Source organism: Gordonibacter sp. RACS_AR49 (genome assembly GCF_030418435.1).
GTDB classification, from domain to species: Bacteria; Actinomycetota; Coriobacteriia; order Coriobacteriales; family Eggerthellaceae; genus Gordonibacter; species Gordonibacter urolithinfaciens.
This window is the reverse complement of record NZ_JAIUDM010000007.1, coordinates 57,672-115,342: the sequence shown is the minus strand read 5'-3', so window position 1 is coordinate 115,342 and position 57,671 is coordinate 57,672. Positions and strand designations below refer to the sequence as shown.

Sequence of the window (57,671 nt, the reverse complement as noted above, 5' to 3'; positions counted from 1 at the left end):
AGAAAGCGCGCCCTCCACGGCGCCTTCCGCCGGCTTCTGCGGGGAAGGCCCGCTCGGATCGAACCCGCTTATCGCAGAGGCGAGCCTCATCGCCAAGGGCAGCGTCACCAAGATGACGAGGTAGCCCGCGCCCAGCAGCGGCGGGTACACCATCATCCAGATCCCCACACAGGAACCCAGGCCCAGGGATTGCACGTTCGTCACCCAGACGCACGAGACGCTCACCAAGGTGATGAGGGTGAAGGCGAGGACGAGGCTGCTCACGATATGGGTGACGACCTTGTTCTCGATATGCAGGACAGCGCACAGCTTGCGCCCCCAGGAGAGCGCAGGGAAAAGGTCGCCCACCACATAGCCCACGCAGAAGCTCATGAGAAACGAGACGCCGAAGCCCAACAGGGTGAAGATTGGCAAAGACTCATTACCCGGAATGCCCTGTACGGTTGAAAGAATAATCACGCTCAGAACAACGCACATAACCATGCACATCACGATATTGAGAACACGTCCGAACCCACCTGGCCCTTTGAAGATCATCATTTCCTCCTTTGCTGCTTTCGGTTTTGGCTCGAAGCTTCGATAGCATCATTATGCTCGGCAGAAACCTTTTCGACATGGACGCTCGGCCGAGGAGTGTCCGATTATCAGCCTCTCGGAACAAGGCGACCGCCATGCATCCTCCTTGTCATGCCGTTCGCCATCAGCCGGCCATGAGAAATCGCGATGGCAGGCAGGAAAAGTGTTGCCACGCCAACAGGCTTTGCCCGAGCGCGCATGGCTTAATAGGAGGCACAGGAACGGGGCCCCGAAGCGAGCAATTGAATAGAAAGGCGGTGTTTGCCTTGGCTCATCAGCGGGTTGACGGCAAAGACAAGCGGTTCGCTTTGCAGTTCTACGGCACGCAGGGATTCGCGGCTCTTCCGATCCTTCTCTACATGATCATTGCAGCGATCATCTCCATCGGCATACGCTACTATGGCATGGAGTCGCTCATCTTCGCGTCGGTCATCGGCTTGCTTGCCGGCTTCTTCCTCTGCCGGAACAAGCTGGAGTACTGGGCCTCGTGCGTGCGCGGCCTCACCCAGTTCGGCAATGCGAACCTCATCTTCATCTTCATCATCATCGCCGTGTTCGGCAAGGTGCTCGTCGCCGGCGACATCGGCGGGGGCCTTCTCTGGATAGGCCTGAACTGCGGGCTGCAGGGCGGGGCCTTCGTCGTTCTGGTGTTCGTCGGCTGCGCCGTCTTCGCCACGGGATCGGGCGCCCCGTTTCCCGCCTTGCTGGCGCTCGTGCCCATCTTCTACCCGTCCGGCGTCATGCTGGGGGCGGACCCGACCGTGCTCGTGGGAGCCATGATCAGCGGCGTGTTCTTCGGCGACGCGCTCTCCCCCAGCTCCCAGGTCATCCATGTGACCATCAACTCGCAACACGACCCGGGAACGGGCAGGCCGGCCGACCTCGTGGAGGTGATGAAGGCCCGGTCGCCCGACCTCGTGGCCATCGCCCTCGTCTCCGCAGTGCTTTTCTTCCTCCTCGGCGGCGCCGGCGCGGCAACCGTCTCGCCGCAGGAGCTGGCCGGCATGGCGGATGCCCGCGGACTGCTCATGTTCGTCCCCATCGCGCTTCTGCTGGCCGTCTGCGTAAAGACCCGCAACCTGCTCATGGGCGTGAGCTGGGCCATCCTCGCAGGCGTTGTCCTCGGGCTTGCGAGCGGCCTCATGGAGCCCGCAGCGCTCGCCTCCTTCGACTTCGCCAAACAGCAGATGCACGGCGTGTTCATGGACGGCGTGACCAGTTCGGTGAACCTCGTGTTCGCCAGCATCCTCCTGTTCGGCATGATCCAGATCGCCGTCGAGGGCGGCATCCTGGAGAAGTGCTGCGACTTCCTCATGGGCCTCAAGATGGCCAAGAGGCCGGCAGGCGCCGAGGGCATCGTCGCGCTGGGCACCGGCGTCATCTGCTGCCTTCTTTCGGGGTCCGAGCTGCCCACCGTCATCATGTTCAAGGACGTGGTGGAGAACATAGGCCAGAGGTCGGGCATCTCGGCAAACCGCCGCAGCATCCTGCTCACCGCCATGGCCACGAACATCCCGGCCATCGTGCCCGTGAACTCCATCTTCATCATGGGCTCCATCACCCTCGTGGCGGGCCTGGCCGGCGCCAACCCGGCGCTGCCCCTCGTGGCGCCCATCCCGATATTCACCTGCTGCTTCTATCCCCTGATGCTGGCCGCGGTCTGCTTCGGCTGGGTCGTGTTCGGCTGGGGACGGAAGGCCACGGCATGCAAACCCGCAATCGAGAAGAAGGACCTGGTGGCGAACAATGGCTGAGACGTACGACATGATTATCGTAGGCGGGGGTGCCGGAGGGCTTTCGGCCGCCGTCTACGCCGGGCGGGCCGAGCGCAAGGCGCTCCTCATCGAGAAGGGGAGCTACGGCGGGCGCATCAACGAGACGCGCGAGATACGCAACTACCCGGGCACGATCGGCGACACCGGGATCGGGCTCATGGGGAAGTTCAAGGCCCATGCGCTCGCCTTCCCCACCAACGAGCTCAAGCGCACCACGGTTACCGGCATCAAGCAGCTGGACAACGGGAACTTCCTCGTGCAGACGAAGCGGCGCGGCGACTTCGAGACGCGCTGCGTCCTGCTGGACCTGGGCACGAAACCGCGCGTGCTGGGCATACCCGGCGAGCAGGAGTTCGCCGGCCACGGCGTGGCCTACTGCGCCACCTGCGACGCCGAGATGTTCAAGGGCAAGGAGATCTACGTGCTGGGCGCAGGCGACCAGGCCATCGAGGAGGCCGACTACCTCACGGGCTTCGCGTCGAAGGTGACGGTGATCGTGCTGCATGAGGAGGGGCATCTCGACTGCAACGAGGTGGCCGCCGCAACGGCGTTCCGCAACCCGAAGATCGACTTCGTGTGGAACTCGACCCTAGAGGAGATCAAAGGACGCGACGAGGTGGAGGGGCTCGTCATCAAGAACGTGGTGACGGGCACGTCGAACGAAGTGGAGACGGACGGCATCTTCTTCTTCGTGGGCATGATACCGCAGACCGAGCTGATTCGCGACCTGGTGGAATGCGACGACAAGGGCTACATCGCGGTCAACGAGAAGAAGGAGACCAGCGTGCCCGGCATCTACGCCGTGGGCGACTGCACGCAGACCTTCCTGCGCCAGGTGGTCACCGCGGCAGCCGACGGCGCCATCGCGGCGACGGCCAGCGAGCGCTACGTGAAGGAGAAGAAGCAGATCGACTCCCTGCTCACGCCCGACGCGGGCAAGGTGGCGTTCGTCTTCTACGACCCCTACGACAGCGAGCAGATAGAGCAGGTGTCCGCGCTGGAGGAGAAGCTGCGCGGCGAATGGCGCGTCGAGCGCCAGGACATCACCCGGCAGTCGCTGCTGTACGGCCGCCTGGGACTGCACGCCTCCCCCGCAACCGCCTTCTACTTCGGCGGCAAGCTGATGGGAACGGAGGTGTAGGCCCGACAACCAGCAGGAGCGCCGATCGCCTCGCGGGCAGGCTTTACGCCCCCTCGGGGTGATCGGGACGAACCGAACGATGAAAACGACCAAGGCAACCAGAAGCGACGAAAACGGAGGAACGAACCATGGGTCAACCGAGCGTATTCCCTCACGGCACCACCATCTACAACCCCGAGAAGTGCTGGAACGGGTACACCATCGTGCCCCTCATCAACGACGGCGTGCTGCTGTTCGACATGAACGGCAACGAGGTGCGGCGCTGGAACATGCAGGCCATGCCGCCGAAGCTGCTGCCGGGCGGCTACGTCATGGGCTATGCAGGCACCCGGCATCCCGACTACGGCATGCAGGACGGCGTGAACCTGCAGGAGATCGACTACGACGGCAACATCGTGTGGCAGTTCGACCGCTTCGAGAACATCGACGACCCCGGCCGCGACCACCGCTGGATGGCGCGCCAGCACCACGACTTCCAGCGCGAGGGCAACCCCGTGGGCTACTACGTGCCGGGCATGGACGCCAAGCCGCTCGAGGGCAACACGCTCATCCTCGCCCACCAGACGCTGCACAACCCCAACGTCTCCGACAAGAAGCTGCTCGACGACTGCATGTACGAGGTTGACTGGGAGGGCAACATCGTGTGGAAGTGGTCCATCACCGATCACTTCGACGAGCTGGGCTTCGACGAGGCGGCGAAGAACGTGCTGGCCCGCGACCCGAACATGCGCACCTCGGACGGCGGCGTGGGCGACTACCTGCACGTGAACTGCATGAGCTACCTGGGGCCGAACAAGTGGCACGACCAGGGCGACATGCGCTTCAAGCCCGACAACATCATCTTCGACTCGCGCGAGGCCAACATCCTGGCCATCATCGACAAGGAGACGGGCAGGATCGTGTGGAAGATAGGCCCCGACTTCAACGCCACCCCCGAGTTGAGGAAGCTCGGCTGGATCATCGGCCAGCACCACCTGCACATGATACCGAGGGGCCTGCCGGGCGAGGGCAACCTGCTCGTGTTCGACAACGGCGGCTGGGGCGGCTACGGCGTGCCGAACCCCGGCTCGCGCGATGGCTCCAAGAACGCCCTGCGCGACTACAGCCGCATCATCGAGTTCGACCCCACCACGCTCGAGATCGTGTGGAAGCTCACGCCGAAGGAGCTGGGCCACGCCATACCCACCGATGCGAGCAAGTTCTACAGCCCCTACGTGTCGAGCGCCCAGCGCCTGCCGAACGGCAACACGCTGGTGGACGAGGGCAGCGACGGCCGCTTGATCGAGGTCACGCCCGACCACGAGATCGTGTGGGAATGGATCTGCCCTTACTACAGCCACAACGAGGAGGGCCCGCGCAACAACATGGTCTACCGCGCCTACCGCTACCCCTACAGCTACGTGCCGCAGGAGCCGGTGCCGCAGGAGGTGCCCGTGGAGCGCATCGACAACGCCACATGGCGCCTGCCCAACGCTGGCGCATTCGGCGCCAAGACGGTGGTGGACGTGGAGGGCACACTGCCCTACTACCCGGACGTGGCCCTCTGCGTGGCCACGGACGACGAGGCCGACCTGAGCCTGCGCGAGAAGGTGTTCTCCGTGGACACCGACGTGTTCGTGCCCGTCGACACCATGGGCGCCTGGAACGACGAGGTGCTGAAGGCCGAGGGGAAGCCGGTGCTCGTGCTGTTCGGCGCCGAGCGCTGTGTGCACTGCAAGGCGCTCCACCCCGTGCTGGAGGAGGCCTTGGGCGAAGAGTACGAGGGCATGTTCCGGATCCGCTACGTTGACGTGGACAAGAGCCCCGAGATCGCGAAGGGCTGCCAGGCCCTCGGCATTCCGGTGGTGGCCGTGTTCAACCAGGGCAAGGAGGTGTTGCGGTTCGCCGGCGAAAGAGATTATGATGACGTCTGCGAGCTGCTGGACCGCGCGCTCGCGTAAGAAGGCCTGAATGCGAAGCGGCGGCCTCGCACCCGCGGGCCGCCGCAAGGCCGCCGTCCCCGCCGCAAGGCGGCAAGCTGCCGGCGGCCCGCCCAACGAGAGGGGTCTGACGTTGATCCGGAACGAGCTTGGGAAGCCCTTCGCCCCCGCACCCCCTTCTGCAGGGGGCTGGGGCTCCTTGGAGCGAGACGCAGCAGGACTGCCCTCGTTCGCCAGCTCCTGCCTGGCGCATCCCGTTTACGGCGACCTCCTGCGGCGCCAAACGTACAAGACGGCCGAGACGGTCCACGCGCAGGGGACGCCCATCAGGGAGTTCGGCATCGTGACCGAGGGGTGCCTGAAAACGGCACGCTACACCGTTGACGGCCACGAGCTGTGCAACGGGTACTTCGAGAAGGACGACGTGTTCCCCGAGCTGCTCTACTTCACCGGCGAGAAGGTGTATACCTACAACCTGCTGGCCGTGAGGAAGACCACGGTCATGTGGCTGGACACGTCGTTTTTCGAGCTGATGCTCAGAACGGACAGCCAGATGCTGTACCGCTTCATGCTCTACCTGTCGAGGAGGGGGCTGAAGAACCAGATGCTTCTGTGCTGCCTGCGCTACCAGACCATACGGGAGCGCATAGCCTTCTGGGTGCTGTGGATGGACGACATCGCGCAGGACGGCTTCGTGGAGCTGCCCTCGTCCCAGACGATCTGGGCGAACGAGCTGCGCGTCTCCCGCCCGTCGCTCAACCAGGAGGCCAAGCGCATGGAGAAGCAGGGCTACTTCCGCATGGACGGCTGCCGGCTGGAAGTGCTCGACCGGGAGGGCCTCGAGCTCTTGCTGTAGCCGTTGCTGCAGGCTTTCAGCGCATGAGGCGCAAGCGCTCCTCCACCAGGTCGATGAGCTCCTGCTGGGCGTGCACGCCCACCTTCTGGTAGATGTGGTACACGTGCGTCTTGACCGTGTGGTACGAGATGTGCAGGTCCTTGCCGATGCGATCGGTGCTGTAGCCGCGCACCAAGAGCTCCATGACCTCGCGCTCGCGCGGCGACAGGCCGTAACGCAGCACGATGGCGTCGTGCACGCGCCCCACCGTCTCCTCCGGCACATGGGCAGACCCGCCCGCCGCGTCGCTGTACCTCCACACATAGCGCGTGAGCATGGCCACGATGGCCACCACCAGCCCTACGCACACGGCCGGCAGCAGCACCCTGAGCGCGTCGTCGGTCATCAGCATGCCGTAGCCCGCGGCCCATCCCAGCACGAGGCCCGCAAGCTGCGGGTAGCGCCCCGTCGCCCACGACTTCGCCTCCGGCAGCCGGTTGGCCGCGATGATCTCGCGCAACCGCACCACGTTGAGCACGTCGTAGGTGGTGAAGCACATGACCAGCAGGCTGCAGCACAGCACGAGCCCGAAAGGGTTGCTGAACGGGAGCAGGAGCAGCAAGAACGCCGCAATGGGGAACAGGAGCGTCAGGAGCACGCGCACGGACACGCGGTCCTTCAGGAGCACGCTGTACAGCACGAGGAAGATGCCGGGCACGCACAGCGACAGCCAGATGAACTCCAAGCTGTTCGACATGATGCTGAGCGATATGCCCAGGCAGTACGCCAGGCCGAACACCACGCTCAACAGGAACAGCTCGCCGCGGAAGCTCAGGAGCGCCGCCACCGCCGCGTTGCCGGCCTCCGGCGACGGCACGTCCCCGCGCGCGGAAGGGGCGCGAGCAGCGCCCGGGGCCTCCTCGGGCGGGCGCAGCGGCGCGAAGGCCGCGATGCACACCACGAACACCGTCAGGACGAGCCGGATGCCGTCCTGCAGGCCCAGCAGAAGCAGGTAGAAGAACCCCGAGAGGAAGAGCGCGAGCGCGTTCACGGCGCAGAACCTCCCCTGCCCCGCATCCTGCAAACCGCTGAAGAGGCGCAGGAACGCCGCCGCCGTGCCGGCGCCCATGAGCAGCCACACGGCCAGCACCACCGGGAACGCCACGGGCACGCCGGCGCGCGCGAGCGCTGACGCGACGACGATCGACGCGCCGGAGGCCGCGGAGAAAAGCGCCAGGAACGGCGTGCGCTCGAAGAACGAGGCCGTGCGCAGCAGCGACACGGCCGCCATGAAGAGCGCGGCCCCCAGGAAGCCGAACCCCTTCTGCAGGATGTCGAAACGCACGAACGCGTCCGAGGAGACCACGAACACGTCGAGCGAGTAGGCGAGGTACAGCCATATCCAATAGCACGACACCGCAACGGTCGGAAGCACCTGCCATTCATGCACGAGCGAGTCGGCAGACGCTCCCCGGCCGGCGGCAAGACCGTGCAACGCGCGCGAGACGCGCCCCTTCGGTTTCCGCTCCTTCACCTCGCACCCCCTTCTGCAAGGCCGCCGCACCGAACGCCGCCGAGGCGGCGCAAGGCGCGAGCGACGGGCTAACCTGAGTCGCTACCTCATTGTTTTACCTGATCACAAGCATATTCTAACAGTTCTTCCGACGTCGCTCCCGGAGGGACCGCCCGAGGGGCGCCCCGTTCCCCGAGAACGCGGCGCCCCGCCTCCTGAAGGGCCCCGCACACGGTCGCCCCCGTTGTCGCGTCGACGGACGGGCCGTCTTCCTTCCCATCCCGCATCGCCAACCTCCTTCGCCGTCCCATCGCCCTGCCGCCTCGCGCCGCAGCAGCCCTCTCCGGGCGCCCGGAACCCCGGCCTGCGCCGTTTCGGACGCGGGCCGGGACGGAACGCCGCGCCGCGTCAGCCCAGCGCCACGAGCGCCTGCTTCGCCTTGGCGCCCAGCCTGCCCGCCAGCTCGTCGAGCGGGCCGTACTCCAGGCACTTCGCCTGGCAGTGCTTCACGCACGTGGGCACGCCGCCCGCCGCCGTGCGCGCGGCGCACAGGTCGCACTGGTCGGTGAACGCCGGCTGGTAGCCCACCTGCCAGCGGTCGTTCTCGGGCCCGTAGCTCCACGGCCCCACCTCGCACACCGCCACGCCGCATTGGCCCTGCGGGAACCCATGCTCCACCGCGCACGCCATCTCGCACGAATGGCATCCCGTGCACCACTCGTAATCCACCAGCAGCCCGTATTCCGCCATATCACTCGCCCTCCTTCATCCTGTACACCTTGCACAGGTTCGTCTTGTAGTTGCCGCCGAAGCCGCTCTTGCCGTTGCCCCAGGGTATGAGGTTGTTGATGCACAGGTCACCGATATCGTAGAGGTTCTCGGGGTCGCCCTCCGGGTTCCACCAGCCGTGGTCGGCCGCCACGATGCGCGGGTCGAAGATGGGCGTCTCCTTCACGCGGCGCTTCGCGCGCCCGAGCATGTTCTCCACCCACACCCAGTCGCCGTCCGCCACGCCCAAGCGCGCGCACGTCTCGGGATGGATCTCGATCCACGGGTCGGGGTGCATGGCCAGAAGGCGCTTGGCCTGGCGATGCTCCGAATGGAAGAACGGCCAGCGGCGCGCGCCCGTGCACAGCACGAGCGGGTACTCGTCCAGAAGCTCCGGCGTGGCCAGGGGGCCGGGAGAAGGCTCGCCGAACACGGGCAGCGGGTCGAGCCCGGCGTTCTGGTAGTACGTCGACCAGAGCTCGATGCGGCCCGTGGCCGTGTAGAACCCGGGGCTGCCGTCGGGGCGCAAGAGCCCCTTCTCGTGCTTCTTGTACTCGAACGGCAGGTACACGGGCGCCGCCTCGCGCAGCTCGGGGAACGTGATGCCCGAAGTGGCGATCATCTCGGTGAACATGTCCTCCACGTTCTCCCACGGCCACGCCTCAGGCGCGAGCCGACGGCCCAGCTCCAGGTTCATCTCCATGTCGGACTTGCACTCGCCCACCTGGCACACCTTGTTGATGGCCTCGGCGCGCTGCGCCCCGTCGCCCAGGCGTACCCCGTCGCGCTCGGGGAACATGGCCGCCGGCAGCACCACATCATAGAACGCCATGATCGTGGGCGTCATGAACAGGTCGGCGCCGGCCACGAAGTCCAGCTTGCGGAAGCACTCCGCCACCTCCGTGGAGTTCGCGGACATACAGGCCAAGAAGTTCGACGTCTGCACCCAGGCGGCCTTGATGGGGTACGGCTTACCCGTCTTCATAGCCTCGATAGTGGTGTTGGGGTGCGCCGCCTGGAAGCCCAGACGGAAGAGTGAATATTTGTCCAGGCCGAGGCGCTTCTCGTTCTGCTCGTCGCCCAGAAGCTCGAAGCCCCAGCCGCCGCCGTAGTTGAGTATCTCGGGCGGCACGATGATGCCGCCGGGCACCTCCACGTTGCCCGTCACCTGGAAGAGCGCCATGATGGCCTGTCCGGCCGGCAGCGCCTCCTTCGTCATGTCCACCGCCACGCCCCACTGCAGCGTCGCGGGCTTGCTCGCCGCCAGGATGCGCACGGCTTTGCGGATGCGCTCGGCCGGGACCCACGTGGTGGCCTCGGCGTACTCGGGCGTGAACGGCTGCACATGCTCGCGCAGCTCCTCGAAGCCGTAGCACCAGCGGTCGACGAAGTCGTGGTCGTACAGGTCCTCGCCGATGATCACGTTCATCATGGCGAGCGCCAGCGCCGCGTCGGTGCCCGGGCGCACCGGCAGGTGCACCTCGGCCTTGGCGGAGAGCCACGTGACCTTGGGGTCGATCATCACGATCTTCATGCCGCGCTTCATGAGGTCCACCACCCAGTGGCCGAAGAAGCCGTCGGAGTTCGCGATGAGCGGGTAGTTCCCCCACACGAACATCGTCTCGGGCAGCTGCCACGCAGGGTTGTCGTAGCGGTCGGGGAACTGCTGGGCGCAGTCGGCCACCCAGAACGCGCCCGTGGTGGCGATGCAGCCGGCCACGCGCGGCAGGTAGCACGCGTTGCCGGAGAAGATGTTCACGAAGTTCGGTGAGCCGAACGACCAGCACAGACGCGTGATGTACGGCGCGATGTCGCGCCCGGTGCCGCACGAGAAGATAACGGACTCGGGGCCGTGCTCCTCCTTCACCTTGTTGAGCTCACAGGCGATGAGGTCGAGCGCCTCATCCCAGCCGATGCGCTCCCAGCGGTCGCGGCCGCGGTCGGCTTTCGCGCGGCGCAGCGGGTGCGTGAGGCGCTTCGGATTGTGCACCATCTCGGGCAAATCCAGGCAGCGCACGCAGAGGCGCCCCTCGTTGAACGGGTTCTCCGGATCGCCCTCCACCTTCACGAGCTCTCCCTCGTCGTTGGTGTAGAGCAGCACGCCGCAGCCCAGGTGGCACCCCGGCCCCGACCAGGCGCTTCCGCGTGTGACCGTCAGGTCGCCGTCTCGATACGTGTAGGGATTCTCGTGCTTCACGAATCGGTAGTCTCGCTCTTCCATAGTCCTCTCTCTTCCTCGTTTTTCTCGTTTTTCTAACGACTGGCGGTTTCCGCCTCGGCCGGATCCGCAGGCGCGTCGGCGGACGCCGCCGCCTCGGCCGGGTCCTTCAGGAACTTGAGCAGCGCCAGGCAGGCGATCACGCCCACGACGCCGATGCCCACGAGCAGCACGATGGCCGCGCCCCAGCCGGACGTCTCGATGAGCGTGCCGATGGACGCGTTACCGAACCCGCCGATGGAGCGGCCGAGCGCGATGACGCCGAACGTCGTGCCGATGTAGACGGGCGCCACGGCAGCCGACGGCGCGATGGGCCAGATGACGGCTGGCACGAGCTGCAGCACGATGCCGGTGACGATCATGACGGCCACGGTGGCCTGCGGCGGAACGTTAAAGGCCAGGATGGCGATGAGCGCCGTGAGCACCATGCTGGCCACGAGCAGCCAGATGCGGCTCTTCAGCCTCACCACCTTGTTGAGCACGGGCGTCATGAGCACCACGCCCAGGATCATGCCCACCGTGATAAGGCTCGAGTACAGGTTGGAATCCTCCAGGCTGTAGCCCAGCTCCTCCATGCAGTACGTGGGCGCGAACGTGGACACGGCGTACATGATGAACGCGAACATGGCGAACACCACGGCCAACAGCCACGTGGAGGGCGACTTCATGCCCGCGACCAGCGATATCTCCGGCGCATCCTCCGCCGCGTAGCCGTCGGGCGCCTTCACGAATACCAGGTACAGCACGGCGGCCGCCACGAGCAGCGCAGTGGAGAGCCACCACACGTTCGTCCACGTGCCGGGGTCGTCGGCCGCGATGAACAGGTTGGCCCCCGTGAAGATGGCGAGCATGCCGATGGGCACCCAACCCGACCAGATGGCCATGGGCGCGCCGCTCTTCTCAGGCGAGAACCACATGGCGATGATAGCCGGCACGGCCACGCCGATGAGCGCGAAGCTCAGCCCCTCCACGAAACGGCTGAACAGCAAGAGCTCGATGTTCGGCGCGAACGACCCTATCAGGCTGCCCACCGCCGCCGAGAGGATGGCGAACAGGCCCACCTTCTTCGGGCCGAACCTGTCGGTGAGCCCGCCCGACGGCAGCGCGAGCACGAGACCCGTGACGGTGGGCACCGTCATGAGCCAGCCTCCCAGCGCCGGCCCGATCCCCAGGTCGGCCATGAGCAGCCCCATGGTGGGCGGCACCTTGAACATGTTGATGGCGATGGCCACTGCAGCCAGCATTCCCACGAGCGTGACGATCCAGCTCCTCGCCGATGACGGCCTTCGTGCTTCCATAAACCCCTCCTTCTCCCGTTTTCCTCCGGTTCGTCCTGCGGCCCTCTTGCGGGCCGCGGCTTGCCGAGGACTCTAGGAGCCGGGCGAGGGGGTGTAATCGGGAAAAAGCGCGTATTAGGGGCGCGAGGGCATCGGAAAAAACGTAGTAGGAAGGTCCTATCAGGCAAAACCGCTCGCCGCAGACGCGACGGGCGGTTTTTTCGCAAGGGGGGGGCTAGGCACGCCTCACAAGGTAGCACTGGTGGATCTTGGAGTTGCGCTCGAAGTCATGGGGGATCGTGGACGCCGTGATGTCCTGCAGGGCCACGCCGTACTTGGCCAGCGCCTCCACATCGGGCTTGAACGTGCGCAGGTTGCACGAGAACACGGCCTCGCCGCCCTCGGTGAGCAGGCGCGTCACGCCGATGAGCAGCTCCACGTGGTCTCGCTGCACGTCCCACGTGCGGCTGCCCATGGCCTTCGAGTTGGAGAACGTGGGCGGGTCCACGAAGATCAGGTCGTAGCGCAGGGGCTTGCGGCGCGTCTCGGTGATCCAGGCCATGACGTCGGCGCGCTCGAAGGAGTGCTCGGGCCCCGAGAAGCCGTTACCGGCCATGTTGCGCCGTGCCCAGTCCAGGTAGGTCTGCGAGAGGTCCACCGTCGTCGTCTCCACCGCCCCGCCTCCGGCCGCGTGCACGGTGGCCGTGCCCGTGTAGGCGAACAGGTTGAGGAAGCGCTTGCCCGCCGCCTTCGCGCCAACGAGCTCGCGCGTGGCGCGGTGGTCCAGGAAGATACCCGTGTCCAAGTAGCCCGACAGGTCCACCTCCATGAGGTAGCCGCCCTCGTCGATCTGCGTCACGTAGCTGCGCCGGCCGGCATCGCGGTACTGCGAGCCGCCCTTGTCGCGCCGGCGCGTCTTGGCGAACACATGGTCCGGGCGGATGCCCAGCGCCACGGGCGCCAACGCCAGAACGTCGTCGAAGCGCCGACGCGCGCGGGCAGGGTCGACCGAGGAGGGCGCGGCGTACTCGGCGATGTGCAGGTACGTGTTGCCCTCGGCTTCGCCCGCGCCCGCGTACACGTCGATTGCCACGGCGTAGTCGGGCAGGTCGGCGTCGTAGACGCGGTAGCACGAGACCCCTTCGCGGCGCGCCCACTTGCGGCGCTCCTTGGCAACCTTGAACAGGCGGGACGAGAACTGCTCGGAAGCGGGTTCCAGCACCTCCACGCGGTGCTCGGCGCCGCCAGCGGGGTCGGGCACCACGACGACGGCCGCCTCGGCGGGCGGCGCGTAGAACACGAGCGCCTCCGTGGCCACGCGGTCGCGCCCGAGCTCGACGCGCGTGCCCGGCGCCGTGCCGAAGCGGTCTTCCACGGCCTCGCTGCCCGCCACCGCGAACACGGAGCCCGCCGGAGCCGCCGTGGCGGCCGCCACGAACGCGGCGGCGTCGGCCTGGGCGCTCGCCTCCGACGAGCGCTCGCGGGCGCCCAGCACGCTCGCCACGAGGCAGCCGGGGGCCTCAGCGCCGTCCGGTACGCCCGCCGTGTCCCGCGCGGCGGCGGCAGCGGCGCTCACGCGCTCCACGAGCGCGCCCGCCTCCTCCGCCCCGCCCGACTCGATGCTCACGGCCTGCCGCAGCCCCGCGCGCTTGGCGCGCCCGCGCGCCCGCGCGATGGCCGGCGAGGACGCCGACAGGCCCGCGAAACGCACGACGTCGAGGTCGGGACGCGCGGACGCCGGCGCGTCGAGCGCGTCGGAGGCGCAGGCCGCGGCCAGCCCCGCCTCGAAGCGGTCGTCGGCCTGGGCGATGAGCTCGTTCCAGATGGCGGGACTGGATTGCGCCCACCCGAAGAAGCCCCAGCGCTCGCGCGTGAGGCCCGGCGCCAGATCGCACGCCACCGCAGCAGCCTCCACCACCACAGCGCCGTCGCCACAGGCCGCATCGACGCAGGCGGCGCCCGCGCGCGCCCGGCCGTCCCATCCGGCCAGCGCCAGCAGGCCGGCCGCGAGCGCGCACTCGAGCGGCGCCTCGGCGCCGTCGTCGGGGACCAGGTAGGTGCGGTGGTAGAGCGACGCACCCGAAAGGTCGAGCGAAATGGTGGCGCGCTTCTCGCGCACGCGCACGTCGATGGCCGCGTCGGGGCACTCGGCGTCCACGTCGGGGCGCTCGCCCCGCGCCTCGCGCAGGCGGTCGCACACGGCGTCCTTCACCTTGAGCGCGGTGAAGCGCGTGTTGCGCAGCTCGTCGTTCATGCCATGGGCCGACACCGCGATGCTCGCGCCGGGAGCCACCACGTCCTCCCAGGGCAGCTCCAACGCGTCCTCGAACAGCAGGTCGGCCATGCGCGCGTCCACGCGCCCCACCACCAGCATGATGCGCGACGCCAGCCGCGACCACAGGCACGCCTTCAGCGCATGGCGCACGTCGCAGAAGAAGGCCACGCCGCCGCCGAGCGGCCGCACGCTCCTGATGCCAAGTGCCTTCAGCTCGTCGGCGAGCGGCGCCTCCAACCCGGCAAGGCAGCTGGCGAAGAACTCGAGTTTATCCTGTTGCATGGCGCAATCCCCTCAGTTTCGGCGCACCTCCGGGCGATTCGCGCGAAGCGAACGCTCGCCTGGAGGCCCGGGTGCCCAACCGCGCAGGTTGGCGCAGTAAATCAGCGAGAAGGGCCCTGGTGCCCCGAATTGACGGGATGGGGAAGGCGAAGCGTACGTTGAGCACGCGAGTCTTCGCCATCGCGGCAAGGCGGGGTGCCAGGGCCCTTCGCAGCGTCGGCCTCGTTCCGGCGGCCGGCAGGCCGACGGAACCTAGCGCAGCATCGGCTCGTTCCAACGGCCGCCAAACCGCCGGAACCTTAATCTTCCAGATAGTCCTTCAGCTTCGAGGAGCGGGACGGGTGGCGCAGCTTCGCCAGCGTCTTGCTCTCGATCTGGCGGATTCTCTCGCGCGTGACGCCGAACTCGCGCCCGACCTCCTCGAGCGTGCGCGGATGGCCGTCTTCCAGGCCGAAGCGCAGCGAGATGACCTTGCGCTCGCGTTCGGCCAGGCCGTCGAGCACCTTCGACAGCTGCTCCTGCAGCATGCTGAACGAGGCGGCGTCGGGCGGCACCACGGCGGCGTCGTCCTCGATGAAGTCTCCCAGCTGGGAGTCCTCCTCCTCGCCGATGGGCGTCTCGAGCGACACGGGCTCCTGCGAGATCTTCTGGATCTCGCGCACGCGCTCGGCGGGCAGGCCCATCTCCTTGCCGATCTCCTCGGGGCTAGGCTCGCGGCCGAGCTCCTGGAGCAGCTGGCGCTGGATGCGCACGAGCTTGTTGATGGTCTCCACCATGTGCACGGGGATGCGGATGGTGCGGGCCTGGTCGGCGATGGCGCGCGTGATGGCCTGGCGGATCCACCAGGTGGCGTACGTCGAGAACTTGAAGCCCTTCGTGTAGTCGAACTTCTCCACCGCGCGGATGAGGCCGAGGTTGCCCTCCTGGATGAGGTCGAGGAACAGCATGCCGCGGCCCACGTAGCGCTTGGCGATGGACACGACGAGGCGCAGGTTCGCCTCGATGAGCTGCTGCTTGGCGTCGATGCCCACCTGCTCGATGCGGCCGAGGCGGCGCTTCTCGCGGCGCTCGAGCTCGATGCCCTCGTCCTCGGCGCGGTCCAGCTCCTCGGTGGCCGCCACGCCGGCCTCTATCTTCATGGCCAGGTCGATCTCCTCCGCGGCGGTGAGCAGCGGAACCTTGCCGATCTCCTTCAGGTACATGCGCACGGGGTCGCCCGTGAGCATGGTCACGCCGGCGTCGGCGCTGCGTTTGCGCGTCGTGCGGGTCTTGCTCTTCGTCACCTTCGGCAGCTGCACCTCGACGGTTGCCTTGAGCTCCTCCTCGGGAATGCCCTCGAGCAGGTCCTCGTCCTCGTCAAGGCCGGCTTCCAGCTTGTCGTCGTCCAGCGTATCGGCAGCGCCGACGTCGGGCTCCACGTCCAGCGCGTCGTCATCGTCCAGTATCTCTTCGGTATCGATCGGGGCTTTCGCACCTTGCTCGGTGTCGGGCTCGACAGCTTGGTTCTTAGAGGCTTGGGCCACGTGATCTTCCTTTCCAACTGGATGCGCTCGGGCATGCGAAAGCATGCGCGCCGGGCGCAAAGATACAGCGGAGCAGTATACCATAGATCAAGCGCTTTCGCAGCGTACTTTTCGCACGCTTTTCCGATTCGCCAAAGCCCGCCAGGAGCGGTCAGGCAATCATCGGCGACGTGCTACTCTTCCGGAGGCATGAAGGAGCGCAGCGTTTCGTAGAGCTGCCGGGCGTCGAAGGGCTTCGGGATGAAGCCGTCCATGCCGGCGGCGGCCGCATCGTCGCGGTCCTCTTGGAACGTGTTGGCCGTCAAAGCCACGATGGGCACGGCGCGCGCATCGTCGCGGGGAAGCGCACGGATCTCGGCGGCGGCGCCCAGGCCGTCCAGCACGGGCATCTTCACGTCCATGAGCACGAAGTCGTAGCATCCCGGCTCCGCAGACGCGAACAGGTCCACCGCCTCGCGGCCGTTCGCAGCGCGGTCGACGGCTACTCCCTCCATGTCCAGCAAGGCCGCGGCTATCTCTGCGTTCAGGTCGTTGTCTTCGGCCAAGAGCGCGCGCGTGCCGGCAAGCGAGCGCGGCGCAGGGTCGTCTACGCCCTGCGCGTCCAGGTCCTCCGGGCGTCCCGAAGGCAGCTGCAGCGCGAAGTGGAACTCGGAGCCTGCGCCCACTTGGCTCTCCACCTCCAGCTTGCCGCCCATGAGGCGCACGAGGTTGCTGCTGATGGCCAGTCCCAGCCCCGTTCCCTGGGCGTTGCGGTGGTTCTCGGCCGCCTGCTCGAACGAGTCGAAGATGCGCTCGAGGTCCTCCGGACGGATGCCGGCGCCGTCGTCGGCCACGGAGAACCGGTACGTCGGCTCCAGCCCGTCTCCGCCGCACCCCGTCTCCTCGATGCTCAGGGAGATGGTGCCGCCCGCGTCGGTGAACTTGAAGGCGTTGGACAACAGGTTCGCCAGCACCTGCTGCAGGCGCACGTCGTCGGCCACCACCACGGCATCGGTCTCGCACACAACCTTGAGGGAGATATCCCTCTCCTGCGCCTGGATGCCGAACATGCTCTCGAGGCGCGAGGCGAGCGACGCAAGGCGCAGGGGCGCCACCTCTATGTGCATCTTGTCGTTCTGTATCTTGGACATATCAAGGATGTCGTTCACCAACGAGAGCAGGAACTGGGCCGACGTGTTGATCCTCTCCAGGTCCGAGCGGATGGCGGGCGTGGCCTCGCCCGATAGCGACGCCACGTTCGACAGCCCGATGATGGCGTTCATGGGCGTTCGTATCTCATGGGACATGCGCGAGAGGAAGTCGGCCTTCGCCTGGCCCGTCTCCTCGGCCTTCTCCAGCTTGAGCGCCATCATTCGGCTTCGCACCTTCGACCCGGTGACGATGATGGCGATAGTGCCCACCAGCAGGAAGAACACCAGCGACAGCACCACCACGAGCAGCGGGTTGTCGGACACGAACGACTCCACCGTGGCGGATCGGTTGCCCAAGGCCACGGCGTTGCGGGAGTACAGTGCCTCCAGCTCCTCGTCGGAAAAGCTGTTCACCGCCTTGCTCAGCACCGAATACAGGCCCGAGTCCACCGGGCGCGGCAGTGCCAGCGAGAACGAGGTCTCGGAATGGTCGGCCGTGGCCGGGGCAACGTTGCCGTAGGAGCGTTCCGTGAACAGGCACTCGGCGAACGAGGCGGGCATACTCGTCAGATCGGCCCGCCCGGTGTTCACCGCCTCCAGGCAGTCGGCGTACGTGGGAAGCCATACCACCTCCGAACCTTCCTGCTCCTTGGGCGCGGCGCGGCCTTCCAGCTGGGCGACCACCGGCCCGCCGGAGGACTGCGCCGAGAACTTGCTGCGGAACACCACCTCGCCGAGCGTGGCATAGCCCTTCGTCAAGACGAGTCCCCGCTCGCCCGCCGCCTGCTCGTCGTCCATGAAGCAGCCCGCCACATCGGCCTCTCCCGCCGCCACGAGGTCGAGCGCCTCTTGGTAGTTACCCGCATGCACGAAGCGGAACGAGAGCCCTGTGCGCTCGGCTATGCGGTCGAGCACGTCCTTCGCGATGCCCTGGTACGAGCCGTCTCGCTCGTAGTGCAGCGGGTACTGCCCCGCCGTCACGGCAACCCGAACCTCGCCGGCTTGGGCCACGTAGGCGCGGTCGGCCTCCGAGAACGCGATGGGGCTGGCGTAGTCGTCGGGAAAATAGCGGTTGTAGAGAGAGCGGGAGAAATTGGGGTCGGCCGCGTAGATCTGCCGCATGGCCTCGTCGACGCCCGCCATGAGGTCGCTGCCCTCGGGCACGGCCAGGTAGTGCGGCTCGCCGTCGAACTCGGCCACCACCTTGCAGCCATCCCTCATCTCCACGTCGCTGCCGAGCATGAGGTCGGCGGTGCCGTCGTCCAGGCAGCTCTCGTACGAGGCCAGGTCGAGGCGGAGCACCGTGCAGTCCAGGCCGTTGAACTCCAAAAAATTCTCCAGCCGGCGTATCTTCTCCGTGGCGTTGGCGTAGGCGCCGATGGTTTTGCCGTCCAGGGAGCGCAAGTCGAAGCCGACGACGGATTCGTCGTCGCTGGAACCGATGACGAGGGAGCGATTCGAGCCCATGCTGAACACGGAGTAGTCGAGGCTCTCGTCGAGCTGCTCACGATAGAACATGCCGCCCATCAGATCGACGCCGCCCGTCATGGTCTGCTTGACGAGCTCGTCCACGCCGCCTTCCACGAACTCGTAGCGCCAACCGGTGTACTTGGCTATCTCCACGAGCCAGTCGTAGAACACACCGCTGCGCCGCCCTTTCTCATCTACCATGCTCAAGCCTTCGGCCTGGGGAAACGCCACACGTACGAGGCGCCCTTGATCCTCGCCGCCCGCATCGGCGCCTTGAGTCCCCCCGGTGCCGGCAGCAGCCGGCCCGCCTTCCGCGCCGACGGCCGCCGGCGCCTCGTCGGAAGCGGAGGCGGCCCTTTCCTGGGCGAACGCGAGGGATGCGAACGGAGCGGACAGCGCCGCAGCGAGTGCCAAGCATACGATACGCGCAGCCCACTTCCCCATTTCGTCCTCCTCCGGCTCCCACGCGTGCATCAAGCAAGCGCTCAGGATACCATGGGTTGGCGCGAAGGCCCCTGGGCCGGTGCTATTATATGGTCGAAAACCGTCAGCAGCGCCCTTCGGGGCCGAGGAGGAGGCAGGCATGGACGCACGTCGACACCGCAGGCTCCGCGCAGCCCCGAGCGCCCTCGCGGCTGCCGTACTCCTTTCCTGCTGCCTGCCCTCCGCGGCGCTTGCGCATACCGACGGGGACGATGCGGTCCTCGGCCGCAGCATGGCCGAACTGGGGATTTCGGAAGAACTTCAGCCCAGCATCGACGCATCGCATGCGGCGCTCATGGACGAGGAGGGCACGCTCTGGTACGGCCGGGCGGCCGGCGAGCGGGCCCAGATCGCCTCGCTCACGAAGATCATGACGGCCATCGTGGCGGCCGAGCACCTGGATGCCGGCGACCGCATCGTCGTGACGCCCGAGGCCGCCGCCGTGGGCGAGTCGAGCGCGGGGCTCGCGGCCGGCGACGAGATGTCGTTCGGCGACGCGCTCAAGGCCGTGCTCACCGCGTCCGGCAACGACGCCGCGAGCGCCGTGGCGCAGGCGGCGGGGGCCGTCATACTGGGAGGGCGCGGGCAGGACGGAGGCGCAGCCGCGCGCGAGGCCGCGTTCGTGGAGGCCATGAACGCGAAGGCGGCCGAGCTGGGCATGGACGGCACGTGCTTCGCGAACCCCCATGGGCTCGACTTCGACGCGTACGCCCAAGGGCAGTACAGCTGCGCCCGCGACGTTGCCGTCATGCTGCGCTGCGCCATGGGAAACGACCTCGTGCGCTCGAGCATCGGGCACGCGCGCACGACCATCGCGGTGTCGCGCGGCGGCGGGACGGTCGCCGTGGAGCTGGCGAACACGGACACGATGATCGAGGGCTACCCCGGCACGTGCGCCGCCAAGACCGGCTACACGCTGGCTGCCGGCCCCTGCGTCGCCACCGCCCTGAACCGCGGCGACGGGCACGAGTACTACGCCGTGGTGCTGGGCTCGTCCTCGAAGCCGCAGCGCTTCGCCGATTCCGAGGCGCTCTACGACTGGGTGCTCGCCCACCGCGACGAGCTGCAGGCGGCCGCGCAGCCGGCCGATGCCTCCGCCGGGCCCGCCGCGCCGCCGGCATCGGCGGAGGCGACCTACCAGCTGGTGTCCGCCCCGCACTACGTGCGCGCCGAGATCGGCGGCGTGCAGGCCGCCTGGCCCGTGATGGCCGAGGTGGCGCACGCCGACTGGACGGACCGCACCGTGGCGGCCACCGTGCTCGACCCGAACGCCACGGCCACGGTGCCGCGTGAAGGAGGGCGCCTCGAGCAGGAGGCCGCGCTCGATGCCGTGACGGGTCATGTGGCGCCCGGCGACGTCGTGGGGCGCTTGGCGTTTCGCCGCGACGGCGCCGTGGTGTGGGAGGCCGACCTCGTGGCCGCAGAGGACGTGCCGGCGCCCACCTGGTGGGAGGCCGCCGGCATCGCCGTCGAGCGCTTCCTCGGCGGCTTCGCCGGGCTGCCCGGCACGGCGCGCAGCGAGCTTCTGAACCTGGGCGCCATGGAGGTTTCCTGACACCCCCTTCCGCGTAGGCGCCGCATGCGCGCCGCCGTTCCGGCCGGGGAGGCTGACGGCAGGCGGACGGCGCAGGGCCTCTACAGGAGGTCGTCCGGGTCCACGTCCACGGCCACGTTCACCTCGCGCTCGGGCTTGCGGGCGCGGAAGTACGGCAGCAGCACGCCCGACAGGTCGCCGTCCAGCGGGCACTTCACCACCAGGTGCCAGCGGTACGTGCCGCGCAGCTTCGCCAGCACGCACGGCGTGGCGGGCAGCACGTCCCAACCCTCGCCGCCGTAGTCGCGCACCCGGGCGGCCAGCCCCTCGTAGAGCGCGGCAGCCGAGGTGCGCACCGCCTCCTCGTCCTTGCCCCACACCAGCACGTTCGCCATGCGCACGTAGGGCGGGTAGCGCAGCATCCGGCGCTTCGGCAGCTCGTCGCGCAGGAACAGCGCGCGGTCGTAGGCCGCGGCGGCGCGGATGGGCGCGGCATCGGCCTCGTAGGTCTGCACGAGCACGCGGCCCGGCAGCTCGGCGCGCCCGGCGCGGCCGGCCACCTGCTCCACGAGCGCGAACGTGCGCTCGGCGGCGCGGTAGTCGGGCAGCCGCAGCATGGTGTCGGCGTTGATGACGCCCACGAGCGTGACGTCCTCGAAGTCGAGGCCCTTCGCGATCATCTGCGTGCCCAGCAGCACCGCGGCGTCGGCGGCGGCGAACTCCTCCAGCAGGCGCTGGTGCGCGCCCTTGCCTCCCGTGGTGTCCGCGTCCATGCGCACGATGGGCACGCCGGGCCCCACGCCGGGCGTCGCGTCCAGCAGCACCCGCAAGTCGGCCTCCACGCGCTGCGTGCCCGCGCCGAACTTCTTCAGGTAGGGGCTGCCGCACTCGGGGCACGCGGGCGGGGCCGTCACGCGGTAGCCGCAGTGGTGGCAGACGAGGAAGTTGCCCCGCTCGTGGAACGTGAGCGACGTGGAGCACGACGGGCACTCCGGCACGAAGCCGCACTCGCGGCACAGCAGGAACTTCGCGAAGCCGCGCTGGTTCAGCAGGAGCACCGCCTTGCGGCCCGCCGCAAGCTCCTCGGCGAGCGCGCGCGAGAGGGCGCGCGAGAACATGGAGCGCGACCCGCCGCCGAACTCCTTCGCCATGTCCACCACCTGCACGGCGGGCAGCGGGCGGCCGTTGGCGCGCTCGGGCAGCTCCACGTGGTGCCAGCGCGGGTCCTTCGCGCACGCGTAGAGCGCCTCGATGGACGGCGTGGCGCTCCCCAGCACCACGGCCGCCCCCGCGCGGCGCGCCATCCACACGGCGACGTCGCGCGCATGGTAGCGCGGCGCGCTGTCCTGCTTGTAGGAGCCCTCGTGCTCCTCGTCGATGACGATGAGGCCCACGTTCGCCAGCGGGGTGAACAGCGCGCTGCGGGCGCCCACCACCACGCGGGCCGCGCCCGAGCGGATGAAGTCCCACTGGTCGTAGCGCTCTCCCGCGCCCATGCGCGAGTGCATGACGGCCACCGTGTCGCCGAAACGCCCGCGGAACCGGCCCACCGTCTGCGGCGTCAGCGATATCTCCGGCACGAGCACGCACGCCGTGCGACCCGCGGCGAGCACCGCCTCGATGGCCTGCAGGTACACCTCGGTCTTGCCCGACCCGGTGACGCCGTCCACGAGCACCACCTCGCCCGCCCCGCGCTCCCGCGCCGCGTCGATAGCGGCGAGCGCCGAAGCCTGCCCCGCCGTGAGCGGCGGCTTCGGGGAGGGGGTGAAGCCGCTGGCTCCGGATGCGCCGGGCCCTGCCGGAGCGCCCGGGACATCCGGAGCCATCCCCCGCATGCGCCGGCGGCGCTCTATGCGCACGACGCCTTGTTTCTCGAGCGCCTTCAACGTGCTCGACACCGCGCCGAACTCCGCCGCCAGCTCCGCCACGCGCAGCTCGCCCGCCTGCAGCGCCTCCACGATGGACGCCTGCTTGACGGCGTTCTTGCGCGGCTCGAACCCGTCGAAGGCGGCACCCGGAAGCACCCAGCGGTCGTCCACCTCGCCCACGGCCGGCTCCTCGAGCCGCCAGTACCCCGCCTGCGCGCGCACCATGCGCGGCACGCCGCCCGGCGGCGTGAACAGGCGCACGCACGACGACAGCGGCGCCAGGTAGCGCTCCGAGAGCCACTGCGCGCAGGCCGCCCCCTCCTCGTCGAAGTAGGCGGGGCTCACGGCGCGCACGACGGGCTTGACCTTCGCCGCGTCGATACCGGCCGGCGCCTCGCCGTCGGGAAGCTCCTGCAGCCCCACGACGAACCCCACCGCCTGCCGGTGCCCGAACGGCACGAGCACGGCGCACCCCACCTCCACGTCGTAGCCGCCAGCCTCGGCCGGCGCCTCGGGAACGGCGTACGTGTAGGGCGCGTCGAGCGCCTGCGTGGGTATGTCCAAGATGACCGATGCGAATCTCATGGCAACCAGTATATCCCACGTCTGCAACCGGACCGCATCGGCTTAGCCCTCCGACGCGGGAAACCCCCGCGCCTCCTGCTCCAACCTGCGCGTCTCGACGGTCACGCGGCGCTCGATCCTTCTCACGTCCTCCTCGGGCGGCAATTCCTCTGGCCTGATGCCGCGCCGGCCGAGCAGGTCGCGCACGCCGGTGTTGTTCTGCACGTGCTCTTCGGCAATGGAGGGCTCGCCTCGCAAGTCCTTGTCCTCGACGTTGTGGTTCGTCATCTCGGTGGCAAGCTGCTTCGCCGCAAGGGTGACCGACGGCAGGTGGTCCGCAAGGGGCCTCGACCCTTTGACGCCCAGCCGCTTCTTCATATCGGCCGTCGTGTGGCCGCCGAACAGCGCCGCATCCCCCTTGGAGCGGATGCGCGCGAAGCCCGCGCCGTCGACGCCCCGCTCGTAGGCGATGCGCGAGAGCTCCTTCTCCGCCTCGGTGAGCTGTCCGCGGATCGCGATGCGCGCAAGCGCTCGCATCCGCTCCTCGATGAGCTCCTGCTTGCGCGTCTGCAGCGCGAAGTAGCTCTGCGCGAAGGCGATCTCCTCCTTGCGCGGGTCGCCGTTCTGCGCGATGAGGTAGCAGGCGTAGCGCGTGAGCTTGTAGTCCTTGACCTTGCGCTTGGACCCGCTGCCGAGCTCGACCATTTTGCTGACGCCAGCAAAATGATGTTCACCTGCGGTTTTGCTGCTTTCGGCCGAGACCATCGCCTTCTTAACCGCCGCCTCGAAGTTCCGCCACTGGGTATATCCCAGAAACCCCATGATGTCGCGCGCGTACCAGAACTCGACGCCGCTTTCCGCGTCGGTGTGCGCCAGGTCGTCCAGCGTCAGCTTGCGCCTCTCGATGTCGTGCAGCTCCATGAGCGCCCCCCTTTCCCGCCCTCGCCGCTCGGGCGGCCGCGACCGCGCGCCGACGGCCCGCAGGCAGGCTCCGTCTGTTGAGAGGATCTTGCGGACGTGGTGCGGGCGACGCGGAGACCGCCGCCATCTATGGGCATCCCTTGCGAGGCCGTTCGCCGGCCGAGGGGAAGCATCCGCACTGGCTCTTTCGATAGCAGCATCATAGCATAAATAAAGGAACGTTTGTTCCCTTATTTGCAGAATAGCAGAACAAAAAACACCCGCCGCGGGCATGCGCGGCGGGTGTTCGGCGTTCGGGACGCTCGCGAGGCGCGCTAGTCCAGCCCGCAGGCACGCCGCAGCGCGTCGGCGCGGTCGGTGCGCTCCCAGGTGAACTCGGGCAGCTCGCGGCCGAAGTGGCCGTAGGCGGCGGTCAAGCGGTAGATGGGGCGGCGCAGGTCCAGCTCGTCGATGATGGCGCCCGGGCGCAGGTCGAACACCTCGCCCACCGCGCGCTCGATGGAGGCCTCGTCCACCTTGTTCGTGCCGAACGTGTCGATCATCACCGACACCGGCCGCGCCATGCCGATGGCATAGGCGAGCTGGATCTCGCAGCGCGCGGCGAGCCCGGCCGCCACCACGTTCTTCGCCACCCAGCGCGCCGCGTAGGCGCCCGAGCGGTCCACCTTCGTGCAGTCCTTGCCGGAGAACGCGCCGCCGCCGTGGCGGCCCATGCCGCCGTAGGAGTCAACGATGATCTTGCGGCCGGTGAGGCCCGCATCGCCCATGGGCCCGCCTATGACGAAGCGGCCGGTGGGGTTCACGTGTATCTCGGCGTCCTCGGCAAGCTCCACCCCCTCGGCCTCCAGCACGGGGCGCACCACGTGCTCCACGATGGCGGCGCGCAGCTCGTCGTGGGAGACGCTCTCGGCGTGCTGCGTGGACACGACCACCTTCTCCACGCAGGTCGGGCGGCCGTCTTCGTAGCGCACGGACACCTGCGTCTTGCCGTCGGGGCGCAGATAGGGCAGCGTGGCGTCCTTGCGCACGGCCGACAGGCGCTCGGCCAGGCGGTGCGCAAGGTAGATGGGCATGGGCATGAGCGTGGGCGTCTCGTCGCAGGCGTAGCCGAACATCATGCCCTGGTCGCCCGCGCCGATGCGCTCGTAGGGGTCGTCGCCGGCCAGGCCGTGCTGGGCCTCCCAGCTCTCGTCGACGCCCTGCGCGATGTCGGGGCTCTGCTCGTGGATGGCGTTGAGCACGCCGCACGTGTCGCAGTCGAAGCCGAACTTGGCGCGGTTGTAGCCGATGTCGGAGAGCACCTCGCGCACGATGCCGGGGACGTCCACGTAGGCCTGCGTGCGTATCTCGCCCGTGACCATGACCATGCCCGTGGTGGCCAAGGTCTCGCAGGCGCACCGCACCTGCGCCGGGTCGGCCGGGCAGCCGTTGGGAGCCACGTAGCCCTGGGCCGCAAGCTCTATCTCCTTGGCCAGGATCGCGTCGAGCACGGCGTCCGATATCTGGTCGCACACCTTGTCGGGATGCCCCTCGGTGACGGACTCGGACGTGAACAGATACGATGCATGCGTGTCGGACATGGTTCCCCATTCTCCTCATACGTACACGGCGCCCCGCTTCCCCGCGAGGCGCCTGGTTTATCTCCGTCCAAGGTTAGCACACCTCGGGTCGTGAAGGCCGAGTCATCCGGCAAATCACGACTATTCTACGCCCGCGCGCGCAGCGTCGCCGGCGCGCGGCGCTCGTGGTAAGATGGCAGGCGATTCACTGCCTTCAACCGACGGAAAAGAGCGCCTATGTCGTACAACGCCGACTACACCCGCGAGTACTTCGCCATCATGGAATCGCTGCAGGGCGACGTGCCCGGCCGCCGCGCCGCCTACGAGTACCTGCAGGGCTCCACGGCCATCGTGCACCACCAGGTAGTGGCCGCCAGCTTCGTGCCGCGCCTGTTCGATGCGGGAACGTACCGCATCATGAAGGAGACGGCCGAAACCGCCCACCGCATCCTCGTCAAGGTCATCGAGCACTACCTGGCGGACCCCGACTACCGCCGCGCCTTCGACTTCGACCCGCGCCTCGAGGAGCTCATCTGCCTGCCGCGCGGCTACGACGCGGTGCTTCCGTTCGCACGCGTGGACACGTTCCTGAACGAGGACGACGGCCGGGTGAAGTTCTGCGAGTTCAACGCCGACGGCTCGTCGGGCATGAACGAGAACCGCGAGATCACCACGTCGGTGGCGCAGTCGAAGACGTTCGAGGAGTTCGCGAACCGCCACCACGTGGAGGGCTGCGAGCTGTTCGAGAGTTGGGTCGACAAGTTCCTGGACATCTACGCAACCTACGAGCGCCGGGTGGAGAGCCCGCGCATCGCCATCTGCGACTACCTGGAGAACGGCGTGGTGGACGAGTTCCACATCTACGCCGACCTGTTCCGCCGGCGCGGCGCGGATTGCGTGGTGGCCGACGTGCGCGACCTGCGCTTCGACGGCGAGGTGCTGCGCGACGGGGAGGGCCGGCGCATCGACGCCATCTGGCGGCGCTGCGTGACGAACGACGTCATCGACCACTGGGACGAGTCGCAGCAGCTCATCGACGCCGTGCGCGCGGCCAAGGTGGCGCTCATCGGCAGCTTCGCCGGGCACATCGTGCACGACAAGCAGCTGTTCAGCGTGCTGTTCGACGAGCGCACGACCGCGTTTCTGGACGCCGACGAGATCTCGTTCGTGGAGGAGACCGTGCCCTTGACCGCCTTCTTGGACGACGAGCACGTGAACCTGCCGCAGATCCGCGAGAACCGCTGCGAGTGGATCATCAAGCCCACCGACCACTACGGCGCCGACGACGTGTACGCCGGCGAGTCCGTGACGCAGGAGGAATGGGAGCGGCTCATCGACCGCTTCGCGAACGGCCGCGCCGGCCACCCGTTCATCGTGCAGCGTTACATCCGCCCCTTCAAGACCGAGACGCTGCCGCCCGACACGGGCATCGACGCGCTGCCGGACGACGAGGTGCCCTTCGACCCCCGGCCGTACAACAACCTGAACGGCCTGTACCTGTACGACGGCGAGTTCATGGGCGTGTTCAGCCGCCTGGGGCCGCAGCCCACGATCTCGAAGGACAAGCAGGGCATGACGGCGGCCACCATCTGGGTGGACAGGGGCTGACGGTATCGGCGCCGGGCCGCACGGGGGTGCGGCCCGGCAAGCGGGCAGGACGGCACGGCAGTCTGGGCACGGGATGCCGCCGAGGATGCGCGGGGACGCGAGAGGGCGAGGAGGACGGCCGATGGCCGACAAGGTAGCGGCGGCGGTTGCCGCCATGGCGCTGGCGGTGACGCTGTTCGCGGCGGGGTTCGGCGCATGCACGCTGCCCGCCTCCACCCAGCTGCTCGCGCAGGCCACCGCGAACGACGCGGAATCACCCTACACCGACGGGCAGCTGACGGCGCTCGCCGTAAAGACCCGCGGGTTCACCGTGGACGACTACGGCCGCGGCGCCGATGGCGAGGACGGTGCGCGCGACCGCATAGCCGCCGCCATCTTGGACGCCGCGCGCGAGGCGAGCGCAGAGGGCTCCCCCGTCCGCGGGCGCTGGTCGGCCGAGGCCCGCAAGGCGGTCGCCGCAGACGCGGGCGGCTCCTCCCCCCAAGCCGCGCTCGATCGGCTGGCCGCCGTGGACGACGCCTACGCGCTGGACGGCGACGCGCTCTCCCACCTGGACGACTGCAACGTCCTCGTGCGAACCGCCGTCCCCCTGCTCTGGGGCGTGGTGGCGCTCGCCGCGGCCGCCCTCGCCTATCTGCTCGTGCGCCGCGAGCGTCGCCTCGCGGGCACCGCGCTCGTCGTTGCGCCCGCCGTCCTCATCGCGGCGTTCGTGGCGCTCGGCGCGTGGGCCGCCCTCGACTTCAACGGCCTGTTCGCCGCCTTCCACGCGGTGCTGTTCCCCCAGGGCAATTGGACGTTCTCCTACGATTCGCTTCTCATTGGCATGTACCCGCTTGATTTTTGGATGGGCATGGCCGGTATCTGGTTTGCGACTACCCTCGTGTTGTCTATACTGGCTATCGTCGTCGGCGCGACGCTCCGCCGCCGGCCTGTCTAAGGGACATGCCGTGCTCGAACAGTCCTGGGCTCGCACGAAGCATCCGCAGGATGCTTCGGCTCGTGCGGAACTGCGCGCGGCACGCCCCTTAGACAGGCCTTCGCAAGTCTATCGACGACTAGACAACCAGTGACCGAACGTGAGGATCATCGCAACCATGAGTGAAGAGAAGAAGAACGTGCGCGTGCGCTTCGCGCCTTCCCCTACCGGCCGCCTGCACGTGGGCGGGGCCCGCACGGCCATCTACAACTGGGCGTTCGCCCGCGCCATGGGAGGCGACTTCATCCTGCGCATCGAGGACACCGACCCCGAGCGCTCCACCGAGGAGAACGTGCAGGTCATCTTGAACGCCATGAAATGGCTGGGGCTCGACTGGGACGAGGGCCCCGAGGTGGGCGGGCAGGCAGGCCCCTACTTCCAAACGCAGCGCACGGACACCTACGCCGAGGCGCTCGAGCTGATGAAGGAGCGCGGGAGCGTCTACCCCTGCTTCTGCACGAAGGAGGAGCTCGACGCCAAGCGCGCCGCGGCCGAGGAGAGCGAGGGCGGCTACGCGGGCTACGACCGCACCTGCCGCGACCTCGACCCCGTCGAGGCGGCTCGCCGCATCGAGGCCGGCGAGCCCCATGTGTGGCGCCTGCGCGTGCCCGAGGGCCGCGGCGCCATCGAGTTCGACGACGCCGTGTACGGCCACGTGAGCTTCCCGGCCGAGGTGATGGACGATATGATCGTCGTGCGCACCGACGGAAGCCCCACCTACAACTTCGCGGTGGTGTGCGACGACGCGAACATGGGCATCACGCACGTCATCCGCGGCGACGACCACCTGTCCAACACCCCGCGCCAAATCCTCATCTACGAGGCGCTCGGATTCGACGTGCCCGTGTTCGCGCACCTGTCGATGATCCTGGGCCCCGACGGCAAGAAGCTCTCGAAGCGCCACGGCGCGGCGAGCGTGGAGGAGTTCTGCGAGCGCGGCTACCTGCCCGACGCCATGGTGAACTTCCTGGCGCTTCTGGGCTGGTCGCTCGACGGCGAGACCACCCTCATCGACCGCGAGACGCTGTGCGAGAAGTTCAGCCTGGAGCGCGTGACCAAGAAGGACGCCGTGTTCGACGAGACGAAGCTCGACTGGATGAACGGCCAGTACATCAAGGACATGGGGCCGAACGCCTGGGTGCGCTCGTCGCTTCTGTGGCTCGCGCAGGCGAACATCCTCGGCAGCGCCGTGGCCGCCGGCACGCCCATCGATCCCGAGGCGCGCGAGGCCGCCTTCGACGGCGCGGCCATCGAGTCCGCGCTCGCCGACGTGCAGGAGCGCGCCGTGTGGTACTGCGATTTGTACCCGCTCGTCTCCGAGCGCCTGACGCGCCTGGACGAGGCCGTGGACAAGCTGGCCTTCATGTTCTGGGGCCGAAACGTGCAGCTCGACGAGAAGAGCGTGAGCAAGGTGCTGAAGAAGGAGGGCGCGCGCGCCGACGAGGCGCTGGCCGCCTGCCGCGGCGTGCTGGCCGACGAGGGCGTGGAATGGGACGCCGAGGCGCTGGAAGAGGCGTGCCGCGCCGAGGGCGAGCGCCTGGAGATCAAGCCGAAGCTCCTGCTCCAGCCGCTTCGCGTGGCCGTGTGCGGCAACATGGTGTCGCCGCCCCTGTTCGAGAGCATCGAGCTTCTGCCCCGCGAGGACGTGCTGGCGCGCATCGACAAGGTGGCCGCGGAGGTGTTCGGTGGCTGACGCCCCCGACAAACAGGAGACAGGGCTCCCGCCCGAGCAGGAGCCGTCCGCCGCTGCGGACGGCTCCGAGCGGCCGCAGCGCATCGTGGTGCTGAGGGATTTCTGCCAGCGCGCGCACGGAGCCGACTGCGAGCGGTGCGCGCTGGCCTGCCCGCATGGGGCCGTGTCGTTCGCCGAGGCCGGAGCCCCCGTCATCGACGGGGATGCCTGCACGCGCTGCGGCATCTGCCTGGGCGTGTGCGACGCGTTCTCGTCCACGCGCGTCACGATGGCCGACCTGCACGCCCGCATCCGCCGCATAGCCCTGCGCGGCGAGCGCGCGGTGCTCACCTGCAAGGAGAACGTGTTCCCCGGCCTGGAGCCGGCGGCGAACGTCGCGGTGCTGCCCTGCCTGGCGTGCCTGTCGCCCGAGTTCTGGACGCTCGTGCTGGCCGAGGGCATCGACGTGACGATAGCGGCCGACCTGTCCTACTGCACCGACTGCGCACGCGCCGGCGAGATGGGCGAGCTCTTGTACGCCCACGCCGTGGAGACGGCCGAGGAGTGGAGCGGGCGTTCCGTGGGCTTCTCCGACGTCATCCCCGAGAAGGAGAACCTATTGCGCGACCTGGCGGACCCGTCAGGGGTCGACCGGCGCAGCGCGTTTTCGAACCTCGTGGGCGAGGTGGGCGACATCGCCAGCGGCAAGCGCCGCCTGCGCAACTCCGAGGTGCTGCAGGAGTTCTACGATCGCCGCGAGCGCGCGCGGGCGCTGGCACGGCTGAACCTGGGCAACGGCACCGAGTTCAACGACTTCGTGCCGGAGGGCCTCACGAAGAGGACGATGCAGCCGAAGCGCCAGATGCTGTTGGAAGCGCTCGAGCGCGACCCGGGCATCGCCGCGCGCGTGCCGCTCGTGCTGTCAGAGACCGACTGCGCGCTCTGCACGGATGCGCTCTCCTGCACAGCGGTCTGCCCCACGGGCGCGCGGCGCCCCGACCCGGCCGACGGGACGCTCGCCTACGACGCGCGCTACTGCATCGGCTGCGGCCTGTGCGTCGGCGCCTGCCCGGAGGGCGCGGTGGAGCTGGTGGAGACGACGGCCGAGACGCTGCTGCCCGCCGAGGACGAAACCAGCCTGTAATCTCTGTGCGGGCGAAAAACCGTCGCGAATGGCTGTGCTAAGATAGGCGGGACCGCAACAGGCAAGGAGCCTTCCATGACCGATCCCGAGCGCCAGAACTTCTGCGATCCGCCCGAGCCCGGCTCTGCCGGATCATCCGAGCCTGCCGGGCCGCCGCCCGCGCCCGCGCCCTACGAGCGGCCTCCGCTGCCGGCTTCCGCCGCAGAGCCCTACGCGCCCGCCGGCACGTGCCCGCCCGCGCAGCCGTACGGGCAGCCGAAGCAGCCTGCACAGCCCTACGGAGCGTACCCGCCACCGCCGCAGCAGCCCGCCGGCCAGCAGCCGCCGTACCCGCCCTACGGCGCCGGCCAGCAGCCGCCCTACCCACCGTACCCGGGGCAGCCTTACCCCGCGGCATCCCCCGGTCAACCGAAGCGCAAGGCATGGCCCTGGGTGCTCGCAGGGTGCCTGCTCGTCTTCGTGCTGGGTATCGGCGGGTGCGTGAGCTGCACGGCATGCGCCATCGTCTCCGAAGTGGCCGACGGCCGCTACGGCGGCTACCACAACAGCTACGGGTACGGGTCCGACGACGGTTACCGGTACGGCTACGGCGATTCCGACGGCTACGACGGCGCGGACGTCGACTTCAGCATCGACTACATCAAGGACATGCTCGACCTGTCGGACGGCCGGACCGTCGACGGCAAGCACACGCCGGGCGTCTACGAGGTGGGCGCCGGCAAGGACCTCGAGCCTGGGCTCTACTTCGTGGAGGGAGATCCCGCAGACGAGGCCGACTACGTGGTGTTCGGCCCCACCTCGGACGCGCGCTACGAGGTGGACTACGGCGTCACGTACTTCGGCAACTACTTCGTGGAGCTCGAGGAGGGCGCGGTGTTCGCCTGGGACGCTCCCGACGGCCTGCGCCTGTACCCCGCCTCCGACGCCGCCTTCGAGCCTGCCGCACCCTACCGCAGCGGGCTCTACCGCGTGGGCGAGGACATCCCCGCCGGCACCTACACCGTCACCATCGAGCCCGAGGCGGCAGCCGAGGCCGACAACGAGTGCGGGGCGTTCGTGATGAGGGACCTGGCCTTCGGCAGCGGCTCCATCACCGACGAGAAGTACGTGGTGCGCGGCGGCTCGCAAACCGTCACCGTGAAGGACGGCGACTGGCTGGAGCTCTACGCCGCCACCGCCGCCCCGGCACAGTAGCCCCCCTCCGCCTTCCAAGGCCCCGCGAGGGGCCTTCTCAGCGCCCGACCGGAACCCATGCGAAAGGACCCGCCCATGCTGCCCGACAACCCCACCCGCGACCAGATAGAGGCCGTGTTCGCCAACGACCGGTTCGCCACCCAGGCGGCCGGGTGCCGCGTCGTGGAGGGCGGGCGGGGCCGTGCGGTGTGCGAGATGGAGCTGGGCAACATCCACCGCAACGCTATGGGCAACGTCATGGGCGGCGCCATCTTCACGCTGGCGGACTTCGCGCTGGCCATCTCGTGCAATATCGGCGAGGAGCCCACCGTGTCCGTGGACTCGAACATCAGCTTCCTGCGCGCGACGAAGGGCGCGAAGCTCACCGCCACGTCCGTCTGCGACAAGCCGGGCCGTCACCTGGGCTTCTACACCGTGACCGTCAAAGACGACCTGGGCAAGGACGTCGCGAGGATGACCGCTACCTGCTACCGCTAGCGCCCGTGGCTGTCGGTTCCGCCTCCTCGGCAACACCGGGGCACGTCCGGGACGCAGGCCGAGGACGCTGCCAGCGCCCCGCTACTCGGCGGCGCACTGACTGTCCACAAGATCGATGATCTCCTGTTGGGAGTGGGCGCCGAGCTTCGCGTAGATGTGCTTCACATGCGTCTTGACCGTATTCGGCGAGATAACCAGCTCCTGGGCTATGAAGGGAGCGCTGCGGCCGCGTGCGAGCATTGCGAGGATCTCGGTCTCGCGGCCGGTGAGGCCGCCTTTGCGGGCCAGCGCCCCGCAGCTCCGCTCGATGGCGGCGCGCGTCCCGTCGCCGGGGAGAGCGGCCTCCGAGGCGGCCGCCAAGCTCCCGGTGCCCGGAGCGCCCACAGCCGGGGCCGGCCCGGGCGCCGAACCGGGCAGAGCTCCCTCGCCGCCTGAAAGCGCATCCTCGAAGCTGAAGCGCCGCAACCCCACCAGCGCGTAGGCCACGAGGGCGAACGCGAACCCCACGGCCACCACGTCGGGCACGAGCGGGCTCACTGCAGAGAACGAGGAGGCCACCGTCCCCAGCACCAGGCCGCCCAGCATGCCGAGGGCCACGGCCATCCGCCCGCCTGCCTGCAAGGCCAGCGCCTCGGCCGGGCGGCTGGCGGCGCGCGCCGCCAGCACGATCCACACGAGCATGGCGAAGCACTCCGATCCGGCCGCCAGCAGCGTGTTCGACACGTGGATCAAGGCCACGCGCTCGCCGCTGGACGCCTGCGCCACGAACGGCACCACCAAGAGCCCGGCCAGCACGAGCAGCAGCCCGAAGTGAAACACCACGTCCGTGCGGCTTTTCGAGAAACGCGACGCCACGATCACGGCCAGCATCGCGGCCGCTATCGCCACGAAGCTCACGCCGGCGCTCTCGCGCGAGCCGAACACGACGAAGGCGGTGTAGCCGCTCACCAGGCCAAGCGCGATCAGCACGGCGAACAGCACCGCCTTGGGCGGCCCGCCGGCCTTCGAGCAGGCCGGCGGGTAACCGTCCGATGCCGCGGGCCGGGCCGCCGCGCCGCCTCCCCCGTCAGCGAAGACGGCAAGTGCGGCACGCCCCGGGCGCACGGCGCAGGCAAACGCGGCAAGGAAGGTGAGCACGTAGAGCGCGAGCAGCGCCAAGCGGGCCGCGCGCAGCGACTCCACGAACGGCACCAAGGCCGATGCGGCCACGTACACGGCGGCGTACGCCGCCGGAATCGCCGCGAAGGCGGTCCGGGGCGAGAAATGCGCGAGCGCGAGCCCCGTCAAGACCACGAGCCACGCCGTGGCGAGCGATGCAAGCAACCACCCCGCGAGCGAGGCCGTCGTCGACTCGCCCCGGTACCCCGCCGCCACAAGCGCCGAGCCCGCGCAGAAGAGGGCGAGCGCAGCCCACGGCACCGACGGATGCCGCAGGGCGTTCGGCCTCCGGGCCGCGACTGCGAGCAGCGCGGCGTAGGCAAGGACGGCGGCGAGGGCTGCGGCGAAGCCGCCGTATGAAGGGTACGAGCCCGTAGAAGGCACCACGAACAGGTTGAGGACCAGCGCGTTCGTCGCAAGCGCGGCCAGCGCGATGCAGCACCGCAGCGGGAAACCGCCCGTCAACCCCTTCATCCCCGTATTCCCCTCTCCTGCTCGGGACATCGCCCGCCGCCTCGGCCCCCCCAAGGCGCCTTCCGCGCCCGGCCCCACCGCCAGGCGCGTCCGGACGGCCGCGCATCCGCGCCGCCCACGCACCTCCGGTACGTCAGGGGGCAGCATGCAGCCATGCCGCCATTATACGCAAAGGGCGCCCTGCACAGCCGGGCGTCTGCCAAGTCTATCGCCTTTCCCTGCTGTGGAAGGCGGGCAGCAGGCGCCCTCGGGCAACCGCCTTGGCTACCGGGGCCTCAACCCGACCCGTCAATACAGTCGAGGGCCGAACCGGAGAGGCAACGCGGAAGTCCGCACGGGAGCCCGCGCCGCCACGCGCACGCACCCGGCATCCCCGCTCCTACCTGCCGGCCCTGGCTCGCACGCCTCTTACGCGTAGCCGTAGGGCTTGCGCAGCCCCACGAGGAGGGCGGTCGTCAGCACGAGCGCGCAGGCCTCCGCCACGATGATGGCGCTCCACACGCCGTCTATGCCCCACACGATGGGCAGCAGCATGACCGTGAACGTCTCGAACACGAGCGTGCGCATGAAGCTGATGAGCGCCGACACCTTGCCGTTGTTGAGCGCCGTGAAGAACGCCGAGCCGTAGATGTTGAACCCGCACACGAGGAACGCCACCGCATAGATGCGGAACCCGTGCAGCGTCATGGCGGCAAGTTCGGCGTCGTAGCCCACGAACACGCCCACGAGCGGCGCAGCGAGCAGCTGCGAGGCGGCGAACATGGCCGCACCTGTGCCGCCCACCAGCAGCATGCTCTTCTTGAACAGGCCCTTGAGCTCCGGTTGGTTCTTTGCGCCGTAATGGTAGCTCACCACCGGCCCCGTGCCCATGGCGAAACCGAAGAACACCGCCGTGAAGATGAAGTTCACGTACATGATCACGCCGTAGGCCGCCACCCCGTCCGCGCCGGCTATCATCATGAGCTGGTAGTTGTACAGCATGCTCACCACCGACGCGGCCACCTCGGTCATGAGCTCGGACGAGCCGTTCACGCAGGTCTTGCCGAGCGCGCGGAAGTCCGCGAGCGGGCGGGTGAAGCGCAGGCGGCTCGTCTTGCTGCGGGCGAAGAACACAGCCGACACCGCCGCCGCCAAGAACTGGCCCGCCGCGGTGGCGAGCGCGGCGCCGACAATACCCCAGCCAAGCACCGCGATGAACATATAGTCCAGCACGATGTTCGTCACGCCGCCGGCCACCGTCACCGCGAGGCCCATCTGCGGCTTCTCGGCCGCAATGAAGAAGCTCAGAAACACGTTCTGCACGATGAACAGCGGCAGCGCCACCACGAGGATTCGCCCGTACACGAGGCCCTGCTCCATGAGCGAGCCCTGCGCGCCGAGCGCCGCGAGCACCGACTCGAGCACGACCGCGCCGACGGCGGCCAGAAGGATGCCGGACGCCACTGCGGCGAGCGCGATGAAGCTGAACAGGCGGTTCGCCCGCACGGCCTCACCTTCGCCCATGGTCTTCGCCACGAGTGCCGCGCCGCCCGTGCCCAGCATGAAGCCCACCGACCCCAGCCCCATGGCCAATGGGAACACCAGGTTCACGGCGGCGAGCGCCTCCTTGCCCGCGAAGTTCGATACGAACAGGCCGTCCACCACGCTGTAGATGGACGTGAATATCATCATGGCGATAGACGGCAGCGCGAAGCGCACGAGCCGGCCGTAAGTGAAGTGGTCCGACAGCTTGATGGCCACGCCGCTCACCTCCTCTCCGGATACGGTAGGGCGTCCACCAGCCCGCGCAGGTGCTCGAGGTAGACGCGCGACAGCCGCAGAAGCTCCTCGCACTCCCCAGGGGCCATGGCGGCGAAAGCGGCCTCTTCGGCCCTCGCCACCGGTCGTATGCGCTCGGTCACCAGAACGCGTCCCGCCTCGGTCAGATGGAGGTGGGTGCCGCGTCCGTGCTCCACGCGCAGCTCCACGTAACCTGCGCGCTCGAGCTTATGCACCGAGGTGTTCACCGTCTGCTTCGACAGGCCCGATGCGGTGCACACGTCCTTCTGGAGGCAGCCGTCGCCTAAGCCGTCGAGGGCGTACAGGATGTCGAACGCGCTGTCCGACAGCCCCATCCTCACGGCCACATTATGGTAGAGCTCGTTGCCGAGCCGGTAAAGGTTGTTGTATTCGCGGTTGGCGTGCGCCGTCCGTGCGTCCATGTCGGTTCGCCCTCCGTTGTTCGATTCGCAAGTCCGATTTCGTACCTGTGGTATTTAAGTCCGATATCGGATTCACGTCAACAGAGCTCACAGAACGCCCACGAGGTATCGGAGGGCGACCCGCCCGCAGCTCCCCTTTCCTTGGGGTTTTCGCACTCTCGGGCGCTATCGTTCCCTTCGGGCTCTTGTTCGCGCACAGCTCCCGTTCTCACGCAGGCCTCGCTCTTCTGCAGCGCATGTTCTCCTGCTCTCGTTCCCTTGGGATTCGCCCTCCCGCTCCGCACTCTCAAGCGCCCGCTCCTCCCCTCCCTGCGGTGCGTCGGCTTCGCTGCAGCGCCGGCCTCCTCCTCGCACGCCGAGCACCATGGACGAGATTCGAGCTTATGCACAGTATCGCGTAACCGCCACTATATTATTCTCAATTTCACATTAATTTGAAAAGGCATTATAAACAGTACCCAACCATTTCTTCGCCGTACAGGCTCGAAGGCCGGCAATAATCCAGCCACAAGGTGCAATCTTGTCCATGATCTCGTTGCTTGTATTAGACCTGCCCCTCCAGCCGTTCGAAGAACGCGCGGGCGTTGCCGAAGAACGCCTTGCCTGCCACAGCCTCGCCGAACCGGCTCGCGATGAGCGCATGCAGACCGCCTGCCTGGTCGCACGGGTCGAGCCAGCTGGGCACGTCGCAGCCGTCGTAGTCGCTGCCGAGCGCGAGCACGTCCTCGCCCGCCGCCTCGAGCACGCGGTCCACGTGGCGCAGCACGTCGTCGGGCGTGGGGTCGGCGTGCGTGTCGGACAGGAAGTCGCGGCAGAAGTTGAGTCCCGCGACGCCGCCCGCGTCGGCCAGCTCGCGCAGCTGCCAGTCGGCGAGGTTGCGCGGGTGCCCGCACACGGCGCGCGCGTTGGAGTGCGAGGCGGCGAAGGGCCGCGTCGCGGTCGCGCACACGTCCTTGAAGCCCGCGTCGTTCAGGTGCGACACGTCCACCGCGATGCCGCGCAGCTCCAGCTCGCGCACGCAGGAGCGGCCGAAGCCGGTGAGCCCGTCGGCCGTCTCGTTGCCGCTGCCGAGCGCGTTGCGCCCGTTCCACGTGAGCGTGACCATGCGCACGCCCGCCTCGGCGAGCGCGTCGAGGCGTCCTTCGGCGGCCGCGTCGTCCTCCAGGAATGACGCGCCCTCCACCGTGAAGAGCCCCGCCGTCTTGCCCGCCGCGAGGGCCGCATCCACGTCGGCCATGGAGCGAGCCCGCGCGAGCTTGTCGCCGCAGCGCTCCAGCTCGCGCTCCCATACGCGCCGCACGCGCTCGAACAGCGCCCAAGCCGCATCGCCGCGCGCCTCGTCGGGGACGAACGCCGCGAAGCACTGGCACCAGGCGTACCCAGCCGTGCGCTCGAGCGAGACGTGCGCGTCGTTGTCGGCGAGCGAGGACATGCGCGCCGCCGGGATGCGCGCGTCGTGCGCGGCGAACCCGCCCGGCACCGACGGGTCGCCGTGGAACGCCAGCCTATCGAGCGTGTCGCAGTGCAGGTCGAACACCCGCAGGCGTCCCTCGGCCGCCTCGCCCGGCGCCGCCTCGGGCAGCACGCCCTCCCGCAGCAGCGCCGCCTCCTCGGCCGACGCGTCCTCCAACGTCATGAACAGCCCCACGGCCGCCCTCCTCTCACGCGCCGCGCCCGATCGCGCCCAGCGCCTCTTCCAGCGGGACCACCCGCGCATAGCGGCCGTCCCAGATGCAGTCCTCGTAATACGCCGTCAGCTCCCCTCCCGGCGCGAACGCGGAGTCGAACGTCGTCACCGCGCCCCTCGGCACCGTCACGTCGAAGCCCAGCTCGAAGCCCACTTTGACCGACGCGTCGAAGCAGAACTCCGTCTGCATGCCGCACATCAGCAAACGGCGCAGGCCGCGGCGCTCGAGGTGCGCTTGCAGCCCCGTCCGACGAAACGCGCTGTTGAAATGCTTGTCGAACACGGGCTCGCCTTCCTGTGGCGCAAGCGGCGCGCAGATCCGCCAGCCGTCCGTGCCCGCCTCGAACTCGTCGCCGGGCCCACCGTCATGGCGCACGTGCAAGACCGGCACGCCGCTTTCGCGGCACGCGCCGACAAGCCTCGCGATCGCGTCCACCGTCTCATCCGCCCCGCAAGGTCGCCGCCCAACGAGGGCCTCCTGCATGTCGATCACGATCAAAGCGTCGAGCCCCATCGACACATCCTTTCCGTCCCGTGTAGGCACCCCGTCATTGTACCGCGGCGAACCTGACAAGGGGACAGGTACCTTGTCATAAATACGCTACTTATCGAAGCACATATTGAATCGCACCGCGACCGATCCCCGTTAAACGCTCTATCTGCCTTATCGACAAGCCAGCTTTGCTCATTCTTCTAATCGCATCGTCTCTGCGCTTCTTTTCGACCGTCTTTAAGTCAGCAGGTCTCGAATCAGCAAGATCCACCTCTTCGAGTATCCGCTGCACAAGGGCAAGCGCCTCTTCGTCGCGCATGGGCCTCGTCTTCCCCGCCGCGTCCGCGTCCAAGCAAACCGCATCATCATCTTTTACCTGATGGAAGCGCATGAACTCTTCAATGCCGCCAAAAATATCCAAGACGTAGTCCGTATCGCACAACACCAGTGAACGCTTGGAAGCGATGTATTCGCTGAAGCTACTCCAGCGATATTGAGCGCACGAAGCCAAACCGGCCTTCTCGGGATTCATGTGAATGTATCGCACCACTGTCTGAAAATAGGAATCGTCCGAAACAGGCTCGCTTTTGAACCTCTCTTGGAACAGATGCCCCGTGCGCCCATTCCGCACATTAAACGCCTGAGCATAGTTTCCGCACACCAATTTGAAGAACCGCGAAACATCTTCCATGGGAGCTCTCACAAGCACATGAACATGGTTTCCCATAAGGCACCACGCGTAGATCGTACAATTCGTCTCATGGGCTTTTTCCGATAGAAGCCGAAGAAAGAACGTGCGGTCGGAGTCGTTTTCGAAGATCAATTGACGTGCTGTACCCCTTGCCACCACATGGTACACATTGGATTCGCATTGTTTTCTCGGTGTACGCACCTCGACTCCCTTTCTATTTATGACAAGACACCTGTCCCTTTGTCACGAAGTTGGACAGATGCTCGAACAGGAGGCTCATGCCGGCCGTACCGGGCATGTGCCCGCTGCGCGGGGCCTCGGCGTAGCGCAGGTTGGGGTTGCCGCATTCCGTGACGAACGCGCGGATGGCGCGGGTGGACGTGACGATGTCCGTCTCGCCCTGCACGATGAGGTACGGCACGCGCATGTTCGCAAGCTCGTCGGAGAGGTCGACGGCGAAGATCTCCGCGAACAGGCGCTCACTGCGCGAGAAGTCGTTCGACACGGCCGCCACGAGGTCGCGCAGCGTGTAGTCGGGACTCTCCAGCAGGCCGCGCACGAAGGCGCCGACGGGCATCATGCCGCCGCCCTGCGCCTGGTAGCCCTCGGTGTACTTCCGCACCCAACCGGCTAGCCGCATGCCCGACTCGAGGTTGCGCGCGCCCGACCCTCTGATCGCCCGCAGCTCGACTTTGAGCTTCTCCGGCATCGCCGAGCGCTCGAGCGCCTCGAACACCTCGTCGTTGAAACCGAGCTGCTTGAGCACCTGCCCGTACGTCACCACGTGGTCGACGAGCTCCGGCTCGCGCGCGGCTGCGCGCGCCGCCAGGATGGAGCCCCAGGACACGCCGAGCAGGTTCACCTCGTTGCTGGGGAAGTCGCGCCGCACCGCGCGCACGAGGTCGAGCGTCATGTCCACGTAACGATCGATGCACGCGTCGTCGCCCAGCCGGCAGCGGTTCGCGCCGCACCCCAACTGGTCCCACGCTGCCAGCACGTAGCGGTCCGCGAGGTCCGGGAACATGCCGCGCGTGCCCACCGAGACGGGCAACGGCGAGCCGGGCCCGCCGTGCAGGAAGATCACCACGGGCGCGTCCGCGCGCCGGCCCTCCACCGTGACCTTCTGCTCCACACCGCCCAGTTCGTAGCGCGCAAGCCGCGACACCTCGCACGACTCGAGGTAGCGTCGGCGCTCCTTGCTCATAACGCCTCCCCTTCTGCGCCGTCCAGCGCGCTTCCTTCGACTTCTGTTTCCTGCATCATGACAAGGTACCTGTCCCCTTGTCATGTGGGGGAGGAATCGCCCTCGCAGGGCGCTTCTGCCTGCGGCTGCGGCTTCTCGCCCGTGACCAGGAAGATCATGGCTATCATGAGCACGAAGCCCGCCCAGTCGGCTCCCGAGAACGCGGTTCCCAGCCACAGGGCCGAGAACGCCGTGGCGCTCACCGGCTCGATGGCGCCGAGCAGGCTCCCCTTCACCGAGCCCACGATGGACACGCCGTGCAGGTACAGCGCGAACGCGGCGAACGTGCCCACGACGATGATCAGCCCGAACACAAGGAATCCCGCCGCGTCGAGCGTGGGCAGCGCGAGCCCCGCGCCACCCGCGACCCCGCCTGCCAGCCATACGAGCGCGGCCGCCACGCCGCCCACGAGCATGCCGATTCCCGTGACCGCGAAGCTGCCCCATTCGGCGAACAGCCTCTTCGGGTACATGATGTAGAACGCCACCGACAGCCCGTTCGCGATGCCCCACACCAGGCCCGGCAGCGGCAGCGAGAGCGCCGACGGGTCGCCCTGCGTGGCGATGAGCCAGGTAGCGAACATGGCCGCGACCAAGCCGACGAGCTCCTTCGCCCGCGGCAGCTTCCGCCCGACGACGCACGCGAACAGCATGACGAACGCTATCCCTGAGCACTGCAGCACCGTGGCCGTGCCCGCGTTCGTGTAGTCGATGACGATGGCGTACGTGATCTGGCAGAGGTACAGGCCCACCGCGCCGAACACCGCGAGGCGCCCGAGCGTGCGCCGGTCGGCCAGCATCGCGGCCAGCCGCTCGCGTTGGCGCACCGCGAGCACGACGAGGAACAGCAGGCCCGCCCCCAGCATGCGCACCGCCGTGACGAACGGGGGCGTTATGTCGTAGTTCGACAGCAAGAACTGCGCGCACGCCCCCGAGAAGCCCCAGAGCCCCGCGCCCACGAGCGCGCAGGCTATCCCCCGCCAGAACCGCCGCCGAAAGAAGGCCTCCCCCGCGCGCACGCCCGCGCCGGGGGCGGGCCCTGCCGTCTCGCCCCCGTTCATCGTTCGCCTCCTCATCCCGCCAGCTCCTTCAGGAACGCGAGCACCGGCGCGAGCAGGTTGTCGCCCTCGTCCAGCTTGAAGTAGCGCAGCGGCAGCTGCAGCTTGCGCTTGTCGGCCAAGTAGCGGCCGCCCGCACGGCGCAGCTTCGTCATCTGGTCGCGCGACACGTCGATGGGCTCCACCACCAGGCGGCCGCCCGTCACCGACACGGTGCGGATATGCCGCTCGTTCGCATAGGCCTTGATGCGCGCCTTCTCCAGCAGGTTCTTCGCGGCCTGCGGCATGTCGGGGCGCTTTCCAGCCAGGTCAGCGGCCACGTCCTCTACCGCCTGCCCGGTTGCGGCGCTTGCGATCTTGCGGTACCACAGCACCCGCTCGTCGGCGTCGGGCACGTAGTCCTCGGGCAGGTAGGTGTGCCCCGGCACGTTCACCGTGATGTCGGAGAGCGCGGGCGGCAGCTGGTCCATGGCCTTGAGGTCTCCTTCGCGCGTGGCGCTCACCGCTTGCGCGAGCATCTGCGCGAACAGGTCGAAGCCCACCGCGGACATGTTGCCCGACTGCTCGGCGCCCATGAGGCTGCCCGCTCCGCGTATCTCCAGGTCGCGCATCGCGATGCGCATGCCGCTGCCCAGGTCGGTGTGCTCATCCAGCGCGGTGAGGCGCGCCTGGGCCTCCTCGGTCAGGCTCACGTGCTCGGGGAACATGAAGTAGGCGTAGGCCTGCGTGGACGAGCGACCCACGCGGCCCTTCAGCTGGTACATCTGCGCCAGGCCGTAGCGCTGCGAGTCCTCGATGATAAGCGTGTTGGTGTGCGGGTTGTCGATGCCGCTCTCGATGATGGTGGTGGCCACGAGCACGTCCAGCTCGCCGGCGCTGAAGTCCTCCATCACGCGCTCGAGCTCCTCCTTCGACATCTGCCCGTGCGCCACGCCCACGCGCGCCTCGCCGGCGGCCGCCGCCACGCGACCCACGGCCTCCTCCATGGTGCGCACGCGGTTGGACACGTAGTACACCTGCCCGCCGCGCGCCAGCTCGCGGCGGATGGCAGCGCTCACGAGGTCGGGGTCCCACTCGCCCACGTGCACCTCGACGGGGCGGCGCTCGTCGGGCGGCGTGAGGATGAGGCTCATGTCGCGCACGCCCGACAGGCTCATCTGCATGGTGCGCGGTATGGGCGTGGCCGAGAGCGTGAGCACGTCGATGGACTCGCGCAGGTTCTTCAGCTGCTCCTTGTGGCCCACGCCGAAACGCTGCTCCTCGTCGATGATGACGAGCCCCAGGTCGTGCGGGTTCACGTCGCGCGAGAGCAGCCGGTGCGTGCCCACGAGAATGTCCACGTCGCCCTCTTGGAACCCGCGCAGCGCCTCGGCCTGCTGGGCCGGCGTGCGGAAGCGCGAGAGCACCTCCACGCGCACGCCGAAGGGCTCGCAGCGCTCCTTGAAGTTCGTGAAGTGCTGCTGCGCGAGGATGGTGGTGGGACAGAGCACCATGACCTGCTTGGAGTCCTGCGTGGCCTTGAACGCGGCGCGGATGGCCACCTCGGTCTTGCCGAAGCCCACGTCGCCGCACACGAGCCGGTCCATGGGCTTGGCGGACTGCATGTCGGCCTTCACGTCGGCGATGGCGGACAGCTGGTCGGGCGTCTCCTGGTAGGGGAACGCCTCCTCCATCTCGCGCTGGGCCGGCGTGTCGGGGCCGAAACGGTAGCCCTGAACGGTGGCGCGGCGGGTGTACACGTCCACCAAGTCGAACGCCAGCTTCTTCGTGGCGGCGCGCGCCTTCTTCATGGCACGCGACCAGTCGGCCGTGTTCAGCCGCGTGAGGCGGGGGCTCGCGCCCTCCGGCCCCACGTAGCGCGTGACGCGGTCGAGCTGCTCCACCGGCACGTAGAGCTTGTCTCCTTCGGCGTACTCCAGCAGCAGGTAGTCGCGCGCCGTGCCGTCCACGTCGCGGCGCACGAGCTCCTTGAAGTGCGCCACGCCGTGCGCCGCATGCACCACGTAGTCGCCCGGCTTGTAGGGGAACGTGATGTCCGTGACGTCGATGTGCCGGCTCGGGCGTGCCGCGGATGCCCCCTGCGTGTCCGACACGCTCACGAGCGCCAGCTTTGCCTTCGGGACGATCATGCCGAGCGGTATGTCCACGTCCACCACGTTCACCACGCCACGCCGCAGCCGGCGCTTGGCAGCGCCGGCGGTTTCCCCATCCCGCCGGTCGTTCGCAGGGTCGGCGAGGGTTTCCGCAGCGTAGGCAGCTCCGGCGTTCGGGAGAACGTCGGAATCCAACGTCTCCTGGATGGGCAGGCCCTGGTCCACGAAGGCCAGCTTCATGTCCTGGCGGGCGCGGAAGTTCGGAGCGCTGAACACCACCGTGTAGCCGCCGTCCACGAGCGTCCGCAAGCGGCCGTACAGCTTGTCGGGGTGTCCCGCCACCTCCACGCGCTTGACCGGCAGCTCGTCGTCTATCTGCCCGCCCACGCGCATGATGGACACGTACGTGGCCCGCTGGCCGTCGCCGAAGCTCACGCCGGCGGGCTCGGCGTAGAGGCCCTCGAGCGCGATGCCCGTCCCCTTCGACCGTCCCGCCAGGTCGTCGTAGGCATGCGTCATGTCGTCGAAGAGCGAGCGCGGCTCCACCAGCACCGAAAGGGCGCCGGGGCGCACGTAGTCGCCGAGCGTGGAGGTGGTTTTGTACAGGTAGGGCAAAAGCACGTCCGAGCCGCCCTCGCGCAGGCCGCCGTCCAGCCTCTCCAGCACGTCGCGCAGCGCGGCGTTCGTCTCGGCGGGCCGCTCGAGCTTCTGACGCGCGCGGGCGAGCGCGGCCCTCGAGGCCGCGAACTCCACGACGGGGTACACGTCGGCGCGGGGCAGCGCGGCGATGGTCTGCCCGGTGGTTGGCACGATGCGGCGGATCTCGTCCAGCTCGTCGCCGAAGAAGTCGAGCCTCACCGGGTACACCAGGTTGCCGGGGAACACGTCCAGGGTGCCGCCGCGCACGGCGAACGTGCCGGGGCCGTCCAGCTCTCCGGTGTTCTGGTAGCCGCGCTCCTCCAGGGCCCGCGCCACGTCCCCGAACTCGGCTATGCCCGCCGCCTTCGCGCCCTCCATGTCCGCCAGCTCGCGGCCGGCCTCGAACACGAGCGGCAGGTGCACGTTCGACCCCGCCGGCGGCAGCGCGCGCACGAGCGCACGGGCGCTCGCCACCACCACGGCCTCGCGGCCGGAGGCCAGCGCATGCACGGCCTCCATGCGGCGCGCTGCCTGGGCCGGATCGCCCGGCTTGCCGCCCCACGGGTAGTCGGCGCGCTCGGGGAAGCGCATGACGCGCTCGTCGCCCAGGTACGCCGCCACCTGCCGCGCGAACGCGATGGCCGCCTCCTCGCCCGCCACCACGACGAGCGTCGTCTGCGGCCGGTGCGCGAACCGCGCCGCCACGAGGAACGGGCGCGCCGACGAGGCCACGCCGAGCGTGCCGTCAAGCCCCTCGTCGAGCTTGCCCCAGAACGCGTCGAGGCAACCCGATTTCTCCAGGGTGAACGTCAATGAGTCGATGAGCATAGCGTGTCCTTTTCCGTATACAAGCAGCACGAAAAGCCGCGTGAAGGCGGCTTCGTGCACGTGGTTGCGCGGCGGGCCGCCCGCGCGGACGACCGGGGAGCAGTATACCGCGCCGCGGACGGCCGCCGCAGGGCCGAAACCGCCTCGTGAAGGATAAACCACAGGCGGCAAGCCGATGTACCGAAAGAACGGGGGATCCGGCCACGTTCCGGAGGTCCCTTCCGGATTCAAGGGCCCCCGGTCACCGTTTCGGCCGCTGTGAAGCGCTTCGGCGGCAAGAAGAAGCTCGGCGCGGTTAGCGACCTGCGCAAACGCGCAGAGGACAACAGATCCGCCGTCGAAATGGGGCTCCGAGCGCGCGAAAAGGCTTCACAGCGGTCGAAACGGTGACTTTCGGGACGCTTTTTGGCGTTGCATCGAGACGATGGAGGGTTCGACGCCTCGGGCCCCGTGCCACCGCGCTGCGCCCAGGACGACGCAGGCCCCGCCGCTACCGCACGCCGGCCGCCGCCACGACCTCTTCCCACGGCTGGAAGTCCGGATTGCCCCCGCCGGCCACGGCCTCCGCGCGGCCGTCCTCCACGAGCAGCATGCCGCCGTCGCCGATGGGGCGCATGCGGCTCGTGAGCGAGAACGTGTCGCACAGCCACAGCTCCTCGCCGCCGTCGGCGCGCGCCCAGCGAGACGCTGGCGGCATCCGCTCGCAGGCGGCGACCGGCGTGTGGCCCACGATCTGGCTGATGCCCGGATAGGCATCCTCCCACAGCTCCAAGCGGTCTGCCCACAGGGGCCCCGGCTCGTCCCAGCCGCCCCGACCCGTGCCGCATGACGAGAGGGCGCGCAGGTCGCTCCATGTGCCGCGCGCGAACAGGCCGTTCAACTGCGCCTTCGCCTCCTCCGCATCCGCGGGCGCCTCCAGATGCAGTCGCGCCCAGCCCGCCGTGAGGCCCGCGTGCGTGAGCAGGAAGCCGTCCACCGTCTCGGCCATCGTCGCGCCGAGGGCCCCGAGGAGTTCCGCGACGTCGTCCATGAGCAGGACGTGGGTGCCGGGCCCCTCCTCGCCCATCAGGTACTGGAAATCGTGGTTGCCCAGCAGCAGGTCGACCCGAACACCCGCCGCGTGCGTGTCCTCCACCCAGCCGGCGAACAGCTCGAGCGCCGCGAGCAGCTGCCGGCCCGTCGATCCCCACTCGTCGCAGTAGTCGCCCAGGAACACGACGCGGTCGGCGTCGCAACGCTCGATCGCCGCGTCGACCCGCGGCAGGATCAGCTCGTGCTTCAAATGCGTGTCGCCCACCACCAACGTCGCGCCCATGGACCTGCCTTTCCTCGCGACAACATGCCGTCGCCTCCCAGTATAGCGGCAACGCGTCCGCGAAGTTCGCTATACTGGCCAGTGCCACCACCGCAACGACCGAAGGAGATCCTATGCCGCGTGAGACCATGGCCGCCAAGCGGGAGCGCGCGCTCGAGGTGGCGCGCCGAATGAACGAGCACTATCCGGCCGCCGAGTGCGCGCTCGTGTACGGCGGAGACCCGTTCCGCCTGACCATCGCCGTGCTGCTGTCCGCGCAGACCACCGACAAGGGCGTGAACAAGGTCACTCCCAGGCTCTGGGAGCGCTACCCCACGCCGGCCGACCTCGCCTCCGCCGACGTGCGCGACGTGGAGGACATCATCCGCACCATAGGGTTCTACCATACGAAGGCGGCGAACGTCATCAAGTGCGCGCAGATGGTGGTGGCCGACTACGGCGGCGAGATACCCCGCGACATCGACGAGCTGCAGAAGCTGCCCGGCGTGGGCCGCAAGACGGCGAACGTCGTGCTCAACGAGGCGTTCGGCATCGTGGAGGGCATCGCGGTTGACACGCACGTGTTCCGCATCGCGCACCGGCTGAAGTTCGCCGGGCCCTCCGCCGACACGCCGGCCAAGACCGAGACGGCGCTGCTCAAGCTCTACCCGCGCGCGTGGTGGGGGCCCATCAACCACCAGTGGGTGCTGTTCGGCCGCCAGACGTGCATCGCGCGCAACCCGAAGTGCGGCGAGTGCTTCCTTTGCGACCTGTGCCCCAGCTGCGGCAAGGCGTAGGGCTCCCCCGATTCCCCCTCGGCGAAAGGTTCCCCTTGTGAGCACCCTCACCATCGTCGGCGCGCGCGAGGGCAACCTGCGCGACGTCACGCTCGCCATCCCCAAGAACAAGATCACCGTGTTCGCGGGCGTGTCGGGGTCGGGCAAGTCCACCCTGCTCGTGGACGTGCTGGCAACCGAGTGCCAGCGCCTGCACCTGGAAGCGCTCTCGATGCAGGGCATCCCCAAGCCCGCGGTGGAGCGCGTGCGGGGCGCCTCCCCCGCCATCGCCATCCTGCAGGACGGCGCGAACCGCAACCCGCGCTCCACCGTGGGCACGGCGACCGACGTGTACACGGCGCTGCGCATGGTGTTCGAGAAGCTGGGGGAGTACCCCTGCCCGCACTGCGGCGAGATGCTCTGCGCGGCCGACTGCGTGGAGGAGACGGAGCGCGTGGGCGACGACTTCCGCGTGTACCAGTTCTGCCCCGCGTGCGGCGAGCGCATGGACAAGGTCACGCGCACGGAGTTCTCGTTCAACACGCGCGAGGGCGCCTGCCCCGCGTGCGAGGGCATGGGCGAGGCGCTCTCCGTCGACCGCGCGGCCGCCGTGGACGAGTCCCTCTCGCTGGAGGACGGGGCCGTGGCCTTCTGGCAGGCGAAGTACCGCGAGTACCAGATAGGCGTGTTCCGCGCGGCAAGCCGCCACTTCGGCCTGCCCGACCCCGCCCGCGTGCCCGTGGGGGCGTTCGATGCGCTGCAGAAGGCGCTCTTGTACGAGGGTGCCGAGGCGCCCGCGCTCAAGGAGGCGCTGCCGCACGTCGCGCCGCCCCGTAAGGTGGCCGACGGGCGCTTCGAGGGCGTGGTGCCGCTGCTCATGCGCCGCTTGGGCGAGCGGGGGCCGGACGCAAAGGGCGTGCGCCCTTACCTCGTGCGTGCCGCCTGCCCCGTTTGCGGCGGAGAGCGCCTGGGTCCACGGGGCCGCGGGGCTACCGTGGCGGGCACCCAGCTGCCCCAGCTGGCGAACCGGTCGCTGCGCGAGCTCGCGGCGTGGGTGCGCCGGGTGAGCGCAGAGCTGGGCGGGCCGCGTCGCGCGATGGTGAAAGACTACCTGCTGGACATGGAGACGAAGCTCGCGCGCATCGGCGCCGTGGGCTTGGACTACCTGACGCTCGACCGCGCTACCGTCACGCTCTCGGGCGGCGAGCTGCAGCGGCTGCGCCTGTCTGCCGTCTTGGACTCGGAGCTCTCCGGCGTCGTCTACATCCTGGACGAGCCCACCGCCGGCCTGCATCCCCGCGACACGGAGGGCCTCGTGGACATCCTGCGGAACCTGCGCGACCTGGGCAACACCGTGCTGGTCATCGAGCACGACCTCGACGTCATGCGCGCGGCCGACCACCTGGTGGACCTGGGCCCCGGCGCGGGCGCCTGCGGAGGGCGCGTGGTGGCCGAGGGGTCGCTCGCCGACCTCGCCGCCGCGCCCGACTCCGCCACCGGGCGCTTCCTCGCACGCCCGCTCGCGCCCAAGGCGGCGCCGCGCACGCCCCGGGGCGCCCCGATCGAGATACGCAATGCCACCCGGTTCAACCTCGACCATCTGGACGCGGACATCCCCGCCGGGTGCCTCGTGACGGTGACGGGGCCGTCCGGCTCGGGCAAGTCCACCCTCGTGTTCGACGTCCTGGCGCAAGGCGACGCGGCCGGCCCCGAGAACGCCGTGTCCGGCTGCGGGCACCTCGACCGCATCGTCGCCGTGGAGCAAACGCCCATCGCGCGCATGAAACGCTCGAACGTGGCCACGTACGCGGACGTGTGGGCTCCCATCCGCGCGGCCTTCGCCGCCGCCCCGGAGGCGCGCTCGCGAGGACTCTCGGCGAAGGCGTTCTCCTTCAACACCCCTGGCGGCCGCTGCGAGACGTGCGAGGGCATGGGCACCGTCACCAGCAACCTGCTCTTCTTCAAGGACGTGCAGGCCCCCTGCCCAACCTGCCACGGCCGCCGCTTCCACGACGAGGTGCTGGAGGCGACGCTAGACGGACGCTCCATAGCCGACGTGCTGGCGTTGTCGGTGGACGAGGCGCAGGACGCCTTCGCCTCCCACCCCAAGATCGCCCGCACGCTCGGCCTGCTGGTCGACGTGGGACTCGGCTACCTGGAACTGGGGCAACCGCTCACCACGCTCTCGGGCGGCGAGGGCCAGCGCCTGAAGCTGGCACGCGAGCTCCTCGGGGGCGGCCGGGAGCGCACGCTCTACCTGCTGGACGAGCCCACGCGCGGCCTGCACCCGCAGGACGTGGAGCATTTCCTCGCGCTGCTGGACCGCCTGGTGGACGCCGGCAACACGGTCGTGGCGGTGGAGCACGACCACCGGGTGCTGTGCGCGAGCGACTGGGTGATCGACCTCGGCCCCGGGGGAGGCGATGCCGGCGGGCGCCTCGTGTTCGCGGGAACCCCCGCCGCCCTTGCCGCGCACGGCACCGGCGCCACGGCCGCCTGCCTGCGCCGGACGCTCGGGAGGTAGGCGCGCATGGCGCGGAAAGCCCTTGACTTCGAGCGGGCTCCAAGAGGTATCGTGGACGGGACAACCCATCGCGAACCTAGGAGGCACCCATGAGCGACACCCCGACGACCCCCGAGAAAGAGATATTCCCGCGCGGGGCGGAGAACCCCTTCGGCCGGTACTTCACCGGTCGGAGCTACCTGCACATGCTCTCCACCGAGCAGGTGACCATCGGCAACGTCACGTTCGAGCCGGGCTGCCGCAACCACTGGCACGTCCACCGCGCCGAGTCGGGCGGCGGACAGATCCTGCTGGTCACGGGCGGGCGCGGCTGGTACCAGGAAGAGGGACGTCCAGCCCGTGCGCTCAAGGCAGGCGACGTGGTGAACATCCCCGCCAACGTGAAGCACTGGCACGGCGCCGCCGCCGACAGCTGGTTCGCGCACCTGGCTGTGGAGGTGCCCGCCGTGAACGGCTCGAACGAATGGTACGAACCGGTGGGCGCCGAGGAGTACGCGGCGCTCTAGGCACGGCGCCGCAGGACATGCTATGCTTTCCCCGCCCGCTCGGCGAAGCATGCCGCCGTATGGGCGACCCGAAGGGGAGGGGGCGCGCATGTCCCGCGCAGACAAAAGGTCTTTCGCCACCGAGCAGGCACTCAAGGACGCATTGCTCGAAGTCATGGCACGCAAGCGGTTCCACGATGCCACCGTGGCCGAGGTCTGCCGCACCGCTGGCACGAGCCGCAGCACGTTCTACCTGCATTACCGCAACCTCTCAGACACCCTCGATGCCATCTTGGAAGACTGCTTCGAGAACCCGCATGACATGGTGGGGGTGCGCCGCGGGGACACCGAAGCATCCTGCGGCGACTGTCCGCTGTGCGAGCGTGTGCGCAACGCCGGCAAGTACGCACCCATATTCGACGACGACCTTCTGGTCACGCGAGTGGTCGACAAGATCATCGAACGCTACCAACATACGTTCGTCGGACGAGAGACCGCGCGCGGCCGCCTAACGCCCGAACAGGCAACTGCTATCCTCGTGTTCCAGATCAGCGGTTGCTACGCGGTCGCCCGCGCATCGCGCCGCGCGCCCGGCGCCTGGGACGCCACGCGAGAAACGCTTGACGCGTTCATCGTCGCCGGTCTCGAGGCACCTGCAAACCGCCGCATGCCGCCCGCCTAGCCCGTCGCCAAGAGAACCACGAACGGCAAGGTGACGATGCAGGACGCGAGCGTGACCACGGTCACTCCCGCCGCGTACTCGCCCTCGTTCCCGTGCGCAGCCGCCACCATGGGCACTACCGTCATGGTGGGCAGCGCCATGATCACGATCATCGACACCACCATGTCCTCCGGCAGTCCCGTCAGGAACAGCAGCCTGCCGAGCACCACGGGGAGCAGCACCATTTTCACCGCGATGCCTGCATACACCTCGCGCGCCTTGAGCGCCACACCCCAGTTCGAATAGTAGAACAGGCATCCCAAATACACCATGCAGAGAGCCGTCGTCGCGCCCGACACGGTATCCAGCACGTCCATCACGAGGCCCGGCAGCTGCACACCAGCGAGCACGAAAACCAACGCCAGCACTATGGCCACGATGTTGGGGCTCGCCAGCTGCCGAAGCCCGAAGCGCGCCCGCCGGTCTGAGGCCGTGGCCAGATACACGCCATATGTCCAGAACAGCAACTGGTCCACGATGGAAAACAGCGCCATATACAAAAGACCGCTTTCCGGATACAGCGCCGCGAGCAACGGTATGCCCACGAATCCCGTGTTGCCGAAGATGAAGGCGAACCTAAATACCTTCTGCCGGTCGCCCTTCGGCTTCAAGAGCAGGGCGAGCGCCTTCATGATCGCGCTCACCACTACGTAGAACCCTGCCGCAAGCGCGATCATAGGCACGTTGTCGAGCACCTGCTGGCGCGTCGTACCGTGGTAGGTCATGTAGAAGATGAGCGCCGGGAGGAACACCTTCGACACGAGCGACGCAAGTTCCTTCAGATAATCGCGCTTCACCACGCCGAGCCGCGACGCCGCCATTCCCACGATCACGATGAGGAAGAACACCCCCATCTGGTGCAGAACCACCGAGAAAACCATGTTGAACCTCCTTGCGAGAAACTCCCCCGAGGGCATGGTACGACCCCGTCTCGCATTCGTCGAGAGACAAAGGGCCTGATGGAAGCGTTTCTGAACACTTTCGGGGAAAGCGTTCAGAAACGCACGAGAAGAAAAGGCGGCGACCCTCCTTGACTTGGAGCGCGATCCAGGGTGTTAAATGACATCACGCTAAACGCGTTCGCATGCAAGCGCGTTCGACGGTATTATTAACGCATAGACACAACGAACGAGGGGGAACCATGCGCTATCGGGAACTGGGCCGCACCGGCCTCGAGGTAAGCGAAATAGGCTTCGGCGCCGAATGGATGGAGAAGAAGTCGGCCGCCGAGGTGAAGGCGGTCGCAGACGCGTGTGCCGCGTCCGGCATCAACATACTCGACTGCTGGATGGCTGAACCCGAGGTCCGCAGCAACCTGGGAGCCGCCATCGCGGGCAACCGCGACCGTTGGATCATCCAGGGCCACATCGGATCCACCTGGCAGAACGGCCAGTACACGCGCACACGCGACCTGGCCTTCGTGCGTCCCGCGTTCGAGGACCTGCTCGCGCGCCTGGGCACCGACCACGTGGAGCTGGGCATGATCCACTACGTGGACGACGTGGACGAGTACGAGGCCATCATGGCAGGTGAGTTCATCGGCTACGTGCGCGCGCTCAAGGAGGCCGGCACGATCGGCCATATCGGCCTGTCCACCCACGCGCCCGAGGTGGCGCGCCGCGCGGCGCTCTCCGGTGAGATCGAGGTGGTCATGTTCAGCGTGAACCCCGCCTTCGACCTACTGCCCGCGCACGCGAGCCTCGACGACGCCTTCACGTTCGACTACGCCGACGAGCTGGGCGGCATGGACCCGGCACGCGCCGAGCTCTACGCGCTCTGCGAGCGCGAGGGCGTGGGCCTCACCGTCATGAAGGGCTATGCCGGCGGCCGGCTGTTCAGCGCCGAGGCGTCGCCGTTCGGCGTGGCGATGACGCCCACGCAGTGCGTTCACTACGCGCTCACGCGTCCCGCCGTGGCCAGCATCCTGGCTGGCTTCGCAACGCCGTCGCACGTGGCCGACGCCTGCGCCTACGAGCAGGCTACCAACGAGGAGCGCGATTATGCGAGCGTGCTCGCCGGCGCTCCCAAACACGCCTACTTCGGCCAGTGCACGTACTGCGGCCACTGCACGCCCTGTCCCTCGGGCATCGACATCGCCCTGGTGAACAAGTTCTACGACCTGGCCACGATGCAAGACGAGGTCCCCGCCAGCGTGCGCGCCCACTACGAGGCCCTCGACGCAGCGGGCGCCGACTGCATCGCCTGCCAGTCGTGCGAGCCCCGCTGCCCCTTCGGCGTGCCTATCGCCGAGCGCATGGAGAAGGCCGCTGCGCTGTTCGCGTAGCGGCCCCTGCCCGGCAGCCCGTCCCCGGGTGGAACCGCCCGCCCGGGGACGGGCTTCCACACGCTGCGACAGCCCGCGCAAGCAAGTTCTACGCTCCCGCCTCCCCCTCGGCCGCGAGGCGCTCGGCGGCCTCGTCGATGCAGGCGAGCGCGTTCAGGGCGCGCGGGTAGCCCACGTAGGGGATGCACTGCGACACGGCGCCCACCAAAAGCTCCTTGTCGTTGCCCAGCCTCAGGTTGCCCAGGGCGTGGCCCGTCAGCTGCGGCTCGCAGCCGCCCTGCGCGGCCAGCAGGCACAGCGTGACCAGCTCGCGCTCGGCCAGGGTCAGGCCGCCGCGCGTGTACCAGTCGCCGAAGCAGTTCGCGGCCAGCCATTCGCTCACATGGCGCCGGTCCTCGGGGCCGCGCGTCCACGACTCCCGCATGCCCTCGCCGAAGATCTCCACCTGCGCGCGGTTGCCGGCCTCGCGCCGGTCCTCGCGCGTCGTCGTGCCCTGGGGCTCGAGCGGCAGACACTCGCCGCGCTCGCCCAGCACCTCGTTCGCCGCCAGCAAGAACGGCAGCATGCGGCCGAAGCCCACGTAGGCCATCGATTGGTACACCAGCTCCTTCAGCGCCACGGGCTCCAAGCCCACCGCAAGCGCGGCGGGCGCGAGTGCCTTGAACGCCTCGACGCCCTGGCTGCCCACGAGCGCGGACAGTATGGCCAAAAAGCGCGTGCGGTCATCAAGGTTGCCGCCGCCGGCGCCCTCGGCGTTCACCACCTCGTCGAACGCGAAGTTGGCGAACAGCTCCACGAACTCGGGATCGGTCTCGTACAGGGTGGCCGCGCTTCCGGGATACAGCTTCTCGCGGTACGCCCGTGCGGCCTCGGTGATTCGGGGGGTCATGCCATGCTCCTTTTCCGCGGCGGTCCCAGCCCCGCAGGCAGCCTCGGCCGCAAGCGGGCGGCTGGACGCACCGCCGCCATCTCCTGTTACGACAGCAGCATATACCCCGGAGCCCGCTCCAAGTCAACCGCCACGGGAAAATCCACCGCACACCATAATTGCTACAAATTTACTAGGATTTTAGCCGAGAGCCGCCGCCTGACGGAAGAGTTTTTTTGACATTACTTTGACATCAAAGTATAATCTCGGAGCATCCGACGCATCGAAAGGAGGCCGGCTTGCGCGGAACCGTCAACCAGCTGGCCCGGACGCTCGCCCTGGCGAACCGCTTCATCACCGAGGAGCTCGAGCAGCACGGCCTTGCGGGCATCGCGCCCTCGCACGGCGACATCTTCGTGCAGCTGTTCGCACACGGCGAGCTGCCCATGTGCGAGCTTGCGCAGCGCATCGGCCGCGACCCGTCCACCGTCACCGCGCTGGTGAAGAAGCTGGCGGGATGCGGCTACGTGTCCACGGCGAAGCTGCCCGAGGACAAACGCGTGACGCTCGTGGCGCTCACCGAGCGCGGGCGGCAGCTGCAGCCCGTCTTCGAGTCCATCTCGAACGCGCTCGCCGACGTGCAGTGCCGCGGCCTGGGCGACGGCGAGCTTGAGGCGCTCGACCGCACGCTCCGCACGATGCAGGAGAACTTCGAAACCGCTCTGGAGGGAGAACACGCATGAACACCACCGCCCCCACCCGCCCGCGCCGCCTGCGCGCGGCCCTCGCCGCCCTCGCGCTCGCCGCGGCGGCGCTCCTCGCCCTGACCGCCTGCTCGTCGAACGGCGGCACCGAAGGCTCGAACGACGCCGCGCCCGCAGGCGACGGCGCCGACAAGACGCTGACCGTGGCCATGGAGCTGGCCTATCCCCCGTTCGAGACGAAGGACGACGCCGGCAACCCCAGCGGCGTGTCCGTGGACTTCATGAAGGACTTCGGCGCGGCGTACGGCTACGACGTGGTCATCGAGAACACCGCGTTCGACGGCCTCATCCCCATGGTGCAGACCGGCAAGGCCGACTGCCTCATGTCGTCCATCACCATCACGGACGCCCGCAAGGAGTCGGTGGACTTCTCCGACCCCTACGCCATGGCGCAGCTGGCCATCCTGGCCAACGCCCAGTCGGGCATCGGCAGCATCGACGACTTGAACCAGGCCGGCAGGAAGGTGGCCGTGAAGACCGGCTCCACCGGCGACGTGTTCGCCACGAAGAACCTTACCGAAGCCGAGGTCGTGCGCCTGGCCGACGAGAGCGCCTGCGTGACCGAGGTCGTGCAGGGCAAGGCCGACGGCTTCCTGTACGACCAGCTGACCATCTACCGCAACAACCAGAAGAACCCCGACACCACCGAGGCCGTGTTCATCCCGTTCCAGGACCCCGAGTCGTGGGGCATCGCCGTGGCCAAGGGCAACGACGAGCTGCTGGGCCAGCTGAACGAGTTCATCGCCCAGTCGAAGGCCTCGGGCGAGTTCGACCGCCTGACCGAGAAGTACCTGGCCAGCGAGAAGGCCGCCTTCGACGAGCTGGGCTTCAAGTGGTTCTTCGACTTCGAGTAGCCGCGCCGTCCGACCGCCGCGAGAAAGGCGCCCGTTGAAAGCACCCTCACCGCTCGCCCGCCCGTTCACGGCGGCGCCCCGCCAGGAAACGCCGCCGCTCAAGGCCGCGGCGAACTACCTTTTGGTCTGCGTCGCCGTGATTGCCGTATTCTGGGTCTCGCTCGGCATGACCGGCATCACGCTGAACTTCGACTTCGTGGGGCAGTACCGCGACCGCATCGGCAGCGGCTTCCTGCTCACGGTGGAGCTCTCGGCGGCCAGCCTCGTGGCCAGCATGGCCATCGGGGTGCCCGTGGCCCTGGGTCAGAGCGCGCGCGTGCTACCCGTGCGCTACCTGTGCGACCTGTACGTGAAGCTCGTGCGCGGCACGCCGCTGCTCGTGCAGATCTACCTGTTCTACTACATCATCGGCACGGCGTGGGGCATCGACAACAAGGTGGTGGCGGGCGTCGTCATCCTGTCCGTGTTCGCCGGCGCCTACATCGCCGAGATCGTGCGCGGCAGCCTGCTGTCCATCGACGAGAGCCAGCTGGAGGCCGCCCGCGCCGTGGGCTTCACGCGCGCGCAGACCGTGCGCCACGTGGTGCTGCCTCAGCTGGTGGCGCGCACGCTGCCGGCGCTCACCGGGCAGTTCGCCACCATCGTGAAGGACTCGTCGCTCCTGTCGGTCATCGCGGTCATCGAGCTCACGCAGACCATCCGCGAGATCACGGCCACCAACTACAACTTCTTCGGCGGCTTCCTGCTGCTGGGCGGGCTGTACCTGTGCCTCACGCTGCCCATCATGTTCGTGAGCAAGCGCTTCGAGAAGAGGTTCGGCTATGCGCATTAGGCTGGAGCACCTGGAGAAGGGGTTCGACGGCGTGCCCGTGCTGCGCGGCATCGACTTCGATGACGACGTGACCACGCTCGCCGTCATCGGGCCGTCGGGCGGCGGGAAGTCCACGCTGCTGCGCATCGTGGGCGGGCTCATCGCGCCCACGGACGGCACAGTGGAGGTGGACGGCGAACGCGTGGACTACGACGAGCGCGCGCTTCCGTCCTACCGCTCCCAGCTAGGCTTCGTGTTCCAGGCGAGCGGGCTGTTCCACCACTTGAGCGCTCTGGAGAACGTGGCGCTGCCGCTTTCCGTGGTTCATGGCGTGCCCGAGGACCAGGCCCGTGAGCGCGCCGCCGACCTGCTCGCGCGCTTCGGGCTGGCGGCCGAGGAGGCCAAGCGCCCCGCCCAGCTCTCGGGCGGCCAGCAGCAGCGCGTTGCCATCGCGCGCGCCGTGGCGGCGTCTCCCAAGATGCTGCTGCTCGACGAGCCAACGAGCGCGCTCGACCCCGAGTACACCAACGACGTGCTCGACCTCATCCGCGACCTCAAGGAGACCGGCACCCGTTTCATCGTGGTCACGCACGAGATGGGCTTCGCCCGCCGCGCCTGCGACAAGGTGGCGTTCCTGCACGGCGGGCGCCTGCTGGAATACGGCGAGAGCGCCCGCCTGTTCGACCATCCGGCCACGCCGGAGCTGCAGCGGTTCTTGGGCAAGCTGTTGGAATGGAGCATCCGATGATAGGCGTGCTGTACGAGTCGGACGAGTGGTCCGACCATAAGCTGGCGGCCGAGCTGGAGGCGTGCGGGGCGCCCGCGCTTCTGCTGGACATGGAGGACGCGGCGAGCATGCAGGCGGCGCTCGCCTGTGAGATGCTGGTCAGCCGCGTGTTCGCGAGCGCCCGGTTCCGCGGGCACACGGCCTCGCTTAAGCGCATGGCGCTCCTCGCGCGCACGGCCGAGGAGCGCGGCATCCCGCTGGTGAACCCGGCGCGCGCCCACTTCTTCGAGGTCGAC

At 68.4% G+C, this 57,671-nt stretch carries 44 protein-coding genes (2 of these 44 cut by a window edge); 21 read left to right on the top strand and 23 right to left on the bottom strand.

Features of this window, described 5'->3' with window-relative positions; genetic code table 11:
• Positions 1 to 414, bottom strand: the 5' portion of a protein-coding gene (locus LB310_RS11755) for a hypothetical protein (protein ID WP_278805789.1). Its footprint begins 3 nt before the window's first position; the window shows 414 of its 417 coding nt (coding positions 1-414); the start codon lies at positions 412 to 414; its stop codon lies beyond the left edge, outside the window.
• A 428-nt stretch (positions 415 to 842) separates the two neighbouring features.
• Here LB310_RS11755 and LB310_RS11750 point away from each other — a divergent pair, with 428 nt between their 5' ends.
• The 4 genes from LB310_RS11750 (at position 843) to LB310_RS11735 (ending at position 6,267) form a co-directional block, all read left to right on the top strand.
• Positions 843 to 2,330, top strand: coding sequence for a hypothetical protein (locus LB310_RS11750; RefSeq protein WP_278805788.1), 1,488 nt, complete (start codon positions 843 to 845; stop codon positions 2,328 to 2,330).
• Positions 2,323 to 3,492 carry an NAD(P)/FAD-dependent oxidoreductase gene (locus LB310_RS11745; protein WP_278805787.1) on the top strand — a complete coding sequence of 390 codons (1,170 nt, stop codon included), beginning with the start codon at positions 2,323 to 2,325 and terminating at the stop codon, positions 3,490 to 3,492. The genes LB310_RS11750 and LB310_RS11745 overlap by 8 nt, the downstream gene beginning before the upstream one ends.
• A gap of 128 nt (positions 3,493 to 3,620) precedes the next feature.
• Positions 3,621 to 5,432: an aryl-sulfate sulfotransferase gene (locus LB310_RS11740; protein WP_087190601.1), complete on the top strand. Its 1,812-nt coding sequence runs from the start codon at positions 3,621 to 3,623 to the stop codon at positions 5,430 to 5,432.
• Between the two features lie 178 nt (positions 5,433 to 5,610).
• Positions 5,611 to 6,267: a Crp/Fnr family transcriptional regulator gene (locus LB310_RS11735; RefSeq protein ID WP_227115535.1), complete on the top strand. Its 657-nt coding sequence runs from the start codon at positions 5,611 to 5,613 to the stop codon at positions 6,265 to 6,267.
• 16 nt (positions 6,268 to 6,283) lie between these two features.
• On the opposite strand, the gene LB310_RS11730 is transcribed toward LB310_RS11735, so the two are convergent.
• The 7 genes from LB310_RS11730 to LB310_RS11700 all read right to left on the bottom strand — a co-directional run bounded on the left by LB310_RS11730 (position 6,284) and on the right by LB310_RS11700 (position 19,146).
• The gene (locus LB310_RS11730) at positions 6,284 to 7,780 is read right to left on the bottom strand and encodes a helix-turn-helix transcriptional regulator (protein ID WP_301155093.1); all 1,497 of its coding nucleotides are present in this window, start codon (positions 7,778 to 7,780) and stop codon (positions 6,284 to 6,286) included.
• A 387-nt stretch (positions 7,781 to 8,167) separates the two neighbouring features.
• A complete protein-coding gene (locus LB310_RS11725; protein WP_087190598.1) occupies positions 8,168 to 8,509 on the bottom strand; it encodes an oxidoreductase in 342 nt (113 codons plus the stop codon).
• Position 8,510: 1 nt separating this feature from the next.
• On the bottom strand, positions 8,511 to 10,748 hold the full coding sequence (locus LB310_RS11720; protein ID WP_301155092.1) for a molybdopterin-dependent oxidoreductase: 2,238 nt from the start codon (positions 10,746 to 10,748) through the stop codon (positions 8,511 to 8,513).
• A gap of 32 nt (positions 10,749 to 10,780) precedes the next feature.
• Positions 10,781 to 12,043, bottom strand: coding sequence for a CynX/NimT family MFS transporter (locus LB310_RS11715; protein ID WP_278805784.1), 1,263 nt, complete (start codon positions 12,041 to 12,043; stop codon positions 10,781 to 10,783).
• A 214-nt stretch (positions 12,044 to 12,257) separates the two neighbouring features.
• Complete coding sequence (locus LB310_RS11710; protein ID WP_278805783.1) at positions 12,258 to 14,579, bottom strand: class I SAM-dependent methyltransferase; 2,322 nt, start codon at positions 14,577 to 14,579, stop codon at positions 12,258 to 12,260.
• 299 nt (positions 14,580 to 14,878) lie between these two features.
• Positions 14,879 to 16,102 carry an RNA polymerase sigma factor RpoD gene (gene rpoD / locus LB310_RS11705; RefSeq protein ID WP_087190594.1) on the bottom strand — a complete coding sequence of 408 codons (1,224 nt, stop codon included), beginning with the start codon at positions 16,100 to 16,102 and terminating at the stop codon, positions 14,879 to 14,881.
• 173 nt (positions 16,103 to 16,275) lie between these two features.
• Positions 16,276 to 19,146: an ATP-binding protein gene (locus tag LB310_RS11700; protein ID WP_278805782.1), complete on the bottom strand. Its 2,871-nt coding sequence runs from the start codon at positions 19,144 to 19,146 to the stop codon at positions 16,276 to 16,278.
• Between the two features lie 139 nt (positions 19,147 to 19,285).
• Between LB310_RS11700 and LB310_RS11695 the strand changes: the two genes are divergently transcribed.
• The gene (locus tag LB310_RS11695) at positions 19,286 to 20,740 is read left to right on the top strand and encodes a D-alanyl-D-alanine carboxypeptidase family protein (protein WP_301155091.1); all 1,455 of its coding nucleotides are present in this window, start codon (positions 19,286 to 19,288) and stop codon (positions 20,738 to 20,740) included.
• Positions 20,741 to 20,820: 80 nt separating this feature from the next.
• Here LB310_RS11695 and priA read toward each other — a convergent pair whose 3' ends face one another.
• The 3 genes from priA to metK all read right to left on the bottom strand — a co-directional run bounded on the left by priA (position 20,821) and on the right by metK (position 25,652).
• Entirely contained in the window at positions 20,821 to 23,172 is a 2,352-nt protein-coding gene (priA, locus tag LB310_RS11690; protein ID WP_278805780.1) for a primosomal protein N', read from the bottom strand.
• Positions 23,173 to 23,214: 42 nt separating this feature from the next.
• Positions 23,215 to 24,072 carry a DNA damage-inducible protein D gene (gene dinD, locus LB310_RS11685; protein WP_278805779.1) on the bottom strand — a complete coding sequence of 286 codons (858 nt, stop codon included), beginning with the start codon at positions 24,070 to 24,072 and terminating at the stop codon, positions 23,215 to 23,217.
• Positions 24,073 to 24,386: 314 nt separating this feature from the next.
• Complete coding sequence (gene metK / locus LB310_RS11680; RefSeq protein ID WP_278805778.1) at positions 24,387 to 25,652, bottom strand: methionine adenosyltransferase; 1,266 nt, start codon at positions 25,650 to 25,652, stop codon at positions 24,387 to 24,389.
• 216 nt (positions 25,653 to 25,868) lie between these two features.
• Between metK and LB310_RS11675 the strand changes: the two genes are divergently transcribed.
• The 6 genes from LB310_RS11675 to LB310_RS11650 all read left to right on the top strand — a co-directional run bounded on the left by LB310_RS11675 (position 25,869) and on the right by LB310_RS11650 (position 32,702).
• Positions 25,869 to 27,239, top strand: coding sequence for a carboxylate--amine ligase (locus LB310_RS11675; RefSeq protein WP_157007370.1), 1,371 nt, complete (start codon positions 25,869 to 25,871; stop codon positions 27,237 to 27,239).
• A gap of 121 nt (positions 27,240 to 27,360) precedes the next feature.
• Positions 27,361 to 28,176, top strand: coding sequence for a DUF1461 domain-containing protein (locus LB310_RS11670; protein ID WP_278805777.1), 816 nt, complete (start codon positions 27,361 to 27,363; stop codon positions 28,174 to 28,176).
• 157 nt (positions 28,177 to 28,333) lie between these two features.
• Positions 28,334 to 29,908 (top strand): glutamate--tRNA ligase, encoded by a 1,575-nt coding sequence (gltX, locus tag LB310_RS11665; protein ID WP_301155090.1) that lies wholly within the window; start codon positions 28,334 to 28,336, stop codon positions 29,906 to 29,908.
• Positions 29,901 to 31,031 (top strand): 4Fe-4S dicluster domain-containing protein, encoded by a 1,131-nt coding sequence (locus LB310_RS11660; protein ID WP_278805775.1) that lies wholly within the window; start codon positions 29,901 to 29,903, stop codon positions 31,029 to 31,031. Before gltX ends, LB310_RS11660 begins: the two co-directional genes overlap by 8 nt.
• 75 nt (positions 31,032 to 31,106) lie before the next feature.
• Positions 31,107 to 32,225, top strand: a complete 1,119-nt coding sequence (locus LB310_RS11655; RefSeq protein ID WP_278805774.1) for a hypothetical protein — start codon at positions 31,107 to 31,109, stop codon at positions 32,223 to 32,225.
• Positions 32,226 to 32,300: 75 nt separating this feature from the next.
• The gene (locus tag LB310_RS11650) at positions 32,301 to 32,702 is read left to right on the top strand and encodes a PaaI family thioesterase (RefSeq protein WP_278805773.1); all 402 of its coding nucleotides are present in this window, start codon (positions 32,301 to 32,303) and stop codon (positions 32,700 to 32,702) included.
• 81 nt (positions 32,703 to 32,783) lie between these two features.
• Here the strand turns inward: LB310_RS11650 and LB310_RS11645 are convergent, their stop codons facing one another.
• The 10 genes from LB310_RS11645 to LB310_RS11600 form a co-directional block, all read right to left on the bottom strand.
• The gene (locus tag LB310_RS11645) at positions 32,784 to 34,334 is read right to left on the bottom strand and encodes a helix-turn-helix transcriptional regulator (RefSeq protein WP_278805772.1); all 1,551 of its coding nucleotides are present in this window, start codon (positions 34,332 to 34,334) and stop codon (positions 32,784 to 32,786) included.
• 408 nt (positions 34,335 to 34,742) lie between these two features.
• Complete coding sequence (locus tag LB310_RS11640; RefSeq protein ID WP_278805771.1) at positions 34,743 to 36,074, bottom strand: MATE family efflux transporter; 1,332 nt, start codon at positions 36,072 to 36,074, stop codon at positions 34,743 to 34,745.
• Positions 36,075 to 36,079: 5 nt separating this feature from the next.
• Positions 36,080 to 36,535, bottom strand: a complete 456-nt coding sequence (locus LB310_RS11635) for a MarR family winged helix-turn-helix transcriptional regulator (RefSeq protein ID WP_087190580.1) — start codon at positions 36,533 to 36,535, stop codon at positions 36,080 to 36,082.
• A 544-nt stretch (positions 36,536 to 37,079) separates the two neighbouring features.
• Entirely contained in the window at positions 37,080 to 38,183 is a 1,104-nt protein-coding gene (locus LB310_RS11630; RefSeq protein WP_162457385.1) for a membrane dipeptidase, read from the bottom strand.
• Between the two features lie 13 nt (positions 38,184 to 38,196).
• Positions 38,197 to 38,736 (bottom strand): cysteine hydrolase family protein, encoded by a 540-nt coding sequence (locus LB310_RS11625; RefSeq protein WP_087190578.1) that lies wholly within the window; start codon positions 38,734 to 38,736, stop codon positions 38,197 to 38,199.
• Between the two features lie 91 nt (positions 38,737 to 38,827).
• On the bottom strand, positions 38,828 to 39,562 hold the full coding sequence (locus tag LB310_RS11620; protein ID WP_239441052.1) for a transposase: 735 nt from the start codon (positions 39,560 to 39,562) through the stop codon (positions 38,828 to 38,830).
• A 58-nt stretch (positions 39,563 to 39,620) separates the two neighbouring features.
• A complete protein-coding gene (locus LB310_RS11615; RefSeq protein WP_162457386.1) occupies positions 39,621 to 40,610 on the bottom strand; it encodes an alpha/beta hydrolase in 990 nt (329 codons plus the stop codon).
• Between the two features lie 80 nt (positions 40,611 to 40,690).
• Positions 40,691 to 41,725: a DMT family transporter gene (locus LB310_RS11610; protein ID WP_278805770.1), complete on the bottom strand. Its 1,035-nt coding sequence runs from the start codon at positions 41,723 to 41,725 to the stop codon at positions 40,691 to 40,693.
• Complete coding sequence (gene mfd / locus LB310_RS11605; protein WP_301155089.1) at positions 41,722 to 45,267, bottom strand: transcription-repair coupling factor; 3,546 nt, start codon at positions 45,265 to 45,267, stop codon at positions 41,722 to 41,724. Before mfd ends, LB310_RS11610 begins: the two co-directional genes overlap by 4 nt.
• Before the next feature lie 490 nt (positions 45,268 to 45,757).
• Positions 45,758 to 46,582, bottom strand: coding sequence for a metallophosphoesterase family protein (locus tag LB310_RS11600; protein ID WP_123674675.1), 825 nt, complete (start codon positions 46,580 to 46,582; stop codon positions 45,758 to 45,760).
• A 113-nt stretch (positions 46,583 to 46,695) separates the two neighbouring features.
• Between LB310_RS11600 and nth the strand changes: the two genes are divergently transcribed.
• The 4 genes from nth (at position 46,696) to LB310_RS11580 (ending at position 51,028) form a co-directional block, all read left to right on the top strand.
• The gene (gene nth / locus LB310_RS11595) at positions 46,696 to 47,358 is read left to right on the top strand and encodes an endonuclease III (protein WP_123674676.1); all 663 of its coding nucleotides are present in this window, start codon (positions 46,696 to 46,698) and stop codon (positions 47,356 to 47,358) included.
• A 37-nt stretch (positions 47,359 to 47,395) separates the two neighbouring features.
• On the top strand, positions 47,396 to 49,861 hold the full coding sequence (locus tag LB310_RS11590) for an excinuclease ABC subunit UvrA (RefSeq protein ID WP_301155088.1): 2,466 nt from the start codon (positions 47,396 to 47,398) through the stop codon (positions 49,859 to 49,861).
• An 89-nt stretch (positions 49,862 to 49,950) separates the two neighbouring features.
• Entirely contained in the window at positions 49,951 to 50,367 is a 417-nt protein-coding gene (locus tag LB310_RS11585) for a cupin domain-containing protein (RefSeq protein WP_154270785.1), read from the top strand.
• 88 nt (positions 50,368 to 50,455) lie between these two features.
• Entirely contained in the window at positions 50,456 to 51,028 is a 573-nt protein-coding gene (locus LB310_RS11580; RefSeq protein WP_173011824.1) for a TetR/AcrR family transcriptional regulator, read from the top strand.
• On the opposite strand, the gene LB310_RS11575 is transcribed toward LB310_RS11580, so the two are convergent.
• The gene (locus LB310_RS11575; protein ID WP_173011823.1) at positions 51,025 to 51,948 is read right to left on the bottom strand and encodes an AEC family transporter; all 924 of its coding nucleotides are present in this window, start codon (positions 51,946 to 51,948) and stop codon (positions 51,025 to 51,027) included. The genes LB310_RS11580 and LB310_RS11575 overlap by 4 nt on opposite strands.
• Positions 51,949 to 52,208: 260 nt before the next feature.
• Here LB310_RS11575 and LB310_RS11570 point away from each other — a divergent pair, with 260 nt between their 5' ends.
• Complete coding sequence (locus tag LB310_RS11570; RefSeq protein ID WP_154270782.1) at positions 52,209 to 53,351, top strand: aldo/keto reductase; 1,143 nt, start codon at positions 52,209 to 52,211, stop codon at positions 53,349 to 53,351.
• An 88-nt stretch (positions 53,352 to 53,439) separates the two neighbouring features.
• On the opposite strand, the gene LB310_RS11565 is transcribed toward LB310_RS11570, so the two are convergent.
• Positions 53,440 to 54,240, bottom strand: a complete 801-nt coding sequence (locus LB310_RS11565) for a carboxymuconolactone decarboxylase family protein (RefSeq protein WP_154270781.1) — start codon at positions 54,238 to 54,240, stop codon at positions 53,440 to 53,442.
• A gap of 278 nt (positions 54,241 to 54,518) precedes the next feature.
• Here LB310_RS11565 and LB310_RS11560 point away from each other — a divergent pair, with 278 nt between their 5' ends.
• The 5 genes in view from LB310_RS11560 to LB310_RS11540 are tightly spaced (at most 34 nt apart) and all read left to right on the top strand, a layout consistent with a single transcriptional unit that may run on beyond the window.
• On the top strand, positions 54,519 to 54,962 hold the full coding sequence (locus LB310_RS11560; RefSeq protein ID WP_301155087.1) for a MarR family winged helix-turn-helix transcriptional regulator: 444 nt from the start codon (positions 54,519 to 54,521) through the stop codon (positions 54,960 to 54,962).
• A complete protein-coding gene (locus LB310_RS11555) occupies positions 54,959 to 55,837 on the top strand; it encodes a transporter substrate-binding domain-containing protein (RefSeq protein ID WP_096228324.1) in 879 nt (292 codons plus the stop codon). The genes LB310_RS11560 and LB310_RS11555 overlap by 4 nt, the downstream gene beginning before the upstream one ends.
• A 34-nt stretch (positions 55,838 to 55,871) precedes the next feature.
• Positions 55,872 to 56,669 (top strand): amino acid ABC transporter permease, encoded by a 798-nt coding sequence (locus LB310_RS11550; protein ID WP_197702191.1) that lies wholly within the window; start codon positions 55,872 to 55,874, stop codon positions 56,667 to 56,669.
• Entirely contained in the window at positions 56,659 to 57,396 is a 738-nt protein-coding gene (locus LB310_RS11545) for an amino acid ABC transporter ATP-binding protein (protein ID WP_096228323.1), read from the top strand. Before LB310_RS11550 ends, LB310_RS11545 begins: the two co-directional genes overlap by 11 nt.
• Positions 57,381 to 57,671 carry the start of a RimK family alpha-L-glutamate ligase gene (locus tag LB310_RS11540; protein ID WP_096228322.1) on the top strand. Its footprint extends 582 nt past the window's final position, so only the first 291 of its 873 coding nucleotides appear in the window; its start codon is at positions 57,381 to 57,383; its stop codon lies beyond the right edge, outside the window. Before LB310_RS11545 ends, LB310_RS11540 begins: the two co-directional genes overlap by 16 nt.

Bases quoted from the DNA above. Each gene is read 5' to 3' on its own strand.
- LB310_RS11745 (WP_278805787.1), top strand. From the start codon at position 2,323: ATGGCTGAGACGTACGACATGATTATCGTAGGCGGGGGTGCCGGAGGG.
- LB310_RS11740 (WP_087190601.1), top strand. From the start codon at position 3,621: ATGGGTCAACCGAGCGTATTCCCTCACGGCACCACCATCTACAACCCC.
- LB310_RS11725 (WP_087190598.1), bottom strand. From the start codon at position 8,509: ATGGCGGAATACGGGCTGCTGGTGGATTACGAGTGGTGCACGGGATGC.
- LB310_RS11720 (WP_301155092.1), bottom strand. From the start codon at position 10,748: ATGGAAGAGCGAGACTACCGATTCGTGAAGCACGAGAATCCCTACACG.
- LB310_RS11715 (WP_278805784.1), bottom strand. From the start codon at position 12,043: ATGGAAGCACGAAGGCCGTCATCGGCGAGGAGCTGGATCGTCACGCTC.
- LB310_RS11710 (WP_278805783.1), bottom strand. From the start codon at position 14,579: ATGCAACAGGATAAACTCGAGTTCTTCGCCAGCTGCCTTGCCGGGTTG.
- LB310_RS11700 (WP_278805782.1), bottom strand. From the start codon at position 19,146: ATGGGGAAGTGGGCTGCGCGTATCGTATGCTTGGCACTCGCTGCGGCG.
- LB310_RS11695 (WP_301155091.1), top strand. From the start codon at position 19,286: ATGGACGCACGTCGACACCGCAGGCTCCGCGCAGCCCCGAGCGCCCTC.
- priA (WP_278805780.1), bottom strand. From the start codon at position 23,172: ATGAGATTCGCATCGGTCATCTTGGACATACCCACGCAGGCGCTCGAC.
- dinD (WP_278805779.1), bottom strand. From the start codon at position 24,072: ATGGAGCTGCACGACATCGAGAGGCGCAAGCTGACGCTGGACGACCTG.
- metK (WP_278805778.1), bottom strand. From the start codon at position 25,652: ATGTCCGACACGCATGCATCGTATCTGTTCACGTCCGAGTCCGTCACC.
- LB310_RS11675 (WP_157007370.1), top strand. From the start codon at position 25,869: ATGTCGTACAACGCCGACTACACCCGCGAGTACTTCGCCATCATGGAA.
- LB310_RS11670 (WP_278805777.1), top strand. From the start codon at position 27,361: ATGGCCGACAAGGTAGCGGCGGCGGTTGCCGCCATGGCGCTGGCGGTG.
- gltX (WP_301155090.1), top strand. From the start codon at position 28,334: ATGAGTGAAGAGAAGAAGAACGTGCGCGTGCGCTTCGCGCCTTCCCCT.
- LB310_RS11655 (WP_278805774.1), top strand. From the start codon at position 31,107: ATGACCGATCCCGAGCGCCAGAACTTCTGCGATCCGCCCGAGCCCGGC.
- LB310_RS11650 (WP_278805773.1), top strand. From the start codon at position 32,301: ATGCTGCCCGACAACCCCACCCGCGACCAGATAGAGGCCGTGTTCGCC.
- LB310_RS11645 (WP_278805772.1), bottom strand. From the start codon at position 34,334: ATGAAGGGGTTGACGGGCGGTTTCCCGCTGCGGTGCTGCATCGCGCTG.
- LB310_RS11635 (WP_087190580.1), bottom strand. From the start codon at position 36,535: ATGGACGCACGGACGGCGCACGCCAACCGCGAATACAACAACCTTTAC.
- LB310_RS11625 (WP_087190578.1), bottom strand. From the start codon at position 38,736: ATGGGGCTCGACGCTTTGATCGTGATCGACATGCAGGAGGCCCTCGTT.
- LB310_RS11615 (WP_162457386.1), bottom strand. From the start codon at position 40,610: ATGAGCAAGGAGCGCCGACGCTACCTCGAGTCGTGCGAGGTGTCGCGG.
- LB310_RS11610 (WP_278805770.1), bottom strand. From the start codon at position 41,725: ATGAGGAGGCGAACGATGAACGGGGGCGAGACGGCAGGGCCCGCCCCC.
- mfd (WP_301155089.1), bottom strand. From the start codon at position 45,267: ATGCTCATCGACTCATTGACGTTCACCCTGGAGAAATCGGGTTGCCTC.
- LB310_RS11600 (WP_123674675.1), bottom strand. From the start codon at position 46,582: ATGGGCGCGACGTTGGTGGTGGGCGACACGCATTTGAAGCACGAGCTG.
- nth (WP_123674676.1), top strand. From the start codon at position 46,696: ATGCCGCGTGAGACCATGGCCGCCAAGCGGGAGCGCGCGCTCGAGGTG.
- LB310_RS11585 (WP_154270785.1), top strand. From the start codon at position 49,951: ATGAGCGACACCCCGACGACCCCCGAGAAAGAGATATTCCCGCGCGGG.
- LB310_RS11580 (WP_173011824.1), top strand. From the start codon at position 50,456: ATGTCCCGCGCAGACAAAAGGTCTTTCGCCACCGAGCAGGCACTCAAG.
- LB310_RS11575 (WP_173011823.1), bottom strand. From the start codon at position 51,948: ATGGTTTTCTCGGTGGTTCTGCACCAGATGGGGGTGTTCTTCCTCATC.
- LB310_RS11570 (WP_154270782.1), top strand. From the start codon at position 52,209: ATGCGCTATCGGGAACTGGGCCGCACCGGCCTCGAGGTAAGCGAAATA.
- LB310_RS11565 (WP_154270781.1), bottom strand. From the start codon at position 54,240: ATGACCCCCCGAATCACCGAGGCCGCACGGGCGTACCGCGAGAAGCTG.
- LB310_RS11555 (WP_096228324.1), top strand. From the start codon at position 54,959: ATGAACACCACCGCCCCCACCCGCCCGCGCCGCCTGCGCGCGGCCCTC.
- LB310_RS11545 (WP_096228323.1), top strand. From the start codon at position 56,659: ATGCGCATTAGGCTGGAGCACCTGGAGAAGGGGTTCGACGGCGTGCCC.